We start from the raw sequence: 57671 nt of genomic DNA on the forward strand, positions 1-57671 counted from the left end.
CACCGCTTCGCTGATGTCGAGCGCCCGCGACGCAACCCCCACCAGCAGGTCGTACCGGGTCGGGAACTGCTTGTGCAACGTCGTCCGCCCGATCCCCGCGGCAACAGCGATCTGGCCCAACGAGGCCGCCGGATCCTTGGCGAGCACAGCCGCCGCGATATCGAGAACAGGCATCGACGTCGCTGTACCGGTGACAGGAGCGAGGCGAACACTCATGTTCACAACAGTACGGCGATGTTCACCGCGTCGGAAGGTTTGGAGGGGCACTCGAACATATGCTCTAATTTAGGCGGACGGGAGGTGCGCGATGGGCTACAACAATCCGCCGATCAAGTGGTCGGAGCTGGAGCGGAAGCTGTCGGATCGGTCTCGGCCGGGGAGCCACGGCGACCGGCCGGTGACGGCCGACGGTGGGGACAGCCCGGCCTGGTCGCAGCACCGCGGGCCGTACGTGCCAGACGTCGTACGGCGTCCTGAGCGTGCAGTGCCGTATGCGGAGCTGCACGCGCATTCGAACTTCTCCTTCCTGGACGGCGCCTCGCAACCGGAGGATCTCGTCGAGGCCGCGGTTCGGCAGGGGCTGCACGCGTTGGCGTTGACCGATCATGACGGTTTCTACGGCGCGGCCCGGTTCGCTGAGGCAGCCGGGGCGTACTCATTGCCCACGGTCTTCGGAGCGGAGCTGTCGCTCGGGCTGACCGGTCCGCAGAACGGCGTGGCCGATCCCGAGGGCAGCCACCTGCTGGTGCTGGCGGAGGGCCAAGAGGGATATCACAAGCTGGCCGGCGAGATCACCGAGGCGCAGTTGGACGGCGGTGAGAAGGGCAAACCGGTCTACGACCTGGAGCGACTGGCCGCCGAGGGACGTGACTACTGGATGATCCTGACCGGTTGCCGGAAGGGTCTGGTCCGGCAGGCGCTGGAGCTGGGCGGGCAGGCCGACGGCCCGGCCGCCGCCGGGCGTGAGCTGGACCGGCTGACCGGGTTGTTCGGCAAGGACCGGGTGGTGGTCGAGCTGACCGACCATCACCTGCCCGCCGACACCACCCGGAACCGGATCCTGGCCGGCCTGGCCGCCGACCGCGGTCTGCCGATAGTTGCCACCAACAACGTTCACTACGCCACCCCGGCCCAGCACAAGCTGGCCGGTGCGCTGGCCGCGGTCCGGGCGCGGCGCGACCTGGACGCGATGGACGGCTGGCTGCCGCCGAGCGGGATGGCGTTCCTGCGATCGGGGGAGGAGATGGCCGCCCGTTTCCACCGGTACGACGGAGCAGTGGCGCGCTCGGTGACACTGGCCGACCAACTGTCCTTCGACCTGGCGCGGGCGAAGCCCAAGCTGCCCCTGCGTGACGTGCCGGCCGGGCACACCCCGATGTCGTGGTTGCGGCACCTCACCTTCGAGGGCGCCGCCAAGCGGTACGGGACGCGTAAGCAGCGGCCGGATGCCTACGAGCGGCTGACGCGGGAGCTGGCCGTCATCGAGGAGAAGGAGTTCCCGGGGTACTTCCTGATCGTGGAGGACATCGTCCGGTTCGCGCACGAGCAGGGGATCCTCTGCCAGGGTCGGGGATCCGCGGCGAACTCGGCGGTCTGTTACGCGCTCGGGATCACCGCGGTGGACAGCATCCTCTACAACCTGCCGTTCGAGCGGTTCCTCGCCACCACCCGGGCCGAGGAGCCGGACATCGACGTCGACTTCGACTCGGATCGCCGTGAGGAGGTGATCCAGCACGTCTACGAGAAGTACGGCCGCCGCAACGCCGCCCAGGTGGCGAATGTGATCTCCTACCGGCCGAAGTCCGCCGTTCGGGACATGGCGAAGGCTTTGGGGTATTCGGTCGGGCAGCAGGACGCGTGGTCGAAGCAGGTGGACGGATGGAGTCCGGAGGTCACCTCGACCGAGCACGACATCCCGCCGCGGGTGGTGGAGATGGCGAGCGAGTTGCTGAAGTTTCCTCGGCACCTGGGGATCCACTCCGGTGGGATGGTGCTGACGGAGCGTCCGGTGGGGGAGGTCGTGCCGATCGAGCACGCCCGGATGGAGGACCGCACGGTGCTCCAATGGGACAAGGACGACTGTGCCTGGATGGGGTTGGTGAAGTTCGACCTGCTCGGGCTCGGGATGCTGGCCGCGTTGCAGTACTGCATGGAGATGGTGCGCGAGCGGCTGGGGGAGTCGTGGTTGCTGCACACGATCCCGAAGGAGGAGGCCGGGGTCTACGACCAGCTCTGCCGGGCCGACTCGGTGGGTGTGTTCCAGGTCGAGTCGCGGGCTCAGATGGCGACGCTGCCACGGTTGAAGCCGCGGAAGTTCTACGACCTGGTCACCGAGATCGCGCTGATCCGGCCGGGCCCGATCCAGGGCGGCGCCGTCCATCCGTACATTCGCCGCCGGACCGGGGAGGAGCCGGTCACCTACCTGCACCCGAAGCTCGAGCCGGTGCTGCAACGGACCATGGGCGTGCCGCTGTTCCAGGAGCAGTTGATGCAGATGGCGATGGCGGTCGGCGAGATCGACGGCGACGAGGCCGACCTGCTACGCCGGGCGATGGGGTCCAAGCGCGGGATCGAGAGGATCTCGTCGCTGAAGGAGAAGCTGTACGCCGGGATGGCGCGCAACGGGATCACCGGCGACCTGGCCGACGAGATCTACGCCAAGATCGAAGCCTTCGCGAACTTCGGGTTCGCCGAGTCGCACTCGATCAGCTTCGCCCTGCTGGTCTACTCCAGCACGTGGCTGCGGCTGCACTATCCGGCCGCGTTCCTGGCCGCGCTGCTGCGGGCTCAGCCGATGGGGTTCTACTCACCCCAGTCGCTGGTCGCCGACGCCCGCCGCCACGGTGTGGAGGTACGACGGCCGCACCTGCATCTCTCGGGTGTCGACGCCGGGCTCGAGCAGGTGATCGACGGGCAGGAGCTGACCGGGCCGACCGGATCGGACGAGTGTCTGAGGGATCCGCAGCCGCTGGTCGGTCCGTTCGATCCGAAGGCGTCGGCCGATACCACCCCGCACCGTCGCGACGGCGCGTTCGCGGTTCGGCTCGGGTTGTCCGAGGTGCGCACGATCGGGGAGAAGGGCGCGAAGCTGATCATCGAGGAGCGGGAGCGCGGTGGACCGTTCACCGAGATGGCCGACCTGGTTCGTCGTACCGGGATCACCGCCGCGCAAGTCGAGGCGCTGGCCACCGCTGACGCGTTCGAGTGCTTCGGGTTGGATCGTCGCCAGGCCATCTGGGAAGCCGGCCGGGCCGCCGAGGAACGGCCCGGTCAACTGGCCGGCATCACCGCCGCCGGTCCACCACCCACCCTGCCCGGGATGAGCGACATCGAGACCGACATGGCCGACCTGTGGTCCACGTCGATCACCACCACCAGCCACCCGATCCAGCGCGTCCGTGAGCAACTCCGCGCCGAAGGCATCCTCTCCGCCGCTCAGCTCCGCGAGGTCCCCGACGGCTCCCGGGTCCGGGTCGCCGGCGTGGTCACCCATCGCCAACGCCCCGCCACCGCCTCCGGGGTCACCTTCATGAACCTCGAAGACGAAACCGGCATGGCCAACATCGTCATCACCAAAGGTTGCTGGCACCGCCACGCCGCCGTAGCCCGCAACGCCACCGCCCTCATCATCCGCGGCCGGGTAGAGCGGGCCGGCCAAGTCACCAACCTCTCCGCCGACCACCTCCAACGCCTCCCCCTAGCCACCAAGTCCCCTTCCCGAGACTTCCGCTGACCTCACCGCAGCAGGGATGTCTGAGCTGTGGTTGTTGGCGTTTGTTAGTGGGGTGGGTGTTTGTGGGCTATCAGTGCGGCTATGCCGTCGAGGATTCGGTTGAGGCCGAAGGTGATGTCGTCGTCGTGGACCTCGTCGGTGTAGTCGTTGCCGGACATCAGGGTGGCCAGGACCGAATAGCCCAGGTCATGCAGGCGAGGTTCGAGGAATCGTGCCACCGCGGCCGGGTCGACGGAGGTCGTGGCGCTCTCGCGGACGTCGCGGCGCGCGGCGGCGATTCGTCGCGCGTAGCCGTCCAGCAGTAACGCGCACGACAAGCTTTCGCTCGGACTCAGTCCGGCGCCGGTGAGCACCTTCAGGATCGCCTCTGCCCAGCCGAGCAGATTCGGCGTCACCGGCGCGCCGCGGATCGGTAGATCGCAAAGCCAGGGGTGCACGTCACACCGATCGACCATCGCCTGTGTCCAGCTGGTCGCCGCGGCCCGCCAGTCCTGTGCCGTCTGGTGGACAGCACGGTCAGCTCGATCGCCGGTCGGATCGTGTCCCGCAACCCCGTCAACGCCGGGAACTGGATGGGCTTGCGTCCGTCTGTGGGCGGCGGCCTCGGGTTCGTGGCCGACCAGGTCCGGTGGTAGACCCCAGGCCGCGTCACCGAGGAGTACCAGCAGCTCATCTCGCGACCGGACGTACCGGTAGATCGCGTTGGCGGTCAGCCCGAGCTTCTGGGCGAGCTTGGGCATCGACAACGCGGCGAATCCGTCGGCATCAGCCAGCTCGAGAGCGGCGTCGACGATCTGCTCGACACTCTGCGTCGGCTTCCGGCCGAGCTTGTTCGACTTGGCGGGCTCGCCCCAGGCCAGCACGAGCCCCGGAGGCAGGTGCGCATCGTCGGTCGGCGACATCAGATCGGCTCCTTCGGCCCGGGCTGGGTTGACTTCGTGTGTACCTTACACTTTATATTAGTGTGACCAACACACGAATATGACCAAGGATGCGAGCACCGATATGGAACAGCAGGACCACCACGACCGACCGGGTCGCCGACGGCCGCGGATCGACCTTCCTCGCCGGCTCGGAGCACTTCTGACCGCGGTCTTGCTCTCGGGCTCGGCAGCGGCCTGCGGAGGAGCAACAGAAGCCGCGACCAACCACCCCGGTACGTCGGAAACTCCCGCGGCCGTCGTGGTCTCGACAGACGCCGGCGCGGTACGAGGCAAGCTCACCGCGGAGGCCAGGCTCTTCCAAGGAATTCCGTATGCCGCACCGCCGGTCGGCGCGCTCCGCTGGGCGTCGCCGCACCGGGCCGCGTCCTGGATCGGCATCCGTGACGCCACCAAGCCCGGGAACCGCTGCGCCCAGGCCGAAGGGCTGATCGACCCGGCCAGCACAACCGAAGACTGTCTCTACCTCAACGTGACGACGCCGCTCCACAGCAACGGACGCAAACTGCCGGTGATGGTGTGGATCCATGGCAACGGATTCATCAGCGGTGCCGGCAGCCTGTACGACGCGCAGCAGTTGGCGAACAGCGGTCAGGTCGTCGTGGTCAGCCCCAACTACCGGCTCGGAATCTTCGGCTTCCTTGCGCATCCGGCGCTCGACCACGGCCAAGCCCGGCAGCTCTCGGGCAACTTCGGTCTCGAGGACCAGCAGGCTGCGTTGCAATGGGTCAAGCGCAATGCCGCGGCGTTCGGCGGCGATGCCGGCAATGTCACGATCTTCGGTGAATCCGCTGGCGGTACGAGCGTCTGCTCTCATCTGGCCTCGCCGGGATCTGCCGGACTGTTCCAGAAGGCGATCGTGCAGAGCGCTGAATGCACCGGGCGGAAATGGTCGCCCGGACCGCCGACCTGGTTTCCGCTGCCACGCTCCGAGCGCGAGCAGCACGGCCTCGATGTCGCGGCAAAGGTCGGCTGCTCCGCCCCGGCGACCGCTGCGGCCTGTCTGCGGGCCAAGCCGACGGCCGAACTTGCCAAGTGGTCGGACGACGGTGTCGGCTCAGGACCCACCGTTGGCGGTGGTGTCCTTCCGCTCAGCCCGGAGCGCGCCTTCGCAACTGGCCGCTATAACCACGTCCCGATCATCCAGGGGACCACGCGCGACGAGCACCGCCTGTTCACCGCAGCAATTGAGACCGCGACCGGTCAGGTGACGACCCCGGCCAGCTACAGCGAAGAAGTCCACACGCTGTTCAACCAGTCGGATGCCAAACGGATCCTGGCCCGCTATCCCGTCGACCAGTTCCATTCGGCCGGCGAGGCGTTGTCGGCCGTCGTCACCGATTGGGCGTGGGGGTGTCCGGTCCTCGATCGCGACCGGGCGCTCGCGGTACATACACCGCTGTATGCGTACGAGTTCGCCGACGAGAGCGCGCCGTGGTTCAGCACGCTGCCGAAACCCAACTTCCCGACCGGCGCGTTCCATGGCGCCGAACTCCAGTACCTCTTCGCCGACGAGCAACTCCCCGGCCCCACGACACCTGCGCAGAAAGAGCTCGCCGCGACGATGATCAGCTACTGGACCCAGTTCGCCCGCACCGGAAACCCGAACCGTCCCGGCCTGCCGCAGTGGCAGCCCTTCCAGCACAAGGCAAACGTCCAGTCGCTAGCCCCCACAAAGATCACCACGGCCGACCTGGCCAAGGAACACCAGTGCACGTTCTGGAACTCAATAGCCAGCTGACGGTGGGCCGGCGGCGATCCGGGTGCGGACCTGGTGGAGACGTTCGGGACTGTGATGGGGCATCTCCCAGCGCGTTTCCAGCCACCAGGTAGCTCCGGCGTCGGCCCACGGGACAACCATGGCCGCGGCGGCAGTCGGGTCGTCTGCTGGTGTTTCTCCCTCGGCGGTCACGTCCAGAGTGGCGGCGCCGTGATCCGCGAGCCAGGCGCGGAGGTTACGGAGTTCTTCGGGGGACTCCTGGCCTTCTGGAAACTGAGGGAGTACGCCGTCGCAGCGGAGGGCGCGTCGCATCGACTTGGGTCTTGGCCAGGCGCCGACGACCCAGATCGGAATCCGCTCCTGGACAGGTCGTCCCACCTCGGCGAGATCGTCGCGGGAACACTCGTAGTCGTAGTGCCGGCCGTGATAGCTCGAGCGGCCGGCCCACAGTTCGCGGATCAGGTCGATGCCCTCGTCCATCATCGCCGCGCGGGTCCGCAGCTCCAGCTCCTCGCCGGTGTCCGGCAGATCGGTCTCGACCGCACCGAGCCCGACCGCCAAGATCGCTCGCCCAGCCGACAGCTGATCCAACGTCGCGACCTGGCTCGCCACCTTCCACGGCCGTCGCCAAGGCAACGGTGTGAGCATCGTGCCGAGCCGGATCCGCTGCGTGCGGGTCGCGATCGCCGTCAACAATCCCCAGGGCTCGACGCCGTACGCCGCCTCCCAGACGAAGACCCCGTCCCACCCCGCCTCCTCGGCCAGCACCGCCAGCTCGAGCTGCTCGACTGCTGTCCCGCCTGGAAGAATTACGCCGTATCTCACGGCACCTTCCTATCCGCGCCCACCGACAATCTGCAGCCTCAGCGGATGTCGGCCGGCGAGAAGATCACCTGGACCGGCGGCTCCGGCCTGGTCTGACAGCTAAAAGCAAAACAGAGGCGGTCTGGAGGCCATCACAATCCGCGGTTCCGGTGGAGGTCAGGCGACTTCGGCGCGATCGTCGGGTCAGCCACCACTGGCTGCCACCATGACGCCGACCACAGCCAGGCACCCAGTCACGCAAAGAAAGCTAGCGCAGGAGGGCCAGTCGTACGCCGAGGCCGATGAAGATCCCGCCCGTGGCGGTGTCGATGCGACGGCGGGCGGTACGACGGGTCCGCAGCCAGCGACCGATCCGGCCGGCGAGTAGACCGACCGTTCCGTCGACAAGGAACTCGAGCACGATCAGGATCGCGCCGAGAACGGCGAACTGGAGCCAGACCTGCCCGCGCTGCGGATCCACGAACTGCGGAAGGAACGCGATGGTGAACGTCACCATCTTCGGGTTCAGCAGGTTCGTGGTCAGGCCGGTGAGATAGGCCTTCCGCCCGGACATCGGGGCACCGGTGGAGTCCGCCGCGCCGGGGTCGTCCTTGCGGTGCCGGATCATCTGCACGCCCAGGTACACCAGGTAGGCCGCGCCGATGATCCGGATGGTGGTGAAGGCGACCGGTACCGCCGCGAACAGCGCGGCGAGCCCGGCCGCCGCCACCGTGACATGCACCGCCTCGCTGGTCGCCACGCCCGCCGTTGCCAGCAGCCCGGCCCGCGGGCCGCTGCGCATTCCGCAGCCGAGGATGAACAGCATGTCGGGGCCGGGGGTGATCATCGCGATCGTGGACGTCAGCAGAAAAGCCAGTAGTAGGTGCTGTCCGATCGGCATCCCCTGAGTCTCGCACACGGGGTGGTGCACCTGACAAACATAAGAACAATCATTACTATCTAGCCATGAACGGCGTTCCGGTACGACGGTTGTGGGTCGCGGTGCTGTGTGGGTACCTCGCGTTCGGTGCCGCGCTGCAGGCGTTGCCGACGTACGTGCCGGCGAAGTTCGGCGGCGGCGCGCTGGCGAGCGGAACCGCGGTCGGGATCGCGTTCGCGGCGACGGCGTGCGGGCGGCCGTTCGCTGGCTGGCTGGCTGATGCCGGCTGGTCCCGGCCGGTCGTGGTGACGGGCGGCGTGCTGGCGGCTGTTGGTGGCCTTGGGCAACTGCTTGCGCCCGACCTGGCCTTACTGCTGGTCGCACGGCTGGTGATGGGTGCCGGTGAGGCCGCATTGTTCTCGGGGGCGCTGCCGTGGGTGCTCTCGGGTACGCGGTCGGCGCAGCGCGGGCGATTGGCCGGCTGGTTCGGGTTGTCGATGTGGGGTGGGCTGGCCGGCGGACCGGTGATCGCGACGGTCGTCGGTGACCGGGTCTGGTGGGTGGTCGTCGGGCTGGCGCTCGCGGCGGCGGCGGTGGTGCTGACGACCCGTTCCGATCGAGAGCGGCGTCAGCCGCTGGTGCGGATCCGCCGGCCTCGCGACTTGGTGCCGGTCGGCGTTCCATTGCCCGGAGCAACCATCGGCCTGGCTGCCTACTGCTACGGGACGGTGGCCGCCTTGCTCGTACTGCGATTGCGCGCCGACGACCTCGGTGTGGACAACATCGCGCTGGCCGTGTTCGCGGCGGCGTTCCTGGTCACGCGGTTCGCCGGCAGCCCGCTCGTCGACCGGTACGGCGGTCGGGTGGTGGCAGCGTCGACCGTACCGCTCGCGATCGTTGCGCTGGTGGGTCTCGCGCTGGCCGATGGGCCGGTCATCGCGGTGCTGTCGACCGCGTTGGCCGGAGTCGGACTGGCGCTGGTCTATCCCGCCTGCATCTCGATGACGCTGGATCGCGTGCGTGGGCTGCGACCTGGCGTCTCCATGGGCGTGATGACGTCGTTCTGGGATCTCGGGGTGATGGCGGCAGGTCCACTCGGAGGGCTTATCGCCGAGCAGGCCAGCTACCCGGCCGCGTTCCTCGTCGCGGCCGGAGTTGGCGGAGCAAGTGTCCTGGTCGTCCTCAGAGCGCCGAGTCGAGCAGCGTCTCCACGATCTCCCGCGCCTCGGCGCCGAGCCCCGGATCCTGGTCGACCGCGCTGATGAGGGTCGCGCCTTCCAGTACGACGACCAGCTGCCGCGCCGCCCGCCCGGGATCATGAGCTCCGGCGCCCAGCAGCAAACGCTCGAAGAGCTCGCGGTAGAAGGCCAGATGTTCGCGCGCGAGGCGACGCGGCGCGCCGTCCTGACCGCGGTCCTCGGTCGCCGCGTTCATCATCGCGCAACCGCGGAACCCGGCTTCGGCGTACCAGCTGGCGACCAGGTCGAAGACCGCCAGGATCTGCTCGCGGCCCGGCGGCGCTTCGGCGACCGCTGCGTTGTGCCAGGCGCGGACCCGGTGGGTGCGGTCGGCAAGCACCGCTTCGACCAGACCGTCCTTGGATCCGAAGTTCTTGTAGATGGTCAGTTTGGACGCACCGGCGGCTTCGACGATCTCGTTGATCCCGGTCGCGTGGATCCCGCGCCGGCCGAACACCTCCGCCGCCGCCTTCAGGATCCGGGCCTTCGTCGCCTCCGGATCCAACCGTTCCCCAGCCTTGACCGGCATGGTCCAACCACCTCCACGTCCCAGCGTACCGAGCTGGACCTAGATAAGAATGATCGGTACTATCATCCGCATGTGGACAGCGCCGGGATTCGAGCCCGTGGCCGAGGCCTTCGAGCGGAACTTCACCGAGCGGGGTGAGCTGGGTGCGGCGTTCGCGGCGTACCACCGGGGTGAGTTGGTTGTCGACCTGTGGGGCGGGACCGCTGACGCGGAGACGGGCCGAGCGTGGGACCGGGACACCATCCACCTGATGTTCTCCGGAACCAAAGGCCTCGCCAGCGCGTGCATCCTCCTACTGGTGCAACGCGGTCAGCTCGGGCTGGACGATCCCTTGGCCCGCTACTGGCCCGAGTTCGGTGCTGAGGGCAAGGATCGGATCACGATCGCCGAGGTGTTGTCCCACCAGGCCCGCCTGCCGTGGGTCGAGGCCGGGTACGCCGACCTGCTCGATCACGACCTGATGGCAGCACACCTGGCCGCGCAGGCGCCGGCGGCCGATCCGCGCGCCGGGTTCATGTACCACGCGGTGACCTGGGGCTGGCTACTCGACGAGCTGGTACGGCGGGTCGACGGTCGTACCGTCGGGCAGTTCTTCGCGGACGAGTTCGCCGTACCGCTGGAGCTCGAGGTGTGGATCGGTCTCCCCGCGGAACTGCAGTGGCGGGCGGCGACGATGGTGGCGCCGGAGGGCGTGCTCGTCGACGGGCCTTGGTCGGAGTTGAACCGGCCCAATCCGCTGTGGGTGCCCGGCGCGGAGAAGATCTGGAACAGCGAGGAATACCGCAGCGCCGGGCTGGCCGCGGTCGGTGGCTACGCGACGGCGCGCGGGATGGCGGGCTTCTACGCCTCACTGCTGGGCGAAGGTGACGGTATCCTCAAGCCGGAGACAGTCGCGCTCGGTCGCCGGGAGATCCGGCGTGGCATCGAGCCGACGTGGGGGAGTCCGATGGTTTACGGCGCCGGATTCGAGTTGCAGGCCGGTGACGGCCCGGCCGACGCCTTCGGTCACGCCGGAGCCGGCGGCTCGCGGCACGGCGCTTGGCCGAGCCACGAGACCGCCTTCTCCTACCTGATGAACGAGGTGCGGGTAGGACCGGACGAACGCTCGCTCACCCTGTTGGCAGCGCTCAGCCGAGGTAGTCGCGCCACGGGCCGGTGATGGCCAGCGTGATGCCCGGCGTCTGGATGTTGACGAAGAGCACCTTGCCGTCGTCCGAGAACGTCGGCCCGGTGAACTCCGAGTCGTTCAGCATGTTGCGGGCGATCGCGTACGTCGGACCACCCGGCGTCGCGCTGAGCACGTGGCTCGCGCCGATGCCGTCCTCGGCGAGGATCAGCGAGCCCCACGGGGTGACGGTCACGTTGTCCGGGCCGTCGAAGTTGAGGTCCTGGTACTTCGACGTCAGCGAGTTCGCGGCGGCGTTCTCCGGGAAGTACGTGACCAGCTGGATGGTCTTGGCGTCGTAGTTGTAGAACCAGACCATGCCGTCGTGCGGTACGCCGTCGGCCGGGACATCGGCGGTGCCGGACTCGGCGAACGAGTTCACGACGTACACGCCCTCGCTCGTGCCGTAGACACCCTCGAACTTCTTGCCGCGGGTGATCTGGCCGTCGGTGAACTGCTTGCGGACCGACACCGAGGCGCCGTCGCGGTCGGGCACTGCCACCCAGGTGGTGCGGAATGGCCGGAGCAGCTGGGCCGAGGTCAGGTACGCGACATCCGGGATCGGCTTGCCGTCGTCACCCAGGATGGCGAGCGCCTCGAGCGTACCGAAGTCCTTGTCCTGCAGGTCTTTCCAGCTGTCCGAGCGGAGCTTGTAGCCACGCGGCGCGGACCAGCGGTAGAAGGTCCCGTTCGGGCCGGAAGCGTCCTCGGACAGGTAGATGTGAGTGCGGTCCTGGTCGATCGCGAGGGCCTCGTGGGCGTATCGGCCGAGCGCCTTGAGCGGCACCGGGTGCGCGGTCTTACCGTCTGCCCAGACCTCGAAGACGTAGCCGTGGTCCTTCAGCCGGGTGGTCCCGTTGGCCTTGTTCTCGGTCTCTTCACACGTCATCCAGGTGCCCCACGGCGTCGGGCCGCCGGCGCAGTTGGTGATCGTGCCGGAGATACCGACCCACTCACCGAGGTTCTTGCCGTCGCGGTCGACCGAGATGACCGTGCAGCCGCCGGCCGCACCGACGCCCGTGTCGTAGACCGTGCCCTCGATCTGCGGTACGCCGAGCGGGTTGTCGGCGCCGATCTCGTGGTTCTGGATCAGGGTGTACGTGTTGTGCCGCGCGCCGTCGAAGACCGCGGTGCCGTCGTGCAGCGTCGGCGTCGGGTGACCGCTCTTCAGCGTGGTCTGGCCGGCCTGCGTCACGATCCGGTACTTGAAACCGGCCGGGAGGGCGAGAATGCCCTTCGGGTCGTCCAGCAGTGGCGGGAACGGCCGGTGCTGCGGGAACGGGCTGTGGTGCGACGAGGGCGTCGCGTCGGCGAGAGTCGGAACGGTGCCGACGATCCCGACGCCCGCCGCACCGGCGGCGGCCCCTCGAAGAACGGAACGACGTGCAACTGGCATGGCAGGGCTCCCTTGTGCGGATGGTCCTCTGGATCCTTCACCGGGAGCACTGACACCTGGCAAACACCACCTGAACAACTTCCCGGCAAGAACATCTGCAACGAATGGAACTTGCCCGGCGTCTACTCTGGGAGGTGATGGTGATGCGCAGAGTAAGAATACTCGTCACTACCGCAGTGACAACCGCCGTCCTGGCCGGCCTGATGGTTGCGTGCGGCAATGAATCTGGAGCCGGAGGGGACCCGTCGATGACACCCACGAGCAGCGATCCACAGTCGCCCGAGCCGCCTGTCCCACCCAGTACGACCCCACCCGGCACGACCTCGCCCGTGACCCCGCCCACAACTCCGCCGACGCTGCCGGCCGATCCGGTCGAGCAGGCGAAGGCCGACCTGGCCAAGCGCTTGAGTGTGGGCGCGGGCGAGGTGACCGTGGTCAGCGCGGCTGAGGTCACCTGGCGCGACGGCAGCCTCGGCTGCCCGCAGAAGGGCATGTACTACACGCAGGCCCTGATCCCCGGGTTCCGCACGATCCTGAAGGTCGCCGGCACCGAGTACCACTACCACTCCGGCAGCGGTCGAGCGCCGTTCCTCTGCGAGAATCCGCAGCCGCCACTCAACTGAGAATTTTCGGCTCTTGTGTCGGATGTGTGGGTTGATGCGGACACCGCTTCGCGGCGACTGGCCCGTTTGCCGCCTTCGGCGGGGGCCGCAGATGGCTGTTGTGCGCTCAGGTCGTGCGCGCGAGCCGGGTTCAGGTGATCGAGTCGTGGATCCGGGTCAGGAATCGGCGGCGAATTTCGCCGATATCCACGACTCGAAAACCCGGCCCGAACCACTCGCCACGACTCGATGCGCCCGACCACGGCCGCCGCCGTCTTTCCGGAACTTCCTGGTCGCTATCCGCAGATTTACTTCCGGAAAGACCCAGCCCACCCCCACCACAGTCCACCCCCGTAATCACACCCCGCACGGACCCCGAGCGTCAGCCTCACCACAGTCCACTCCCGTGACCACACCCCGCCCGTGCGACCACTCCGGTGAGCGGCTCCGGAATAGCTGCCGATTTCCCTGGTCGCGGTGGTGTGGGTCAAGGGTCGAAGATCGCGCAGCGACGCCGAAGGCGCCCTTGAGGCACGCCGCCGCGACTGGCACGATCACGCAGCCCGGAGACCGCGCCACCACATCCCCGTCGCGCACACCAGATGAGCGACCGGACACCGGTTCGCGCCCCGCCGCAGGCGGCAACAGACCAGCCGCCGCGCAGCGGCGACCAATCAACCCACACATCCGACACAACAGCCGAATTTTCTCTGCCGTCGGGTGTATCACCGTGCGTGGCCGCCGACTCCGCACAAATGGGGGATGTCTCCGAGTTGCGTCTGGGGGGATGCGGCACGGAGGCGCGTGAGGGGGGAGGGCTGACGCGGTGCGGACAATCCGGTGGTCAGGCCGGCGGTCCACACCGCGTCAGCGCACGTCCGAGCTCAGATTGATCCGAGTGCGTCGCCCGCTCGCAACACTGGGCCGACACCCGGCTCCGGCTGGGTCAGTGCGAATGCGAGCAGCGCGTCCGAGGCCTGCTTGGCGCTCTCACCGGTGACCGACATCCGGCCGGCGATCAATGCGGCGACGAGCGGTGTCGAGAACGACGTACCGCTCCATTGCGCCATGCCGGCGAACTCGCGCACGTCCCCGGCGTTCGGCGGTTCCGTGCATTCGTAGGTGCCGGTCAGGAACGCGTTGATCAGGTCCTCGCCCGGTGCGTACACGTCGACCCACCCACCGAAGTTGCTGAACGAGGCGCGATCCCGCCCGTTCGCTGCCAACGCACCGACCCCCACGGTCTCGGGGAACGCGGCCGGCCAGAAATAGTCCCGGGTGGCTTCGTTTCCGGCGGCCGCGACCAGGGTCAAACCATTGACGCGATTCAGCCGCGTCTGGATGAACACATCGAGCCCGAGCGACGGCAGATCGAAACGAGTCCGGGTCCCGGCCGACAAGCTGATGATGTCCGGCGCCAGGTCGAGGACTTCATCGAGCGCTTGGGCCAGGTCGAACTCCCAGATCGCACCGGCGCCGGTGAAGTAGCTCTTCACCACGACCTCGACATTGCGCGCGATCGCCCGCATCACTCCGGCGATGAACGTCCCGTGACCGGCGTACGGACGGATCCGCCCGAACCCGTCGAACGCATCCTCCGGGTCACCGGTCACCCCGGCCAGCCAGTACGCCGCCGGCGCCTCGGACCAACCGACGTCCAGTACGACGACCTTCACGCCACGCCCGTCCGCGGCGCCGGCCGACAGGAACGGAGTCGGCAATACGGGATCCGGCGGAGTACCGGGCGCGACCTCCTCCGGCTCGGTCGCGGGACACGGACTCACGCTGGGACACACGTAGAACAAGTGCTCCGGCGTGACCACACCTCGCCCGAGCCGCGAATCGGCGTACGCGAGGAAGGCCTGAGTGACGGTTGCCCTTTCGGGTACGTCCGGTGGCGTCTTCTCCGGCAGGAACAGCCGCGTGACTCCGCCGATCCCGCCCTCGCCCGGCGTGCCGCCGCCGAAGAGCTCGGTCACCCGGGTCAGGTCCTCGTCGCGGACCAGCACGACGCCGGTGCGGTAGATGTACTCGGCGCCGCCGGGTTGCTTCTCCCAGTCCCGCGGATAGACCTCGACCTCCCGGCCGAACTCCCGCAGAATCAGGTCGATCTGGGAAACGTATTTTCTCTCATACGTTTGATTGCCCCCATCGCCTTTGCTTTGTCCCTTGTCCCCTTGATCCGTGCCTTCAGCCATTTGCGGCTCATCCCCCTGGAATCGAATGAATTGACGCAATCGGCCGTTATCCTTTCAGAGTGCCGACCGCCGGGGGGAGTGTCGAGGCGGAATCTTTGCTGCCTCTTGCGTTGTCGCGCCCGCATGACGCGATCGCGGCGGCGCGCTCGCTGCTGGCCGCTGATCCGTCGGCTGTCGCGGCATCGCTGGCCCATCAGGCGGCCGGTATCGGGCTGCGTCAGCTCGGTGATGCGACGGCCGCCGTTCGCGAGTTGCGGATCGCGCTGCGGCTTGCCGAGCAATCCGGTCGATCGGAGCGCGCGGCCGACGTACTCGCGACCCTGGGCGCGACGCTCGGCCGGGCCGGCCGCAGCAAGGAGGGCTTGGCCAACCTCGACCGTGCCGTCGAGCTCAGCCGTGGCGCGTTGACCGGACGGGTGTTGTTGCGGCGCGCCGACGTCCTACTGGTGCTGGGCAGACATCGCGAGGCACTGGACGATCTGCGCGCTGCAATCACGCGTTTGCGGCGTTCCGGCGATCAGGTCTGGGAGGCGCGCTCGCGGAATTACCGCGGCTTCATCCAGCTCGCACTCGGCGGGACCAAACGTGCGGACGCCGACTTCTCCGTCGCCGAACGCCTGTACGCCGCCACTGGCCAGGAGTTCGAGTACGCCGAAGCCCGCCAGAACCGTGGTCTGGTCGCGTTCTCGCGTGGCGATCTGCCGACGGCACTGGGATATCTGGACGACGCCGGCAAGCGGTTCGCGGCAGTCGGGGTGGTGTGGCCGGACCTGGCGATCGACCGGTGCGGCGTGCTGCTCGCGGCCGGGCTCAGCACCGAAGCGCTGGCCGAGATGGATCAGGCCGTCATGCGGATGGAGGCCGAGGGGGCACAGGCCACCAAGCGCGGCGAAGTCTGGTTCGCGGCGGCGAATGCGGCGCTCGCGACCGGCGATCTCCCTGCTGCGCAAGAGCGTGCCGGAAAGGCGAGGCGGCTGTTCTCCGCGCAGCGTCGCGAGTGGTGGTCGGTGCGTTCGGCAATGGTTCAGTTGGAGGCTCGCTACCAGTCCGGTGAGACAAGCCCGGGGTTGCTGCGTCGAGTGAGCGAGGTGGCCCGTCGACTCGATGCCCTCGGCGCTTCGGAAGCATCAGCCGCGCATCTATTGGCCGGCCGGCTCGCATTGGCCGCCGGACGGACGCGCACGGCGAGCCGCGAGCTCGAATTGGCCGGGCGACGCAGCAAGGACGCGCCGCCGCTCGCACGCAGCGCGGCCTGGCTCGGCAAGGCGTTGCGATCGGAGGCCGGCGCCGATGTTCGCGGCATGTTGATGGCGTGCGGGCGCGGCCTGGATGCGTTGGACGAGCACCGGCTGACGATGGGCGCGACCGAGCTTCGAGCCTTGGCGACGGGGCACGGCGCGGAGCTTGCCGAGTTGGCCTTGCGAGACGCGCTGCGCAGAGACGACGCACAAAGCCTGCTGGTCTGGAGCGAGCGGTGGCGGGCCACCGCACTCAGCGTTCCGCCGGTGCGACCGCCGGACGACGAGCAGCTGGTCGGTGATCTCGCCGCGCTGCGAGACGTCGTACGGCGACTTGACGCGCAGCCCGACCCGGCGTTGGAACGGGAACGACGGCGGCTGGAGAAGGCAGTCCGCGAGCGGACCCTGCGGGCGCAGGGCGAGTCGTTGCGCGCGGCAACGACTCGCTTCGACCCCGGCGAGCTGGCTGATGCGTTGGGCGAGACGGTGCTGATCGAGTTGGTCGAGGTCGACGACGTACTGCAGGCCGTTGTGGTTCGCGACGGGACGATCAGCCGGCATGTCGTTGGGCCGGTCGCAACGGCTGCGGTGGAGGTCGAGCGATCCCGGTTCCGGTTGCGGTGGTTGGCGCATGGACGGTCCCAAGGCAGGTCACAGCGCGGTCCTTCGCTCGATGTGCTCGGCGCCAGGCTTGGCGATGCGATCCTCGGGTCCACGCAGGACCTGCTGGGTGATCGGCCGGTCGTGATGGTTCCGCCTGGGCGGCTGCAGGCACTGCCGTGGGGACTGCTGCCGTCGTTGGCCGATCGCCCGGTGAACGTCGTACCGTCGGCGGCGACCTGGTTTCGGGCGCGCCGGCTGCGACCGCCGGCCGATCGGCGTGTGGTGCTGGTGCTCGGACCGGGCTTGTCAGCGGGTCGCGCCGAGGTGATGCAGTTGGCGAAGAACTATCCCGATGCGACGGTCCTGGCCGACGGCGATGCGACCGCAGACAAGGTGTTGCATGCGCTTGATGGTGCGTGGATCGCGCACATCGCCGCGCACGGCACGTTCCGGGCGGACAGTCCGCTGTTCTCGTCGTTGCGGCTCGACGACGGGCCGTTGACCGTGTACGACTTCGAGCGGCTGCGGCGGGCGCCGTACCAGTTGGTGTTGTCCAGTTGCGATTCCGGGCTCGCGAAGCCTGTCGGCGCCGATGAGCTGCTGGGGTTGAGCAGCAGCCTGATTCCGCTCGGTGCGGCGGGGATCCTGGCCAGCGTCGTACCCGTAAACGATCCGGCGACCGTGCCGTTGATGACCGCGCTGCATGACAACCTGCAGGCCGGTCAGTCGCTGGCCGCCGCCTTCGCCGATGCCCGAACGGCGGCCGCCGACGATCCGGTCGCAGTGGCCGCGGGGAGGTCGTTCGTCGCTCTGGGGGCTTGAACCGATGTATCACAACGGTCTGTACCGGCTCCGTAAAGATAAGCGGTCCGGTGGAAGAGGGGGATGACATGCGGGACGACCCGACTGTCGTCGATCTGGTCACCCGGGCCAGGGACGGCGACAAGGATGCCTGGGACGAGTTGGTGGAGCGCTACGCACCACTCGTCTGGTCCGTCTGCCGACGGTACCGATTGGCACCCACCGACACCGACGACGTCGGGCAGAGCGTTTGGCTGCGGCTGATCGAACACCTGCCGGGTCTGCGTGAGGCGGCGGCCTTGCCAGGCTGGATCGCGACCACGACTCAGCGGGAGTGCTACCGGCTGATCCGTGCCGCGAGTCGGATCGAGCCGGTCGATCCGTCCGAATCGACTGATGTAGTCGTGCAGGCGATCGCGGAGGAGGAGGTTCTGCGGCACGAACGGCGGGCCGTGCTTCGGTCCGCCTTCAAGGAGTTGTCGCAGCGGTGCCAGGCGTTGCTGGCGTTGCTGGCGTTGGATCCACCGACGGCGTACGACGAGATCAGCCGGCGACTGCAGTTGCCGATCGGCAGCATCGGACCCAACCGGGCGCGGTGTCTGGACCGACTCCGCCGTACGCCCTCGCTGGCCTTGCTGGTCGCCGGGGGACCTGAAGACGAGACAAGGAGGTGAGCGGAGTGATGGATCTCGATTGGGACGACGACGAGCTGTTCGAGGCTTTGCGGGACGCGCTGGCCAGTAGCGACGAGGTGCCGAGAGCGTTCGTCGAAGCCGGTAAGGCGGCCTTCGGCTGGCAGACCATCGACGCCGAGCTGGCCGCGCTCACCTACGATTCGGCCTGGGACGCCCTGGCGCCGGTGCTGGTCCGGTCCGAGAGCGCCACGCTCCGGTCGCTGACGTTCGCGTCGGACGACTGGACGATCGAGATCGAGCTCACCCCGGACGGTGTCCTCGGTCAGCTCGATCCACCCGAGGCCGGGATCGTCTCGGCCCGCGACGACGGGGGCGAGGTCGCGTCCGCCGAGATCGACGACCTCGGGTTCTTCGCGCTCCGCCCGGTCCCGACGTTTCCTTACCGGCTCGTCTGCAGCCTGCAGTCCGGCATCACGATCCTGACCGGGTGGATCACTCCTTGACGCTCTCCCCGGCGGCGGCCTTGCGGTCCCAGCCGTGGAAGCGGGAGAAGTCGCCGGCCTCCCACGCCTCGCGCATGCCGGGCTTGCTGAGGTCCCAGTCGGGCCGCGTTTCTTCGCCGACCGCGCGGAGGTCCTGCCAGAGCTCGGCGAACGAGGGCCGGCCCCAGAACCAGTAGCCGTTGTAGATCTTGTGGACGATCAGCCCGGGCTTGAGCACGAGGGTGTGCGGGACCATCGGGTTGTTGTCCGGATCGGTGTACTCCTGGATCTGCAGGTCCTGCTGCACGATCCGGCCCGGGTCGGACAGGAACGGCCACGGCGCGCCGACCGCCGCGCGGAACTCCTGCAGCGTGTGGTGCTCGTCGGTCGCGATGGTGACGATCTGCGTGTAGGCGACCGCGATCTTGGGGTAGTTCTCCGCGAGCTCGCGGTGCTGCTGGTGTTCCTTCGGGCAGTAGTGCCCGCGGGCGAGCGTCAGGATCAGCGGATCGTCACCCTGTAGGTCACTGAGCTTGCGCCGTACGTCGGTGTGGTCGGGCAGCTCGTAGTCCGGAAAGGTTGCGCCAGGCACGATGTCAGATCGCATACTCGCAGCGTAACCTGATCGAATGAGCGAGCAGGACCACCCGCCGCAGGAGCAGAAAGCGCAGGACGAGCCGTCCCAGGACCAGCCAAGGTCCGGCGGCGACGATTCGCGCCGGCCCGCGCACAAGCCCTGGCGCACCGAGGGCCTCCCGGCCGGGCACGGGGACAGCAACAAACCGAAGCGGCCGCGCTGGTGGAAGTGGGTGGCCTGGATCGTCGGTGGATATCTGGTGCTGTTCCTGCTCACCACGATGCAGGACCAGATGGCCGGCGGCGAGCAGACCATCGCCTACACCGACTTCACCACGCAGGTGACGAAGGGGAACGTCGCCGAGGTGTTCTCCCGCGGTGACACCATCGAGGGCCGGCTGAAGGCCGCCGCCCCGATCCCGGGCAACACCGCCAAGTCGTACACCAAGTTCACCACCGAGCGGCCGACGTTTGCCAATGACAACTTGTTCGGCGAGCTGCAGAAGAGTGGCGCGACGGTCCGGGCGACGCCCGTGGTCCAGCAGCGTGGCGTGATCTGGAACCTGGTGCTGTCACTCCTGCCGTTCCTGCTGATCGCTGCCTTCTACTTCTGGCTGTTCCGGCGCCAGCGGTCCGCCGGTGGTGGGCTGGGCGGCCTGCTCGGTGGCGGGCAGAAGAAAGCGCCGGTCGATCCGACCACGGTCCGGGTCACGTTCGCGGACGTCGCCGGGATCGACGAGGTCGAGGCCGAGATCGAAGAGGTCGTCGACTACCTGAAAGAGCCGGACAAGTACCGGCGGCTCGGGGCTCGCGCGCCGAAGGGCGTGCTGCTGGAGGGCGCACCGGGAACCGGCAAGACGCTGCTCGCCAGGGCCACCGCCGGGGAGGCCGGCGTGCCGTTCTTCTCGGCGAGCGCGTCGGAGTTCATCGAGATGATCGTCGGGGTCGGCGCGAGCCGGGTCCGGGAGCTGTTCGGCGAGGCGCGCAAGGTCGCGCCGGCGATCATCTTCATCGACGAGATCGACACGATCGGACGCGCCCGTGGTGGCGCCCGGTCGATCGGCGGTCACGACGAGGGCGAGCAGACCCTCAACCAGATCCTGACCGAGATGGACGGATTCTCCGGTGACGAGGGCGTCGTCGTACTGGCGGCGACCAACCGGGCGGACGTGCTCGATCCCGCGTTGCTGCGGCCCGGCCGGTTCGACCGCACGATCACCGTGGTCGCGCCGGACCAGAAGGGCCGGGAGGCGATCCTGCGGGTGCACGCGCGCGGGAAGCCGCTCGCGCCGGACGCCGACCTGAACTCCCTGGCCAAGTCCACGCCCGGCATGACCGGCGCCGACCTCGCGAACCTGCTCAACGAGGCCGCCCTGGCCGCGGCCCGCCAAGGCGAGTCGCAGATCACCCAGCGCGATCTGACCGACTCGCTCGAGAAGGTCCAGCTCGGTACGGCGCGCAACGTCGTGATGCCGGCCGAGGAGCGACGTCGTACGGCGTATCACGAAGGCGGTCACGCGCTCCTCGGCATGGTCCAGGTCGGCGCCGATCCGGTCCGAAAGGTGTCGATCATCCCGCGCGGCCGCGCGCTCGGCGTCACGCTCTCCACCCCGGACGCCGATCGGTACGGGTACGACACGGAGTATCTGCGCGGTCGCATCATCGGAGCCCTGGGCGGGATGGCCGCCGAGCAGGAGGTCCTCGGCGTCGTCACCACCGGTGCCGAGAGCGACCTGCAGACGGCGACCCAGATCGCGCGCTCGATGGTCGGTCGCTGGGGCATGTCGGAGGCGGTCGGACCCGTCTCGGTCCTGCCCGCAGAGGGTGACGCACGGTCGGCCGGTGTCTCCGACGAGCTCCTCAACACTGTCGACCTCGAGATCCGCCGCCTGATCGAGGAGTGCTATGCCGAAGCCCGCCGCCTCCTCCGCGAGAACCGCTCCCGCCTCGACTCGATCGCCGAACAACTCCTGGAACACGAAACCCTCGACGAAGCCGACGCCTACGCCGCCGCCGGCATCCCCCACGACGCCCGAGCCTGACGTCAGTCCATCAGGTCCGCGGGGTTCGACGACCATTGGAGGAGGAATCTGAGGCCGGCGAAGGACTCGGAGTCCGGCTCGGCGGTGTACGCGACCAGGAGCTGCTCGGGGTGGGTGTCGACCGTGAACTGCTGGACGTCGAGCGTGAGTCGACCGACCGTCGGATGGTTGTAGGTCTTGGTCAGCTGCCGCGGACCGCGGACCTGATGACTCGCCCACCACGTGCGGAAGTCGGCATCCGTGCTGAGCTCCTCGATCAGAGCCTCCAAGGCCGGATCGTGCGGAGTGCGGCCTGCCTGCATCCGGAGGGCGGCGACGCACTCACGAGCCGCGCGGGGCCAATCGGCGTACAGGGCGCGGAAGTCGGGATCGAGGAAGGTCAGGCGGATCAGGTTCCGGTGTGCGGGCGGGATCGTGCCGAAGTCGGTGAGCAGCGCGGTCGCGCCGCGGTTCCACGCCAGGACGTCCATGCCACGATGCAGCACCATCGCGGGTACGTCGTACATCGTGTCGAGCAGCTGCCGTAGCCGCGGGGCCACCTCGGGCTGGCTCGTACGCCGGGAGCCGGCAGGCGCGACGTCCGCGACGGTGAACAGGTAGTCCCGTTCGTCGGTGGCGAGCTGCAATGCGTCGGCGAGGGCGTTCAGTACGGGTCGCGAAACCCGCCGGGTCCGGCCCTGCTCGAGCCGGACGATGTAGTCGACGCTGACGTGTGCGAGCAGCGCGAGTTCCTCCCGCCGCAGCCCGGGCACCCGCCGCAGCCGACCGTCGTCCGGTACGCCGACCTGCGCCGGATCCAGCGCGGCCCGCCGCGTCCGCAGGAACTCACCGAGCTCGTTGTCCACGTCTCCAGTGTGCTCGCACCGCGTCCTGGGTGCCTGGTACTGGCGTGCATAGGCAGCATCCTCCCTGGAACCACCCGCAGCCGAGCGCGACGTTGGAGGCATGAAACTGAATGTCACCTTTCCCAGCGCCGGCCTGGAGCTCGCCGGTCACCTCTACACACCCGAGGGCGCCGGTCCGTGGCCTGGCATCGTCGTCGGGCATCCCGGCAGCGGTGTGAAGGAGCAGGCTGCCGGTCTGTACGCGCGCCGCCTGTCCGAGCAGGGTTTCGTTGCGCTCGCGTTCGACGCCGCGTACCAGGGCGAGAGCTCCGGCGAACCGCGTGGGCTCGAGGATCCAGCTCACCGGGTCGAGGATCTGAAGGCCGCGGTGTCCTTCCTGACCACGCGCGATGAGGTCGATCCGGAGCGGATAGGTGCCCTCGGCATCTGTGCGTCCGGTGGATACAGCCTCGTTGCCACCGCAACCGATCATCGGGTCAAGGCTGTTGGCACGGTCAGCGCCGTGGACATCGCTCGCCAGTTCCGGTTAGGTGCCGACGGCACCCAAGACCCGGCCGTGTTCCAGGCGATGCTCGATGCGGCCGCGGCGGCGCGTACGGCCGAGGCTCGGGGCGGCGACGTACAGACGTTCAAGCTGTTTCCGGACACCGAGGAGGAAGCCCGCGCCGCGGGACCGCATGTGTTCGAGGGGTGGCAGTACTACTGCACGCCGCGGGCGATGCATCCGCGCTCGGCGAAGGCGTTCACGTGGACGAGTGTCGACCGTCTCGGTACGTTCGATGCCTTCCAGGCGTTGCCCACGTGTCCGCTGCTGATGATCGCCGGTCGCGAGGCTGTGACCGCGTGGATGAGCGTCGAGGCGTTCCAACGGGCGCAGGGTCCGAAGGAGTTCGTCTGGATCGAGGGCGCCACGCACGTCGACCTGTATGACAAGGACGAGTACGTCACCCCGGCCGTCGCCAAGCTGACAGCGTTCTACAAGGAGCAGCTGGGTTAGACGAACGCCGAGTGGCCGGTGATGGAGCGGCCGACGATCAGGGTGTTCATCTCGCGGGTGCCTTCGTAGGAGTAGATCGCCTCGGCGTCGGCGACGTACCGGGCGACGTTGTGGTCGAGCAGGATGCCGTTGCCGCCGAGGAGTTCGCGCGCGTACCCGACGGTCTCGCGCATCCGCATCGTGCAGAACATCTTCGCGAGCGACGCGTGTTCGTCGTACGCGAGACCGTCGTCCTGCAGCTGGGACAGACGGGTGCACAGCGTCGCCGACGAGGTGGTGTTGGCGAGCATGCGGACCAGCAGATCCTGCACGAGCTGGAACGACGCGATCGGCCGGCCGAACTGCTCCCGCTCCTTCGCGTAGGCGAGCGCGTGGCGATACGCGCCACGAGCACACCCGACGGCCATCCAGGCGACGCCGGCGCGCGTCATCAGCAGCACCTTCGCGGTGTCGCGGAACGACTGCCCGCCCGCCAGCCGATTCTCGTCGGGGACGCGCGCGTCGGTGAGGGTGATGAGCGCGTTCTGCACGACCCGCAGGGCCATCTTGTTCTCGATCTTGGTGGTGACGAAGCCCGGCGTGTCCTTCTCGACCACGAATCCCTTGACCTGGCCGTCGTCCTCGTCGCGAGCCCAGATGACGGTCAGGTCGGCGAACGTCGCGTTGCCGATCCACTTCTTCTGACCGTTCAGGATCCAGCTGTCACCATCGCGTCGCGCGGTCGTCGTCAGGCCGCCGGAGGCCCCGGATCCCACGCCGGGCTCGGTCAGACCGAAGGCGCCGATCAGCTCGAGGTTGGCCATCCGCGGGAGCCATCGTTGTTTCTGCTCCTCCGAGCCGCAGAGGTAGATCGAGCCCATCGACAGCCCGCTGTGCACACCGTGGAAGGTCGCGATCGAGGGGTCGGCGGTGGCGAGCTCCATCGCGATCAGACCGTCCATCAGGTAGCTGCGGCCCGGACAGCCGTACCCCTGGTACGGCGTACCCACGGTTCCGAGCTCGCGCAGCGCCGGGATCAGCTCGAACGGGAACGTCGCCCGATTCCAATGCTCGTTGATGATCGGCGCGACCTGCTTGTCGCCGAAATCGCGGACGGCGTGCAGCAAGGAGCGATCCTCGTCGCCGACGAGGCCTTCCAGGGCGTAGAAGTCGATCGGATCGGTGGTGGTGGGCATGTCGACCCCCTCAGCGGGATAGGAACTCCGTGACTACTGGCGCGAGTGTCTGTGCTTCGATGATGAGGTCGACGTGCCCGCCTGGGTAGACGTGCAGCTCGGACCGCGGGATCAGGCGCGCCATCAGGTGGGCGTTCACAACCGGGATGATCGGGTCGTCGTCACCGCTCAAGATCAGCGTCGGCTGCCTGATCAGTCCGAGGAACGGCAGACTCGTCCAACCCGCGCCGGCCATCAGTTGGTACACGTACCCACGCCGTGAGCCCGCATGCGGCTGCGTCTGGAACAACGCCCGGATCTCACCCGACCGCTTCCGGGCACTACCGCCGTACAGGTACGCCGCAACGCCGCCGGCGTACTCGGGGTCACGGAAGCGCCTGGGCCCGATCATCTTCAGCAACGTCGCTGGGTTCGCGGGCACCATCAGGCTGCCGGTCGCGGTGCTGACCAGCACCAGCCGACGGACGGTCTGGCGATGCTGCGCCGCCAGTTGCTGCGCGAGTCCGCCACCCCACGACAATCCGAGTACGTCGACCTGCTGGTAGCCGAGGTGGTTGACCAGCCGGCGCGTCATCCAGGCCAGGGCTGCGAACGAGTACGGCCACGGAGCGACCGGCGAACCACCAACGCCGGGTACGTCGAAGCGGATCACGTCCCGACCCGGGTCGAGCTGGTCGACGAACGGCTGGAAGACCTCCAGCCCGGCGCCGATCCCGCAGCACAGCAACAGGGGAGGAGCTGTCCGCCCGTCACCCCGGCGGACGTCGTACCGGATCTGTTGACCGGCCACTCTCATCATCTGCGGCTGCACTTCGAGACCGGCGCTCATGTGGTGAAGACGTAGCTGCCGGGAGCGGGGTCGAGTGGTGGGAGACCGGCGCCACCGAGGTCGCTGGGTGCGTTCCGGAGGCGGCCGCCGCGTTCGGTCAGCCAGCCCACGAGGTCAGGCCACCACGACCCTGCGCTTGTCGTTGCTGAACGCAACCATTGGTCCGGGTCGGGTGGATTGGTCTCGTTCACCTGGAAGGTCGCCCTCGGGTTGCCGGGTGGGTTGACGATCGACGCGATGTGACCGCTGGTCGAGAGCACGAACCGGGTCTCGCCACCGAGGAGCTGCGTGCTCCGGTAGCACGATTGCCACGGACAGATGTGGTCCGCGATGCCTGCGACGACGTACGCCGGTACGCCGATCTTGCCGAGGTCGACCGCCGTACCCAGCATGCTCGTTGCGCCTGGATGCGTGAGCGAGTTACTCATGCCCATCTCGACGAAGTCGCGATGCAACGCGGCCGGCATTCGGGTGGTGTCGGCGTTCCAGAACAGGACATCGAACGCGGCCGGGTCCCGTCCCTGCAGGTAGTTGTTCACCCAGTAGTTCCAGATCAGGTCGTTCGGCCGGAGCCAGGCGAAGACCTCCGCCAGCGCCCGGCCGTCCAGATACCCGCGCGACGCCGAGGCAGCGACTGCCGCCGCGGCGATCCGTTCGTCCACGACCGCGGAGGCGAGACCCGCGCGGGCCTGGTCGAGCACGGTGACGGCGAGGGTCAGGCCGGCCACGCGGTCGGCCTCGCCGCGGTCGGTCAGCACGGACATCAGCATGGACGCGAGGATGCCGCCGGAGCAGGTCGCGAACAGGTGCACGAGGTCGGACCGGCAGATCCGCTGTACGGCGTCCATCGCCTCACTGATCGCTTGCCCGTACGTGTCGATTCCCCAGTCCCGGTGGCGGGCATCGGGATTGCGCCACGAGATCGTGAAGACCTGCAGGTTCTGGTTGACGAGATACTCGACCAGGCTGCGGCCGGGGGACAGGTCGACGACGTAGTACTTGTTGATCACCGGCGGCACGATCAGCACCGGTACCGCTCGGACCTTGTCGGTCTGCGGCGTGTACTGGATGACCTCGAGGACTTCGTTGCGGAAGACAACGGCTCCGGGCGTCACCGCGAGCGATTTGCCCACACTGAAGGCGGACGACTCCACCATGCTTGGTACGCGTGGGGGCGTGCCGAGGTCACGGACCAGGTTGCGGAACCCGCGCATGCCACTCAGGCCGGCCGTGTCGATGAGGGCCTTCCAGGCCATCGGGCTGATCAGCGGATTGTTGCTGGGGGCAAGCGCATCGACGACGTTGTCGACCACGAAGGACATCCGCTCGTGGTCGCGCCATTCGAGCTCGGCGTCCTTGGTCAGCGCGCCCGCGGTCTCGCCGGCGGCCAGGTAGGCCTGGACGAGTCTGCGCAGGAAGGGGTTCTGGCTCCAGGCGGGGTCGGAGAACCGTCGGTCCCGAGGGGATGGCGCGCGTTCCGACGTACCGGCCGCGACGCGTCCCAGGTCCACCGACAGGTTTGCGAGGCGGCGGCCGACTACGCCGGGCCGAACCGCGAGACTGCTCGCCATCCGGATCCAGGAGGAGTTCGGGAGAAACCTCCGCAGCGGGCCGGTCGCTGCGGCGGTCAGCAGGAAGTCCAGCGGTTCGGCGAGATCCTCGGCCCGGTCGGCGGCCGTGGTCATGACCCGAGTCCTTCCGGGATCTTGATCTCGCGCCGCAGGATCTTCCCGGTCGGCCCCTTCGGCAACTCGTCCACGAACCAGACCGCCCGCGGATACTTGTACGCCGCGATCCGCGCCTTGACGTGATCACGCAGCTCCTCCGGGGTCGCGGTCGCACCGGCCTTGAGCTGGATCGCGGCCCCGATCTCCTCGCCCAGGCTGGGATGCGGGATGCCGACCACGGCGGCCTCGGCGACGGCCGGATGCTCGTACAGGACCTCTTCGACCTCGCGGGGATAGACGTTGTAACCGCCGCGGATGAGCAAGTCCTTCTTCCGGTCGACGATGAAGTAGTAGCCCTCGCCATCCTGCCGGGCCATGTCGCCGGTGCTGAGCCAGCCGTCGGCGTCGACCGTGGCCGCCGTCTCGTCGGGCTTGTTCCAGTAGCCCTTCATGACGTTGTGACCGGCGATCTGGATCTCGCCGATCTCACCCGCGGCGACCGGCATCCGCCGTTCGTCGACGAGCCGGAGCTGGACACCTTCGATCGGCGTACCGATCGAACCGGGCTTGCGTTCGGCGTGCGGATGGTTGAACGAGGCAACGGGTGAACTCTCCGACAGGCCGTACCCCTCCAGGATGATGCAGCCGAAGGCAGCCTCGAAGGACTTCAGCACCTCGACCGGGAGAGCGGCACCGCCGGAGACACAGCATCGCAAGGTCGAGACGTCGTACTGGTCGGAGTCGGGGACGCCGAGCATCGCGGCGTACATGGTCGGGACGCCTTCGAAGATCGTGACGCGGTCGCGCTGGATGACTTCGAGCGCTTTGGCGGGGGAGAAGCGCGGAATCAGGGTCAGGGTCGAGCCGTTCGCGATGGACGCGTTCATGCCGCAGCCCATCCCGAAGACGTGGAACAGTGGGAGACAGCCCATCACCACGTCGTCCGGGCCGATCTCGATCAGGGTCCGGGCGGTGACCGCCTGGTTGCGGTTGAGGCCGGCGTGGGTGAGCTCGGCGCCCTTCGGCTTTCCCGTCGTACCGGATGTGTAGAGCACCACGGCGGTGTCGTCATCGGCCCGGCTGACGGGATCGGTCGCTGGTTCGAGGGCTGCGAGCATGTCCTCGAACTCACCAGGCACGACCGAGAGGAAATCCGCGCCGGCAGCCTTCGCGCCGGCCTCCGCCTCGGCGGTGACGTCCCGCCACGCGAGGAGGAGCCGCGCACCGGAGTCGCGGAGGTAATACTCGACCTCGCGCTCCTTGAGCAACGGATTCATCGGTACGACGATCGCCCCGGCGCGCAGGATTCCGTAGTACGCGATCGGGAACTGAGCCACGTTCGGCAGCATCAGCCCGACCCGATCACCCGGCCCCACGCCGTACCCGCGCACCAACGCGACCGCCTGCGACGCCAGCCGATCGAGCCCCGCATACGTAAGTATCTCGTCGTCCATCCGAACCGCGGGATGGTCCGGATAGATCGCGGCGGACTCGGCAAGATTATGACTGAGATTGGTCATCGAACCCTCCCGTAACTCGGCTCCACCCCCCACCATCCACCCCCCACCCCCACCTGTCATTGGCAAACCAAACAACATTCCACCGAGCCACGACCCCACCCGACACCGCTCCACGGCGACACCCTTGTCGCCGCCTCCGGCGGGCGATGCGGTCACCGCTTCGCGGTGGCTGTCTCTTGCCGCCTTCGGCGAGGGCGCGGATCCCGGATCGCCGCTCCTGTGGTGTGCGCCGAGCGGACTGTGGTGTCGGGGTCTGCGGAGGGACTGTGGTTCGCGGGCTCCGCTGCGTGATCGTGCTAGTCACGGCGGCGTGCCTCAAGGGCGCCTTCGGCGTCGCTGCGCGATCTTCGACCCTTGACCCACACCGCCGTGACCAGGAAAGGACGCAGCTACGCGGATCCCGCGGGGAGCTATGAGCCAGGTGATGTGGATCCCGGTTGGTCGGCGTGGAGCTGTGAGCCGGGGTTGAGGTGCGTCGGGTTGGTCGGTGTGGTGACGGGCTGGTCTGGTTCGGTGTGATTCGGTGCGGAATCCGGTGGACGGGTCGGTCCTGGTCTGTCGGTGTGCACGTGGCAGTCGCGCGAGGGGCTGTCTCGGGCTTGGGATCTCGCGATCCGGGCAGATTCATCCACTCGCTGGTCCGGCAGCGCGTGTCTCGCGGGCTGGGGTGGATCTCTTCCCGTTGCGGGTAGGAGATCCTCCCGGCCCTCTTCCCTGCCAGGCCAATCCCGCCACCCGGACAAACCCGACCACATCCCGAGACCCACCCGGATCCATCCCGCTCTTGGGCTGTGATCTCCGGGGTTGTCCCATGAGTTTGTCGGTTCTGGCGTGAAATTCCGGTGGGGGAAGGGACAAGCTCATGGGATAACCCGTGAGCTGGAGACCACCCCGGCCGGGCAACTCCACGACTTCATCGGCCAACCGGTTCCAGGTGTGCCCAGCGGCACCCCGGGCCGTCAACTGATCGCGATCCACCCCCGTGAGCACACCGGTGTCCCACCCAGACAGGCCCGGCAGCCTCACCACAGCCATCATCGTGAACACGCCGGGGTCCCGCCCGGACCCGGCTCGTCAGCCTGACCACGGTCGGCCGCCGTGATCACACCCAGAACGCGACCACTCGGGTGAGCGGCTCCGGGATAGCTGCGTCCTTCCCTGGTCGGGGTGGTGTGGGTCAAGGGTCGAAGATCGCGCAGCGACGCCGAAGGCGCCCTTGAGGCACGCCGCCGCGACTGGCACGATCACGCAGCCCGGAGACCGCGCCACCACAGTCCCCTCCGCGCACACCAGACGAGCGGCGGGACGGCAGTTCGCGCCCCGCCGGAGGCGGCGACAAGGGAGTCGCCGCGTAGCGGTGTCCGATGCACCCTGCACCACATCCCTGTCCCGCGGGCGCGCACGCAGGCCGGAGGCCGCGCCACCACAGTCGTCGGCGCGAACCGGGTGGGCGCGGACGGGCAGTTTGCGCACCACGCACGTCCTTCGCGCGAACCGCAGGAGGCTGGAACGACAGTTCGCGCACCCGCTGGAGGCAGAAACAAGCGAGCCGCCGTGGAGCGGTGTCTGTTGTGCGTGGGAGACCGCACGCTGCGGAGCGGGTCTGATTTGTGCGGGGGGCACAGGAGGTGGGGGGAAGTTCGGGTTGGTGGGACAGGAATGGGTGGGGGTTGGGGTGCGAATCTCTTGGTATCGCCAGTCCCGGCCTTACCTGGAAGGAAATTCCGATGATTGCTTTTCTGATTCCCACCCTGTGCATTGCCCTTAGTGTCCCGATGGTCGGCCTGCGGATTCTCGTCCGCAAGCACGGCTGAATCAGGGTGCGTCGGGCATCAGGACCGAACCGGCCAGCCATCTGCAGGCGACGAGCGCCAGCTCCAGTTCCAGGCGCTCGTCGTCCAGCGGCCGGCCTCGTTCCTCCAATGCCTTGTCGACGCGGTACTTCACAGTGTTCTTGTGCAAATGGATCCGCTCAGCAGTGGCCAGATAGCTGCCCTTCTCGGCCAGGAACACCTGCAGCGTCTCCCGCAGTCGCGCGGCCGCCTCGGTGTCGGCCGCGAGCGGTCCGAGTGCCTTCCGGACCAGCCGCCGGGTCCCTTCGAGATCGGCGGCCATCATCGCCGCTGTCCGCACCTGGGGATCGGTGAACGCCGTCACCCGCTGCCCCTGATCTTTCCCGGCCAGTGCCACCTGTTGAGCCCGCACCGCCTCCAGGTGGGTGACCCGGAACCCGTCCGCTCCCGCCGCCGGTGATCCGATCGCGACCCAGTGGCTCCCGTCTGCATCACCCTGTACGGCGACCTCGGCCCGGCCGCGCCCGAGGGGGATCCAGCCCCACCCCGACGACCGGTCCCGCGGCACGAAGAGTGGTTGCCCTGAGCAACCGGCGTCTGTGGCGGCCTGCTGCAGCAAGCGTTCGAGCTGACGGAGGTCCTCGTCGCCGGGCGACTTCGCCGTACTCCAGAGCACGACGCCGACGTGGTTCTGGCGGAGGCGGTAGCTGAGCGCACCCTCGGCCGTGGCCAGGTCGACCGGGTCCCCGCGCAGCAGCTCCTCGATCATCGCCTGCCGCACCGTGTTCCGGTTCGCCAGCCAGCGCACCCGCTCGGTCTCGTAGGCGTCGACCACCTGCTCGGAGATCATGTCGATGTAGCGGAAGGTGGTGTCGACGAGGATCCGGCCGGCCGCGAGGGCAACCGCCTGATCGGGGTCGTGTGCCAGTTCGGTGAAGGCCCAGTCGAGCACCTCCTGCTGACCGAGCCGGTACGCACGGACCAGCGCGATCGGCGCGACCCCGCGCTGGGCCAGCCTGCGCGCGTACTCCTCCGCCGCGGGCGGTGTCGCGACCTCGTTGAGCTGGATGCCGTACCGCATGATGTGCGCGATCGTCTCGAGGTTGCTCTCGATGCTCACGCCGAGCATGTCGACGATGAACTGGTCGCCCTGGAGCTCCTGGATCGTCTCGGCCAGCACCTTGTGCAGCGTCCCGGTCAGGTTGGGCAGCTCCGCGCCCATCTGGGTCGCGAGCGCGGTCACCCGCGCGGTCGCGGCCTCCTGCAGCGTGTCAGCACCCATCGGCGTGCCTCCTCTGGACCGATTGTGCGCCCGAGCGACCCGGCTGTCAGCTCGCCGAGCGCGCCCGTCAGCTCGCCGTGCGCGACCGTCAGCTCGCCCGAGCGCGACCGTCAGCTCGCCGAGGGCGCCAGTCGGCTCGCGAGTACGAACGTCGCCGACAGCTTCGTGCCCGCAGCACAGTGCCCGGCACGCCGCGAATTCCTACCGTCGAGGCAACCCCGATCGGAGGACATTGTGAGCAACCTCGACTATCTCCCGTGGCAGCGTCCGGCGGAGTGGGATGACCTTCCCGCCATCCGCGACGCCCGCCAGGACCTGACCTACGCCGACTTCGGTACCTGGGCCGACGCCGTCGCCGAGCAACTCGCCGGGTACGGCGTACGCACGGGCTCGGTGGTCGCGGTGATGCTGCCGAACCGGGTCGAACTCCTGGTCGTACTGGTCGCCGCGTGGCGCCTGGGTGCGGCGGCGACGCCGATCAACCCGATGTTCACCGCGCACGAGGCCGACTACCAGATCAACGACGCGGACGCCGTGGTCGTGGTGAACGCCGGACCGGATGCCCCGAACGGCGGCCGTCCGAGCATCTCCGTCGACGATCTCCGCCGTACCCGCCGCCACGATCAAGAACTCCCGGAGCCGGCTACTGAACCCGGTCACCTCGCGCTGCTGATCTACACCAGTGGCTCGACCGGCCGCCCCAAGGGCGTGATGCTCAGCCACGGGAACATCGGCGCGATGGCCGCGATGATGGCCGAGCACCTGAAGATCACCGGCGCGGACCACTGCCTGCTGATCCTGCCGCTGTTCCACGTGAACGCGATCTGCATCAGCTTCCTCACCCCGATCGCGGTCGGCGGGCAGCTGACGGTACTGCAACGATTCCAGCCGATCGAGTTCCTCGCCGCGATCGAGCAGTACCGGCCGACGTACTTCTCCGCAGTCCCGACGATCTACTCCCACCTCGTGTCGCAACCCGAGGACGTCGTGGCCGACACCTCCTCGATCCGGTTCGCGATCTGCGGCGCGGCGCCGGCCTCGACCGAGCTGCTCGCCGCGACCGAGAAGCGGTTCGGCATCGGACTGATCGAGGGCTACGGCCTCACCGAAGGCACCTGCGCCTCGACGGCCAACCCGTTCGACGGCGAGCGCAAGCCCGGCACGGTCGGCGTCGCGCTACCCGGCCAGCAGGTCGCGATCATGGCGCCGAACGGCGACCTGGTCCCCACCGGCGAACGCGGCGAGATCGTGATCCAGGGCGCCAACGTCATGCAGGGCTACCTGAACCGGCCCGAGGCGACCGCGGACGCGCTGGGCGACGGCTGGCTGCACACCGGCGACGTCGGCATCCTCGACGCCGACGGCTATCTGCGCATCGTCGACCGGATCAAGGACATGATCATCCGCGGCGGCGAGAACATCTACCCCAAGGAGATCGAGACCGTCCTGCACGGTCATCCGGCCGTCCTCGAGGTGGCCGTCGTCGGTGCCCCGCATCCCGTGTACGGCGAAGTCCCGGTCGCCGTGGTCGCGACGTACCCGGATCAGTCCGTCACCGTCGACGAGCTGCTCGAGCTGTGCCGGACCAGGCTCACCAAGATCAAGGTCCCGGTCGCGATCCACCTGGTCACGTCGATCCCGAAGAACCCGGTCGGCAAACACGACAAGCCCGCCATCCGCAAGTCGCTCTCGTAAAGGAGCCTCGTCATGCCTTTCACCACACCGTCCGTCCCCCCGCTGGCTCCCGAGCAGGTCTACGACGTGCCGTACCTGGAGCGGATCAAGATCCTGTCGCGCTACTGGGCCGAAAACGGCTTCGGGTCGCCGAAGATCTTCTACGTCATCTACGCGCTCAAGCTGGTCTTCTTCTACGCCCTCGGCGGCTACCTCGTCGGCACGCTGACCTCAGGGTTCAACCCGTTCCATCCGGGCGGGTTCTGGACCGAGCCGCTGCTCTACCAGAAGTTCATCCTGTGGACCGTCCTGCTCGAGGCACTCGGTGTCGCGGGCTCGTGGGGTCCACTGGCCGGCCACTTCAAACCCTTCACGGGCGGGTGGCGCACGTACGCGCGCGTCGACACGATCCGCCAGCCACCGTGGGCAGTTCCGTTGACCGAGGGCGATCGCCGTACGCCCGTCGATGTCGTCCTGTACGTCGCGGTCCTCGTCACCCTGGTGTTGTCGCTGGCCCTGCCGTCCGTGGATGACGCCGCCCTGACCGCACACGGCTTCGAAGGCGGGCGCGTGTCCCCGGCCTTGATGGGAGCACTTGGTGTGCTCCTGATCGTGCTCGGCCTCCGGGACAAGGTGTTCTTCCTGCAGGCTCGCGGTGAGCAGTATCTGCCCGCGATCGCATTCTTCGCCCTGTACGGCGGTGTCGACATGATCGTCGCGTTGAAGCTGCTGATCGTGGCGGTCTGGGTGGGTGCGGGATTCTCCAAGTTCGGCAAGCATTTCGGCATGGTCGTGCCGCCGATGGTCAGTAACACGCCCTGGGTCCCGTTGAAGGCGATGAAGCGTGCGAACTATGCGAACTTCCCGAACGATCTGCGGCCGTCGCACAGCGGCAATCTGCTCGCCCACGTGGGCGGTACGTTCGTCGAGATCGTCGTACCGCTGACGTTGCTGTTCTCGACCAACAAGACCGTGACCATCATCGCGGCCGTGGTGATGATCTGCTTCCATCTCTTCATCACCTCGACGTTCCCGCTGGCCGTACCGCTGGAGTGGAACATCCTGTTCGCGTTCGCCGCGGCGTTCCTCTTCCTCGGCAACCCGAACTGGGACGGGTTCGGTCTGGCAGACATGACCCCCTGGCTGCTGGCCGTCACGGTCATCGGACTACTGCTCTTCCCGGTGCTGGGCAACCTGCGGCCGGACCTGGTCTCCTTCCTGCCGTCGATGCGTCAGTACGCCGGCAACTGGGCCTCCGCGACGTGGGCACTCGCCCCGGGTGCGGAGCAGAAGCTGAACGACAAGCTGGTCAAGCCGGCGCCGATGGTCGTGGACCAGGTCGCCGAACTGCTCGGCAGCCGGGACGCCGCCGAGCTCGCGCTGTACCAGGTGCAGGGCTGGCGGTCGCTGCACAGTCAGGGACGTGCGCTGAACTCGATCCTGATCGATCAGCTCGGCGACGACCTCAATCACTACGCGATCCGCGAAGGTGAGTTCATGACGAACTGCATCGTGGGCTTCAACTTCGGTGACGGGCACCTGCACGACCACAAGTTCATCGCCTCGATCCAGAAGCGCTGCGACTTCGCGCCGGGTGAGTTCATCGTCGCCTGGATCGAATCCCAGCCGGTGCACAAGAACTTCCAGCGGTACGTCGTGATCGATGCGGCCCTCGGGATCGTCGAGCGCGGGACCTACCTGGTCTCCGACGCCGTCGCCGAGCAGCCCTGGCTGCCGAACGGCCCGATCGGGCTGAATGTCGAATGGCGGCTGGACGGCTACGAGCGGATCCGCTACCCGCGCTCGAGTACGGCGGGTGCGTCATGACGAAAGCGATCATCGTCGGCAGCGGACCGAACGGCCTGGCCGCCGCGCTCACGCTGGCCAAGGCCGGGGTGGAGGTTCAAGTGCTGGAGGCCGCCGACCGTCCTGGTGGCGGGACCCGCAGCAGCGAGCTCACAGTGCCCGGATTGATCCACGACGAGTGCTCGGGGTTTCACCCGCTGGCGGTCGATACTCCCTTCTCCCGACAGTTCAACCTGAGCCGCTTCGGCCTGACCTGGCGGTGGCCCGAGGTGCAGTACTCGCATCCACTCGATGGTGGCCGGGGCGCCGCCGTACTGCGGTCGGTCGCGGAGACGGCCGAGTTGTTGGGGCGTGACGGGAAGCGGTGGGAGCAGGTGTTCGGTCCGCTGACCAAGCAGTTCGGCCGGATCACGTCGGACTTCCTGCGTCCCGTCGTACGGATGCCTTCGCATCCGTTCGCGATGGCTCGGTTCGGTGCGCTGTCCGCCATGCCGGCGGCGACGCTGGCGAAGGGGTGGTCGACGGCCGAGGCGCAGGCGCTCTTCGGAGGTGTGGCGGCGCATGCGTTGCGGCCGCTGTCGGCGCCGTTCTCGTCGGCGATCGGCGTGGCCCTCGGTACGGCGGCGCACGCGTACGGCTGGCCCGTGGCCGAGGGTGGGTCGGGGGCGATCAGTCGGGCGATGGTCGCCGCGCTCGAGGAGTACGGCGGGAAGGTCGAGACCAACGTTCGGGTCGAATCGCTGGACGAGCTGGGCGATGCGGATGTCGTCCTGCTCGATGTCGCACCGGGTGCCGCCGTACGGATCGTGGGATCGAGGATGCCGGCGCGGATCCGGCGGGCGCTGTTCCAGTACCGGCACGGGCCTGGGTCGTTCAAGGTCGACTTCGCGCTGTCCGGTGAGGTGCCGTGGACGCACGAACCGTCGCGGCGGGCCGGCACGGTCCACGTCGTCGGGGACTTCGCGGAGTTGGCCCGGGCCGAGCGGGACGTGGTGTCGGGCGGAATGCCTGACCGGCCGTATGTGCTGGTCGGTCAGCAGTACCTGGCCGATCCGTCCCGTGCCTCGGGCAACCTTCGTCCGCTGTATGCCTACGCCCATGTGCCCAGTGGGTTCAAGGGCGATGCGACCCTGCTGATCGAGTCGCAGATCGAACGGTTCGCTCCCGGCTTCCGCGACCTGATCGTGGACCGGCACATCGAGTCGACCGAGCAACTGGAGAAGCGCAACGCCAACTATGTCGGCGGGGATGTGGTCACCGGTGCGAACACCGCGCGTCAGCTGATCTTCCGACCGCGGGTGACGCTGAATCCTTACAGCCTCGGCGTACCTGGGGTTTACCTCTGCTCGGCCGCGACACCACCCGGCGCGGGCGCGCACGGGATGTGCGGCTACAACGCAGCCCGCGCGGCTTTGGCGAGGTTGCCATGACTCTGGACACGATGATTCTGAACGGTAGCCTCCGGCAACTAGCTGCCGTGCTGCCCGAAGCCGGCGCCTTCCTCGCTGTCACCGCTGCACCGGAATCCGCGTTGCCGAACGTCCAGGACCGCTTACAGGCATTGCGAGTGAGCTCTGCCTGGCAGGAGCTGCCCGGACTGCTCATCGGGGTGATCTCCTTGAGTACGGCGCATGGCGACCGCGTGATCGAGCTCCTGCGCCGGATCGCGAATGGTGGTGTCGGTGTGAGTCCGCAGTGCTCGTCGGCCGATGAGATCGAGCACGCGCTCCGGCTGGCCCGCATCGCATTGCGCGCGACGACCGACGCGGAACGGGTCACCGTCTTCGACCGCGCGCCGTTGACCATGATCGCGGTCGCGGATCCGGACGCCCGCCGTGGCGTCGTACAGGCTGTCTTAGGCGGTCTCGACGGCCTGCCCGAGGACGATCGCTGCGTACTCCTCGACACGCTAGAGGCCTGGGCCGCCCACAACCGCTCGGCCGCCGAGGCCGCCGCTCTCTTGTACTGCCACCCCAACACCGTCCGCTACCGCCTCCGCCGCCTCGAAGAACGCACCGGCCGCTCCCTGAGCGACCCCCGCGCCGTCGCCGAACTCCTGGTCGCCCTAGCAGCCCACAAACACGCCGCCTGACAGTTGGGCCCGGAACCAGGTCCGGGCCCAACCGCCTACCGGACAGTGACTGTCTGGCTGAGGTCGTTGTAGCCCGTAGTGGGTTGCCAGGTGTTGTTGTTGGCCAGGCGGATGGCGTAGACGGCGTTGTAGGTCTCGGTGGAGCCGGGTAGGTGGGCCTGGGACTGCAGTTTTGGGTCGGCGATGTTGAGGAGGAGCTTGTAGGTGCCGGGCGCGGGTGGCGCGGGGACGGTGAGGTTGAGGGTGGTCGTCGTACCGGCTCCCCAGCGGCGTGGGTCGGCGGGGACGTTTACCTTGTAGGTGTGCTTGGCGCTCTGGAAGATCAGCTGCACCTGGCGTGGGTTGTAGGGCGCTGCCCATCCGTCGTTGCGGAGCTGCAGTTTGACCTGGACTGTGCCGTGCTGCTGGCTGACCGTGCTCTGGGTCAGGGCAAAGCGGTAGCCGAGCTTCTGCTTGGCGATGGTGAGGTTGTCGCCCCAGCTCGCCAGCACATCCGGGTGGTACTCGATGTTCAGGAACGAGAAGTGCAGCCGGGCCATCTCGGCCGAGGCCGACGGCCACTCCGAGCGGGGCGCGTCGACACCGCAGGTCTCGCCGCCTTCCGGCACGTAATTGGTGTCCTGGGCAACGAAATCCTTGTCGAGCTCGATCGGATCGCTGAGATACGTGCCGAAGTCGTCCGTACTGGCCAGGAAGCAGTCGTTGTGCTGCCCGATTCGCGCCACCGCGGACCCGTTGTAGGCCTGCTGGGCGGTGAGCCCGCCCGCAGTCCCGGTCGGTACGTCGTACATCCGCTGCTTCATGTACGGCGTCCGCACCTGGACCATCTTGTCCTTCGGCAGGGCCTTCAGCAGCGCGTCAATCACGGCCTTGCGGTCGGCCCAGTTCTGGTCCGACACCTGGCTCGGGTCGGTGGGATTCGAGAAGTAGTCGGTGTAGTAGCCCTCACCCCACAGGCCGATGAAGCCGGACTGGACGACCGCGATCATGTCGGCGTTCTCGCGCAGGATCGGAGTCAGCTGCTTGATCTGCTTGACCACGCGGGACACCGGGGCGTCGCCGTACGGCGTTGGTGGTGGCCAGCCCTCGCCTGGTAATGCATAGGCGAACCGGACGATCAGCTTCACCCCGGCCGCGCGGGCGGTGCGGAAGTCGGCCTCCATCAGGTCGAGGTAGTGCTTGTCGATCACGTCCTGCTTCGAGAACTTCTCCAGGTAGAAGAGCCGGAGGATCTGGGTGATGTGCTCCTGCGTCCGGAAGGTGCGCAGCTTGGTCACGTCGAGCGGGACGTAGCCGGAGTTGTCGGCGTAGTAGTGCGTCTCGGCGTGGTGGTAGAAGCCACGCTCCTGGTTGGCGATCACCTCGTCGGAGGTGGTGTAGGTGCGGGTGGTCGGCGGGGGAGTGGTGTGGGCCAGAGCCGCCTGCGCCGGCAAGAACAGCGCGAGCGACGCGAGGGCAGTGCCGAGCCGTCTCATCAGGGTCTCCTAGCTGACGGTGATCTGGGCAGGTGATCACAATAATCATGGAGTCCAGGAAAACTATGTCAAGGCCTCAGGCGCCACGGAAGAGCGTGGAGCTGGAGAGGTCGGCGCCGTTGTACAGGCTCGAGTCGACCTGCTCGAGCGCGAGCCGGACGGCGCCGAACGCGACCCCCAGGTCCCCGAAGGCCGAGACCCTGATCTCCGGAGTGCGCAGACACCACCGATCCAGCTCACGGCGGAGCGGCTCGACCAGTACGTCGGCCGACCGCGAGAAACCGCCGCCGATCACCACGACCTCGGGATCGAGTGTGAGTACCAGCGCGGACGCGCCGATCGCGATGTCCCGGGCGTAGCCACGAACGGCGCGGACGGCCTCCCGTTCCCCGTCCCGAGCGGCCAGGAACACCCGCTCCACGCCGTCATCAGAGCCGAGCGACCCGGCGCTGGAGGTGAGCCAGTTGCGCAGGTGGTCCGGAGCTCGGAGCCAACCGGCCGCCGGAAGGGCGCCGATCTCGCCGGACCAGTTGGCGAAGCCGCGGTGCAGTTTCCCGTCGATGATCAGCCCTGCGCCGGTCCGCAGCCCGGCCAGCAGGAAGACCACATCCTTGGCGTAGCGCGCGACTCCCCGCCAGCTCTCGGCGAGGGCAGCAAGTTTGCAGTCGTTCTCGACCCGGACCGGCCCGGCGACGAGCCGCCGCAAGTGAGCAGCCAGGTCGACTCCGGTCCACTCGGGCAATGAGTCCGACAGCATGACCTTGCCGGTGCCGTCGACGAGCCCGGTCGTCGCGACTCCCGTGGACCAGATCCGGCCGGCCTCGACGCCGGCCCCCGCCAAGGCGGTAGCAACACAGTCGTCGAGTACGGCGAGGCGCTCGCGACGGCCGAGTTCGGGCGAGACCGCGATCCGGGACTGGTGCAGCACTTCACCTTCGAGATCGGTGACGAGGGCAAGCACCTTGTGACCACCGATGTCTACCCCGAGCAGCCGTCCCGCCTCCGCGTGGAACCGGTATCGCCGCGCCGGACGCCCGACAGTCCCCGCCGCCGGTGCCACCTCGGTCACCCACCCTCGCCCGAGCAGATCCCGCGCCACGTCCTCGGTCGATGCCCGCGACAGTCCTGTCCGCTTCGACAGCTCGGTCAAAGTCAACGGCTGGTCCGCCCGCAGTGCGCGCAACACGCTGACCGCGTTCAGTTGCCGCAGCCGCGACAGATCACCACCAGCCGTCTCGTCGCTCACGTCGTACCTCCATTAACGCTGGACTCCCGAATAACTATAGGGCCGGCGTCTCACTCGACGCGCGAAGGGCTGCACACGAGGATGACAACGTTGTACCGTGGTCCGGCGGTCGACCCGAAACGTTTCCGAATGAGGAGGACCATGGTGTCCAACCCGCTCAAGATCGCGACCCTCAGCTTCTGGCACGTGCATGCCGGTGACTACTCGCGGGACGCCCAGCAACACCCCGGCACCGAGCTCGTCGCGGTCTGGGACGACGACGCCGATCGCGGCCAGGGTGGAGCGGATCAGTTCGGCGTGGAATTCGCCGGCGATCTCGACGCTCTGCTGGCCCGTGACGACCTCGACGGGGTCGTGATCACCACGCCCACGAACGCTCACCGCGACATCATGCTCAAGGCGGCCCGGGCCGGTAAGCACATCTTCACCGAGAAGGTGCTCGCGCCGACGGTCGCCGAGGCCGAGGAGATCGTCGCCGCGACGGACGAGGCAGGCGTCAAGCTGACGGTGTCGCTGCCGCGGCTCTACCACGGCTACACCCAGGCGATCAGCGAGGTGATCGAGGACGGGACGCTGGGCACGATCACGTACGGCCGCGTCCGGCTCTCGCACGACGGCGCGATCCCGCGCGACGGCGTCGCGGGCTGGCTGCCGCAGCGGTTCTTCGAGCCAACGACCGCGATCGGTGGCGCGCTGACCGATCTCGGCTGCCACCCCGTCTACCTGACCCAGCTCTTCCTCGGCGCACAGCCGGACACGGTCGGTGCGACGTACCGCTCGATCGCCGAGCGCGGTCTGGAGGACAACGCCGTCGTGGTCGTCGGCTACCCGGACCAGAAGGTCGGCGTGATCGAGGCCGGGTTCGCGAGCAACAACCCGTTCACGATCGAGCTGTTCGGCACCGACGGGACGCTCACCTACACCGACGCGGGCAACGTCTTGTTGGTGAACGGCGAGCAGGTGGACGTCCCGGAGCACGGCCCGGACGCGTTCGCGCAGTGGGTCGATCACATCACCAACGGGACGCGGGCGGACGACAACATCTCGCGCGCGGTCGAGTTGACCCGGCTGGTCGTGGCGGCGAACGAGGCCGCTAAGACCGGCAGCACCGTCGCCTACAGCTGAGGAGACAGTCATGCTCAAGGTTGGACTGATCGGAGCCGGCGGAATTGCGTCGGCGCACATCAACGGGTACCAGGTCCATGCCGACAAGATCGGCGTGACGGCGGTCGCGGACGCTGTCGAGGAGACGGCGAAGAAGCGCGGCGAGGAGCTGGGCGCCACGCCGTACACGGATTATCGCGAGATGCTCGCGTCCGAGGAACTGGACGCGGTCGACATCTGCCTGCCGCATCACCTGCACCGGGATGCGATCGTCGCGGCTGCCGAGGCCGGCAAGCACGTCCTGTGCGAGAAGCCGCTCTGCCTGTCGGCGGAGGAAGCGGCGGATGTTCGTAAGGCGGTCGCCACGAGCGGCGTCACGCTGATGTGCGCGCACAATCAGCTGTTCATGCCGGCCGTGGCGAAGGCCAAGGAGCTGCTCGTCGCCGGGACCATCGGCACGGTCTACGAGGTCCGTACGACGGACAGCTTCTTCAACGACTTCGATCCGAGCTCGATGGGCTGGCGCGCGAGCAGCAAGACCAGTGGTGGTGGCGAGCTCATCGACACCGGGTACCACCCCACCTATCTGCTGCTGCACCTCGCCGGCGGGCTGCCGGTCGAGGCCACCTCGATGCTCTCCACGCACCGGTTGAAGTTCATGGAGGGCGAGGATTCCGCGCAGGTCCTGATCCGCTTCGACAATGGCGTTGTCGGGCAGATGGTGACCAGTTGGGCCTATCAGCCGGCCGACGGGACCGAGCGGTTCTCCGTGGTCGGCGAGCTCGGCTCACTCACCAGTGACGGTACGTCGTTGTCGTACCGGCTGCGATCGGGCCAGACCGAGACCTTCGAGCTCGAACCGGTCGACACCTTCGTCGCCGAGATCGGCCACTTCGCCGACTCGCTCATCGGTACGACGCGCCCGATCCACACCGAGGAAGAGGGCATCGCCGTACTGGGCATCCTCCTGGCTGCCTACGAGGGAGCTCGCTCGAAGACGATCGCTCCCGTCCTCACAGTGTGAAGTAGAAATCCTCTGCGAGCTCGTCGAGCAGCCCCGGGTGCGTCGGGTGCCAATCGAGCAACTGGGTGGTCCGGGCTGCGGAGACCGGGTTGTCCATCACGGCGAACCGGGCGAGGAAGCCGATGTACTCGGCGGCCTCGTCCGGCTCGACCGAACGCGCCGGCAGGTCGAGCTTGCGACCGATCGCCTCGGCGATCCGGCGGAACTCGATGCCCTCCTCGGCGACCGCGTGCAGCCGGGTGCCGGCCGGCGCGGACTCGAGCGCGAGCCGGTACAGCCGGGCCGCGTCGACGGTGTGGACCGACGGCCAGTGGTTCGTGCCGTCGCCGATGTACGCCGAGAACCCGTTCGTCCTCGCGAACCCGATCAGGCTCGGCGCGAAACCATGATGGTCGAGCGTGCTGTGGGTGATCGGTGGCAGCCGGACGACCGAGGAGCGGACGCCCTTGGCCGCCAGTTCGATGACGAAATTCTCCGCGTCGATCCGGTAACCACTCGGCAGGACGTCGGCTTCGGTGCCGGTCCGGCCGAGGTTCGCCAGGGCGATCGTGCCGGTCCCCGACGTACTGACGAGCGGCTTGTCGCTGCCCGCGAGAGCGTCGCCGATCGCCCGCAGCGCGGTCAGGTCGGTTTCCGCGGCACCGGCCAGATCTCCGGCCGACATCGCGTCGTGCCGGAACGCCAGGTGGACGACGCCATCGGCTGCCGCGGCCGCGTCCTGCAGGGTGTCGAGGTCGTCCAGCTCGCCCCGGACCACGTCGGCGCCCCACTCGGTCAGCCGTGCGGCTGACGCGTCGGACCGAGCCAGGCCGGTGACGGAGTGCCCGTTGGCGAGCAGTTCGGGGACGATCCCCGAGCCCATATGTCCGGAGGCTCCGGTGATGAATACGCGCATGATGCAAGTTCCTCTCGGTGATGTCATTGAGTGACATCACTAGAGTGCCTCGCACACCGATGTCAGTCAATGACATCAGTTAGGATCATCGTATGGCACGGTGGGAACCAGGCGCGACGGACCGGTTGCGCACCGCGGCGATGGAGCTGTACGTCGAGCGCGGGTACGACAACACCACCGTCGCCGAGATCGCCGACCGCGCCGGTGTGACCGCGCGGACCTTCTTCCGGCACTTCGCGGACAAGAAGGAAGTGTTGTTCCAGGGCGCCGGAGAGCTCGAGAAGTACATGGTCGCCGGCCTGACCGCGGCGCCGGCGTCGGCGACACCGATGGAGGCCGTCACCGCAGGCTTGCTCGCGTCCGGCGATCTGTTCGGTCTTGTTCGCCGGGAGTTCTCGCGCCAGCGTCAGGTCGTGATCGACGCAACGCCCGAGCTCCAGGAGCGCGAGCTGATCAAGATGGCCTCGCTGACCGCCGCCTTCGCCGATGCGTTGCGCGCCCGCGGCGTTGACCCGGAGGTCGCGGCGCTGGCGGCGGAAACCGGAATCGCTGTCTTCAGGGTGGCCTTCGCGCGCTGGCTGAGCGCTCCGGAAGGCGCCACCATGGCAGACGCCGTTCGCTCCACGCTGACCACGTTCTCGGGCCTTACTGCCTGACGCTCCCGTGCCACGAGCCCACGCCGACTCAGGCGGGCGGGCTGTCACAAGGCCGAGGGGTGTCCGGTCATACCTGGTAACGGGCGGCAAGAGCTGCCGTCGGCAACGAAAGGGTTCTGCGATGAAGATCGTCGTGATCGGCGGCACCGGCTTGATCGGATCGAAGCTGGTGTCCAAGCTCGGGGCGCACGGGCACGAAGCGGTGCCGGCCGCGCCGAGTACCGGCGTGAACACCTTGACCGGCGAGGGCCTGGACGACGTCCTGCAGGGTGCGGATGTGGTCATCGACGTGTCGAACTCGCCGTCGTTCGAGACGCACGCCGTGATGGAGTTCTTCAAGACCTCGACCGGCAACGTGCTCGCTGCCGAGGCGAAGGCCGGCGTCCGGCACCACGTCGGGATCTCGATCGTGGGGACCGAGCGGATGCCCGAGAACGGGTACTTCGCCGCCAAGATCGCCCAGGAAGAGCTGATCAAGGGATCCGGCATCCCGTACTCGCTGGTCCACGCGACCCAGTTCTTCGAGTTCGTCACGCCGACCGCGGACTCGTCCACCCAGGGCACGCAGGTGCACATCGCGCCGGTCGCCTGGCAGCCGATCGCCGGCGACGACGTCGCGACGTTCCTCGGCCGGACCGCGGTCGGCGAGCCGCTGAACGCGCGGGTCGACATCGCCGGGCCGGACGAGTTCCGGATGGACGAGTTCTTCCGCAAGGCCCTTGCCGAGCGCAACGATCCCCGCGAGGTCGTGACCGACGAGCACGCCAAGTACTTCGGGTCCGAACTGTCCGAGCGCAGCCTGGTCCCGGTCGGCCCGGCCACGCTGGGCGAGCAGCACTACGACGAGTGGTACGCGCAGCAGAAATGAACGAGGCGCTGGACAATGATCGCGGTCCGGAGGGCGAGACGCCCGTATTCTCGGGCTGACAGACGGGTGGTGCAGATGGTGGAGACCGGGCCGGCCGGCGACCTCGACGAGGCGCTGGCGATCTTCACGCAGGTGCGTCCGCGCCTGATGGGGATCGCGTACCGGATGCTGGGCAGTCACAGCGAGGCCGAGGACCTGGTCCAGGAGGTCTGGTTGCGGTGGCAGGCCAGCGATCGCAGTACGGTCGTCAGCCCGGTCGCCTACCTGTCGACCGCGGTCACCCGGCTCGCGATCAACGTGAGCCAGTCCGCGCGGGCCCGTCGCGAGACCTACATCGGCCCGTGGCTGCCCGAGCCGGTCGACACCAGCGCCGATCCGTTGCTCGGCGCGGAGCGCGGCGAGGCCTTGAGCTTCGCCGTACTCCTCGTGCTGGAACGGCTCACCCCGACCGAGCGCGCCGCGTACATCCTGCGGGAGGCGTTCGACTACCCGTACGACGAGCTGGCGGCGATCCTGCAGTCGACCGAGCCGGCGGTGCGGCAGCTCGTCAGCCGCGCGCGGAAGCGGATCCGGGCCGAACGCCGCAACGAGATCAGTGGGACGCAGCAGAGCAAACTGCTCCAAGCATTCCTGGTGGCGGCCCGGTCCGGTAATCTCGCCCAACTCGAGTCCCTGCTGGCCAAGGACGCGATCCACTACACCGACGGCGGTGGGATGGCGCACACGTCGCGGTTCCCAGTGGTCGGTCAGAGTCGAGTCGCGAAGTACTACCGGGCGTTCCACGATCGCTTCTGGGTCGATGTCGACATCGAGTTCGCCATGGCAAACGGCCAGACGGTCGCGCTGCTGCGGCGCGACGGCGAGCTGTTCGCCGTCTGTACGGTCACCGCCTCGGACGAGGGCATCGACGAGGTGCTGATGATCATGAACCCCGCGAAACTCACCGCAGTGCCCGCTTGACCCAGCTGGAGGTTCGTATGAGGCGGGGTCACGAGGCGGTTGTCCGTCAGTTCGCGACGGTGTGTGGCGCCGGCAGCATCGGCGCAGTGCGAAGGATGCTCGTTCCCGAAGCGGTCGTGGTCAGTGACGGCGGCGGCAAGGTGAGGGCCTCCCTGCGGCCGGTCCGAGGTGCCGATGCCGTCGCTCGCTGTCTGGCCGACCTGCTGATTCAGCAACCCGGTACGACGTGGGCCGTCGAAGCGGTGAACGGGCAGGCCGGCGTCGTACTGCGCCGGGCCGATGAGGTCGTGGCCGTGGTCAGCCTGACCGTCACCGGGGCGAAGGTGGCCGCGGTCTGGATCGTGCTGAACCCGGACAAGCTCCGGCACTGGAGTGTGCGGCCCGCCGCCCGGGAATGAACCCCCCTGCCGTTCGCGTTGACATGTCAACCTAGAATTGACCTGGAAGCACGAACAAGGAGCGGACATGGCAGTGGGTGAGGTCGAGTTCGGGCTCGACACCTTCGGGGACATCCCGGTCGGCGACGACGGCGCGCCGGTCTCGGACGCGGCGGCGATCCGCCAGGTGGTCGAGGAGGCCGTGCTGGCCGACGACCTGGGCGTCGACGCGATCGCGCTCGGCGAGCATCACCGGCCGGAGTTCTCGATCTCCTCGCCGGAGACCGTGCTGGCCGCGATCGCCGCGCGGACGTCGCGGATCAAGCTCGGCTCCGGGGTGACGGTGCTCAGCTCGGACGATCCGGTCCGGGTGTTCCAGCGGTTCTCGACGGTCGACGCGTTGTCGAACGGGCGGGCCGAGGTCATCCTCGGGCGGGGCTCGTTCACCGAGTCGTTCCCGCTGTTCGGCTACGACCTGGCCGACTACGACGTGCTCTTCGAGGAGAAGTTGCAGCTGTTCACGCAACTGCTCGAAGAGAAGCCGGTGACCTGGAGCGGCACCAAGCGGGCCGCCCTGGAGAACGCCGATGTGTACCCGAAGACCGAGTCCGGTCACCTGAAGACGTGGGTCGGGGTCGGCGGCTCACCGCAGTCCGTCGTGCGGACGGCGTACTACGGGCTGCCGTTGATGCTGGCGATCATCGGTGGGGCGCCGGACCGGTTCGCGTCGTACCTGGATCTCTACCGGCGGGCGGCCGAGCAGTTCGGCACCGTCGCGCATCCGGTCGGGATGCACTCGCCGGGGTTCGTCGCGGACACCGACGAAGAGGCGAAGGAGATCTTCTACCCGCCGTACAAGGTGATGCGGGACCGGATCGGGGCGCTGCGTGGGTGGCCGCCGCTTCGCCGGGAGGAGTTCGAGTCCGAGGTACTGCACGGTTCGATGTACGTCGGTTCGCCGGAGACGGTGGCGCGGCGGATCGCCGGTGCGGTGAAGACGCTCGGGGTCGGGCGGTTCGACCTGATCTACTCCGGTGGGCCGTTGCCGGTCAGTGCCCGGATGAAGGCGGTCGAGCTGTACGGCACGAAGGTGATCCCGATGGTGCGTGACATCCTCGCCACGGAGGAGAAGTGACCACGGTAGGGATTCTCGGCGCCGGCAAGGTCGGCACGGTGCTCGCGCGGCTCGCTGTGGCCGCCGGGTATCGGGTGCTGATCGCGGGATCCGGTGACGTCTCGAAGATCGCGCTGATCGTCGAGGTCGTGACACCTGGCGCGATCGCGACGACCGCGGCCGAGGCGGTCGCGGAGGCCGATGTCGTGATCCTGGCGCTGCCGTTGGGCAAGTACCGGACGATCCCGGCCGACGCCCTGCGCGGCAAGCTCGTCATCGACGCGATGAACTACTGGTGGGAGATCGACGGTCCTCGCGAGGACCTGACGGATTCCCGGACGTCGTCCAGCGAGATCGTTCAGGACTTTCTGCCGGCGTCCCGCGTCGTGAAAGCCTTCAACCACATGGGCTACCACGACCTGGACGAGGGCGCGCGGCCCGCGGGAGCCCCCGATCGTAAAGCGATAGCAGTCGCCGGCGATCCCGCGGATGCTGCACAGGTTGCCGAGTTCGTGGACGCCTTGGGCTTCGATGCCGTCGTGATCGGTTCGTTGGCCCAAGGCAAGCATCTCCAGCCGGGAACCGAGCCCTTCGGCGCCAACGTGGCCGCCGAAGAGCTCCAAGCCATGGTCGCCCCGGCCCAGATCGCGTCCTGACCCACTAGTCCTGAGTCAGCGCACCGGCGGCTGGCTTCTGCGGGGGGTTTTCGCGAAGCTGGGCTGCAGCGCGTGCGGGCAGTTGGGGCCGTAGACGTCACATTCGGGCGGGCTGGGTGGTCTTAGCTGATGGGTTGACCGAGAAGGGGCGAATTGTGCGCAGGATTCTGGTGATCGGTGGTGGGTACGCCGGGTTCTACACCGCGTGGAGGCTGGAGAAGAAGCTCCGGCGGGGTGAGGCCGAGGTGGTCGTGGTCGACCCACGGCCGTACATGACGTACCAGCCGTTCCTGCCCGAGGTCGTCTCCGGATCAGTCGAGGCGCGGCACGCGGGAGTGTCGCTGCGGCGGAACCTGCACCGGACCAAGATCGTGCCCGGCGCGGTCACCGCGATCAAGCACGCCGAGCGGACCGTCACCGTCCATCCGTCCGACGGAGCCGACTTCACCCTCGAGTACGACGTACTCGTGGTGACCGCGGGTGCGGTGACGCGGACGTTCGACGTACCGGGTGTGGCTCAGCAGGCGATCGGGATGAAGCACGTCGAAGAGGCGGTCGCGATTCGGGATCGGTTGCTGACCGCGTTCGACGAGGCCGCCGGGCTCGAGCCGGGTCCGCGGCGGCGTCGCTTGTTGACCGTCACCTTCGTCGGCGGTGGATTCTCCGGCGTGGAAGGGTTCGCCGAGCTGTTGTCGCTCGCGACCGCGCTGCTGAAGGTCTATCCGGAGTTGTCGTCGAGCGACCTCGCGTTCCACCTGGTCGAGGCGACCGGCCGGATTCTGCCCGAGGTCAGCGACGGTCCGGGCCAATGGGTGGTGTCGATGCTCGAGAAGCGCGGGGCCGAGGTCCACCTCAACTGCACGATGAAGTCCGCCAAGGATGGTCACATCGAGCTGTCGGACGGTTCGACGTTCGAGTCCGAGTTGATCGTCTGGACGGCCGGGAACGCCGCGACCCAGCTTGCGCGCAACCTCACCGACCTGCCTCGCACCGACCGCGGGCTGATCCAGGTCCGGGCCGATCTGCGCGTGGGGACGGATACTGATCCGCTGCCTGATGTGTGGGCGGCGGGCGACGATGCGGCCGTGCCCGACCTGGCCTCGCCGACGCCTGGCGCTTACACGGTGCCGAACGCGCAGAACGCCGTACGGCAAGGGAAGCTGTTGGCGAAGAACCTGGTCCGGTCGTTGCGCGGTCATGAGCCCAAGGACTACGTGCATCACAGCCTTGGTGCGGTGGCGACGCTCGGGCTGGGCAAGGGGATCTTCCAGTACCGGCGGATCGTCATCAAGGGATTGCCGGCCTGGCTCATGCATCGTGGGTATCACGTCCTTGCGGTCCCGACCTGGGACCGCAAGGTGCGCGTCTTCGCGATCTGGCTGGCCGCGTTCTTCTACGGCCGCGACATCGTCTCGCTCGCGTCGGTCCAGCGTCCCCGGGAGGCCTTCACGACCGCCGCCGAGTTGGCGACACTCAGCGCGACCCGGTCGGTGTCAAGCCCGGAATGAGCAGATCGATCAGGTCGAAGGTCGGACCAGATGCAGGGAGCGTCGGCTCCCAGTCGGGCTCGAGGCTGAGGTAGCTGTGCGGGTCGGCGCGGAGCAGACCGATCAGGACCTCCGCGACGATCCGCCCGCCGACCGGACCGAGCCGGTCGCCGTCGCCGAGGTGCTCGGATTCCTTCAGGATGTAGAACCACAACGGTGTACCGTCCGGCCAGCCGTCCACGGCGAGCGGCGGTACGCCGAGGACCCGCGCGACCGCCTCGCCGCTCGGCAGACCCGTACTGTCGCCGCGCAACAGGTCCCGCACCGCCAAGGATCGGTAGGCGGCGGTGTCGACCGCGCCCGTGACCTTCTCGGGGAGGCCGATCAGGCTCGCGGCGAGTCTGCCGTCGAGGCGTTTCGCGCGCTGCGCCGGCGGCCGGCCGGGTACGTCGAAGATCTGTGCGAGGTCGAGCCGGCGGCCGGCCGGTTGCGGTCCGAAGCCGACCAGATCGGGGAAGAGCGGCAACTCGGGACCGCCCTCGACGAGCCGGTATCCGGCCCGGATCTGGCCGTGACCGTAGCGGTACGCCGCGTCCGCGAACTCCAACGGGATGTAGGCCTGCAGCGGCTCCGGCGCGTACCACTGACCGCCCTTGGCCAGGATCTCCTCGACCAACTCCGGTCCAACCAGCCGCGGCAGGAAGTCGTGCACGACGATCCACTGGTAGTGCCAGGTGAGCGTGCTGCGGGCGCGGTCGAAGATCTCACTCTCGGGTACGCCGTTCGCCCGCAGGTGATCGACAATCCGATTGTGCGCCCGCAGCAGCGCGACATGCAGGGTCAGCGTGAACAGATGCACGTCGTTACGCGGGTCGCCGATCAACGCGACACCTTGCTGGTTCCGGGGTACGTCGTACCCGTCCGGGCCGAGCAGGAACTTGGCCGGGTCGTCGACGTCGAACAGGTACGGCGAGCCGACCGGGCCGTCGGAGTACACGATCTCGAGGTTGAGCTTCGGCGTTCGCGCGTTCCGCAACGCCTCCGGATCGACGCCGCCCGTGATGGGAGAGCGGTCCGCGGTGATGTCGTGCGCGATCAGTTGCCCGAAGAACGGCCAGCCGGCCGCCTCGGTCGCGTCGTCGCCGACGCCCTGCCGGCCGAGCTCTGCGGCCGAGTCGCAGATCCCGCCGTCGCCGCCCGCGCGCATCAGCACCTCGGGCCCGGTGCCCAGCGGTTCGAGGCCGGCGAACATCCGACCGTACCGCGCGCCACCCGTCGGCCGATCCACTGTCCGCGCCGGACCGAGACAGTGGTCCCGCGCCGCCGGATGCTCACTCATTCCAACCTCCAGAAGTCAGATCCCTAGACAAGACAGCGCGGCACCCCTCGCTGTGACTGGTCAGGAATCGAGAAGCGTCGCGGGGTGGTCCGTCACTAGCGTGATGGACATGAAGACACAAGAGAAGCAAATTCGGAAGCCCGGCACCCCGGGACAGCTCTCGCGATGGTTGCAGCGGACCATGAACGCTCGTACCAGCGCAAAGATCAGGCGTGGTCGTGGCCAGCTGATGGGCATGAACGTCTTGATCCTCAGCACGGTCGGCCGCCGCACCGGCGAGCCGCGGGACACTCCGCTCGCGTGGTTCGCCGACGGCGAGAGCTGGCTGGTCGTAGCCTCCGGCGGCGGCAGCCACCACCCCGACTGGCACGCCAACCTGATGTCCCGCCCCGACCAGGCCACTGTCGAACTCGGCGGCGGCAAGCCCACGCCGGTCACCCCGCACACCCTGGCCGGCGCCGACCGCGCCGAGGCGTGGCAGCGGATCGTCGCAGCCCAGCCTCGCTACGCCAAGTACCAAACCAAGTCCGACCGCGAGTACCCCGTCATCCGCCTGAGCCCGCGCTGATGTGCGGATACGCGTACAACAGGGCCCGTGAGCTGCAGAGTTTGGCTGAGGGTCAGTCGGAGCAGCGATCAGCCGAGGCGGGTCAACCGGCCGTCGGGCTGGACCCGGATGGTCACCTTGCGCTTGCCGATGGTCAGATCGACGAAGAACAGTGATCCGATCATGTGGGTGCTGAAGGCAACTGTTTCATCTTTGCCGGCCGGGACGATGGCGGACAGGATCGTTGCGCTCGTCCCGTTCCGGCCGAACGTGACCACTGGGGCCGGCTCCTTGTGGAAGATGTCCGGGAAGTACCAGCCCTGGACCGGATCCTGCCGGCCGGTCACGACGCTGACGCTGTCGGCCGGCAGCTCCTGCCGATAGGGGATCTGCAGCAGGTAGGTCTTGTTCGGGTCACCAGGTTTGGCGGCGATCGCGGTCGACGGGGACTGCACGCTGACCTTGGCGCTCGGGTTCAGGTGCCACAAGGTCTCCCACCGCTGTGAGCTGGTGGACTGACCACGGTCCAAGGTGACGATCAGGTCCGGGTCCTTCAGCACCAGCACGTCTCGGGTCCGCTGTACGTCCGGCGCCGGGTTGTCCATGAGCGTGTAGTACTCCGACGTCGGTGCCATGGCGGCCCGCATCAACCGGGTTTCGACCGGGGCGGTCTTCGCGGACGGGATCGTCATCACGTTGTGAGCGGCTTGGCTCGTTGCCCAGTCCCGCCACTTGCCGGCGTCGTAGCCCGGGTTCCCGGCGTCGATCAGCACGTCACTGCCGTGCGACGTGTAGGTGATCGACATGTGGTCGTCGTGACCGTGGAACTGTTTGGGCTTCCCGAATCGGATGCTGTACGTCGATTCCTGCGTGAACGGCCTGGTCTCACCCCAGCCGGTCCGGCCGAAGACGTACCCCGCGTCGAAGACCGCGGTCCGCCGCGGCGGTATCGGTCCACGTTTTCCGAGCGTTCCGACGTACTCGAGTGGTGTTCCCGTCACGATCAGCGGTGTCTGCCTGATCGTGTCGCCGAGCTGCTGGAGTTCGCCGGTGGACTTGGTTGCCAGTGCCAACCATTCGGCCAACGCCGTACGTCGTTGCTCGATCACCGGACCGGGATCGGTCCCGCAGCGCTGCAACGCAGTGGATGCGCGACCCCAGAGGCTGTAGTTGAAGAGTCCGTAGCCGACCGACTGCTCGTTGATCGCGCCCTGCGGATCGATGGAGGTGGTGATCGCGGAGTTCAGCCGTTCGAGCGCGCGGTCCTTGATGTCCTGGCGCCCGAGGGTGCAACCGACGCCGAACAACGCGATGCTCTGATCCGTGCCGTGGTTCCACGGTCCGTCCCAGTGATCGGTCATGAATTGGGCGTGATCGAGCAGTGACTGATCCAGCCAGGAGTACTCCGCGGGCAGCGTGCGGACATGGAGGACGGTCAGCACCGCCTGTCGGGCGCACAGCATCACGTTGGCCCGGTGCATGGTGGCCTCCGAGGCGCCGACATCGGACCACGGGTACGGATTGTCGCGCACCCAGTCGTGGATGATCGCCAGCGAGTGCGTCAGGGCCGCGCGGTCGCCGTTCTGGCCCGCGATGATGCCCTGTCCCAGCCAGCGCAGCGAATGGAACCACATGTACCAGCTCGAATTGTGGTAGGGGTTCGAGCGCCAGTCGATGTCGCCGGACCCGTCGCCGACCTTGGCCGGCGGATCCTCGCCCCAGGCGAATGTGTCTGCCATCAGCAGCGGTACCGGGATCTTCGCCTGGATCCCGCTGTAGCCGGGGCACTCATAGGTGCCGGTGGCAACGACCTTGGGCGGCGGCGGGGGAGCGGTGGGTCGGCCCGCGGTCGCGCGCGGTGAGGTGGTCACCGTCGGGGCGGCGTCCGGCACCACGGGGCGGGGGTGTCCCTTCTTGGGCATCAGCACGGCGACCGCTCCGGCGAACGCGACCGCACACACCAGCATGCAGGCAACAGCCAAAGCGACGGTGGTGCCCCAGCGCGTGCGGCGATGAGACGTCACGAAGTACCCCCAGGCTCGATGAGTTTTCGCGCCGTCCCCCGACCGGCCCTTGCGTATATGACGTGTCACCGGCCCCGGATCGGTTGCATCTCCGGCCGGAGCGGAGCGGCGACTCTCATCCCGGCGACCGGGCCGTGCCTGAACAGTTGACCTGCGGGGTGGTCGTGGCTACGGTATGGGAAATCGATTTCTCATGAACTGATTCCGCGCTCCTTCGCTGCCTCGAGGGGAACGAATGGACACCATCGAACTGCCCGCCGGATGTGCGAACCGATCATGTGCCGGCGACTGTCCACGCGCCGAGCTGAGTCGCCGTACGTTCATCGCGCTGGGGGCGGGAGCGGTCGGCGCGCTGGCCGTTGTCCCGGATCCGGCGGTGGCGTCGGCGAGCTCACCCACGCACGATGCCGCGACGCTGTTCGGGCGTGGGCGGCCGACGTCGTACACGGGAGCCGCGTTGCCGCGGATCGGGATGCCGGTGAGCGGCGGGACGACCGGGCAGGTGTATCTCGCGGGTGACGGGCGGTTGTGGGCGTGGGACATCTTCAATCCGTCGTCGTACCCACTCGGTGGTGCGGACTTCACCGGTCACAACTACGCCGACCCGCGCTCAGCGGACCAGCAGGGTGCATCGCAGTTCCGGCAGGGGTTCGCGGTGCGGACCACGACTCGCGGCCGAACCACGACCCGGACTGTGGACGCGGCCGGCTTCGACGACGTGCGCTTCACCGGTCAGTATCCGATCGGGCGCGTGTCGTACGACGCCTCCGACAGCCCGGTCGAGGTGACGCTCGAGGCCTTCTCGCCGTTCATCCCGTTGGCCACGCTCGACTCCACGCTGCCCGCGACGATCATGGCGTTCACACTGCGGAACACGTCGTCGACCCGAGTCCGCGCGACCCTCCTCGGGTACGCCGAGAACCCGGTCTGCCTGGACAGTCGCGACCGGCAGCCGACCCGGCTCCAGGCGCGGAGCTTCCGCAGTGGGATCGAGTTCGGCGCGGTCGACGATCTGGACGCCGAGCAGGGCGACATCCTGTTCGAGGACTGGGAGAAGGACACGTACGACGGCTGGACGGTGACCGGGGACGCGTTCGGATCCGGGCCGGTCCGGCCTCTCGACGTACCGAATCTGATGAAGCGGTTCGGCGATCTCAACGTGTCCGGGACGCGACTCGTCACGTCGTACGACGCGCACGCGGGCGACACGGCGACGGGGAAGCTGACCAGCCGCGAGTTCACCATCGAACGGCGCTACGTCTCGGTCGGCGTCGGCGGTGGCCAGGGTGCGGTCAACGTTGTGGTCGACGGCCAGGTGGTCGCGTCCGCGACGGGCGAGGAGAGCGAACCACTGGTCGGCCGGATGTTCGACGTCGGGGCGTACAAGGGGCGGACCGCGCGGATCGAGATCGTCGATGTGTCCACAGGTCCGTGGGGGCACATCAGCTGCGACGCGATCGTGTTCACCGACCGTCCGGACATCCTCTTCGAGAACTGGGACAAGCCGACGTACGACGGTTGGACCGTCACCGGCGACGCCTTCGGCCCCGGGCCGGTCACGGCGGCCGAGACGCCGGACGGCTTCCGCCGCCCGTTCGGTTTGCGGACCGAGCTCAACGTCACCGGCCGGTTCGTGACGTCGTACAACTTCCGGCTGCCGGGCGATCCCGATGCGCACACAGGCACGTTGACGAGTCGCGAGTTCACCATCGAACGCCGGTTCGTGACGGCGTGGGTCGGCGGCGGTCATCACCAGGGCGAGACCTGTCTCAATGTCGTGGTCGACGGCCACGTGATCGCGAGCACCGCCGGCACCGACATCGAACCCCTGACGGCCGTGTCGATGGACGTCGGCCGGTATGCGGGCCGGACCGCCCACATCCAGATCGTCGACAACAACACCGGCGGCTGGGGCCACGTGAACGTCGACCGGATCATCTTCAGCGATCGTCCGGTCCGCCGCCAACCGGTCGCGGACCGTCCGGACGGCGGTACCTTCGCGCTCGCCGCGCTGGGATCGGCGTCCACGACACGCCCGTCGATCGCCGATTGGTCCACGACGGACGCGCTCTTCGACGCACCGGCGGGACCGCTGCAAGCCGACGGTTCCCAGGCCGGCACAGTCTCGGTCGACCTGACCCTGGCGCCGGGGGAATCCCGGACGGTCCGGTTCGTCTACGGCTGGTTCTTCCCCAACCCCGAACGCGAACTCTTCTCCGAGCTCGTCGGCGCATCGACGCTGCGACGGCACTACGCGACCCGGTTCGACTCCGCACACGAAGTCGTCGAGTACGTCGGCAAGCACGCCGACCGGCTCGAGCGAGCCACGAAGTCCTGGGTCGAGACCTGGTACGACGACTCCTCGCTGCCGCACTGGTTCCTGGAACGAACCCTGGCCACGGCGTCCACCCTCGCGACCGGGACCTGTTACCGCTGGGACGACGGCCGGTTCTATGCCTGGGAAGGCACCTACTGCTGCGCCGGCACCTGTGAGCACGTCTGGAACTACGCGCAGGCGATCGGCCGGCTCTTCCCCGACCTCGAGCGCGACACCCGCGAGCGCGTCGACCTCGGTATCGCGTTCAAGCCGACCGGCGAGATCGGCAACCGCGGTGAGGCAGGGGACGCGTCGAGTTCGTTCGCCGACGGTCAGAGCGGGACGATCCTGCGGATCTATCGCGAACACCAGATGGCGAAGGACTCCGCGTTCCTGCGGCGGGTCTGGCCGCGGGTGCGCACCGCGGTCGAGTTCCTGATCACGCATCGCGACGGACCGGACGAGGACGGCATCATCCGCGGCAGCCAGTGGAACACGCTCGACACCGAGTGGTTCGGTGAGGTCCCGTGGCTGAGTGGGCTCTACATCGCCGCGCTCCGGGCCGCGGCCGCGATGGCGTCGGACCTGGGTGACTCCGCGAGCGCGACTCGCTACACCACGATCGCCGGCCGGGGAGCGGCGTACCTGAAGGATCGGCTCTGGAACGACGAGTTCGGGTACTACGTGCAGACGGTGGATCCGGCGCATCCGGCCGAGAACAGCAACCGCGGGCTGTTCATCGACCAGATGTACGGACAGACCTACGCGGCTCAGCTCGGGCTGCCGCGCGTCTTCCCCGCGGACCAGGCCCGAACGGCGCTGGCGAAGCTCTACGAGTCGAACTTCCGGACCGATCCGGACACGTACCGTCCGCCCGGAGTGAACCCAGGACGCGTGTACACGACCGATGGTGAGACTGGCACGATCATGGCGACCTGGCCGCATGGCGGATCCACCGAGACGCATGGCCTGATGTATTTCAACGAGGTCTGGACCGGGCAGGAGTACCAGTTCGCGGCGCACCTGTTCGCCGAGGGGATGACCACCGAGGCGCTGGCGGTGACGCGCGCGATCTACGAGCGGTACTCGGGCGAGAAACGCAATCCCTACAACGAGATCGAGGCCAGCGACCACTACGCCCGGGCGATGATGGGGTACGGCGTCTACCTCGCGGCCTGCGGCTACGAGTACCACGGCCCCAAAGGTCACCTGGGCTTCGCGCCACGCATCCGCCCCGAGGACTTCCGCTGCGCGTTCACGGCCGCGGAGGGCTGGGGCCTCTACCGCCAACGGCGAAGCCGCCAGTCGCTGTCCGCGAGCATCGACGTTCGCTACGGCCGCGTCCGCCTCACCACCCTCTCCGTCGAGACCGAGAGACCGGCCCGGCACGTCGAGATCCGCCACGGACACACCCGGCTACCGTCGCATTTCGTTGCTACCGGCAACCGGGTGCTGGTAACCCTCGCCCACGGCGTCACAGTCGGCCCGGACCGGCCGCTGGAGCTCGAGGTCAGGACCTGAAGAACTCGAGCAGGTCCTTGTTGACCACGTCGGGGTGAGTGGTCGGCAGGCCGTGGGGGAGACCCTGGTAGGTCTTGAGGATGCCGTTCTTCAGCAGGGCGGCCGACTTCGGGCCGGAGGCAACGTACGGAACGATCTGGTCGTCCTCGCTGTGCACCACCAGCACCGGGATGCCGATCTGCTGGAGGTCCTCGGTGAAGTCGGTCTGGGAGAACGCGACGATGCCGTCGTAGTGGGCCTTGGCGCCGCCGGTCATGCCCTGGCGGACCCAGTTGTCGACGACCGCGTCGGACGGGTCGGAGTCCGGCCGGTTGTAGCCGTAGAAGGGGCCGGCCGCGAGGTCGTGGTAGAACCTCGACCGGCTCGCGGCCAGTTGGGCCTGGAAGCCGTCGAAGACCTCCTTGGGCAGACCTTCGGGATTGGCGTCGGTCTTGACCATCAGTGGCGGCACCGCGCAGAGCAGTGCGGCCTTCGCGGCGCGGCTCTCGCCGTGCTTGGCCAGGTAGTGCACGACCTCGCCGCCGCCGGTCGAGTGACCGACGTGAATGGCGTCGTGCAGGTCGAGCTGCTCGACCACCGCGGCCAGGTCGTCCGCGTAGTGGTCCATGTCGTGACCGTCACCGGTCTGGGTGGATCGGCCGTGACCGCGGCGGTCGTGCGCGACCACCCGGTACCCCTGCTGCAGGAAGAACAGCATCTGGTTGTCCCAGTCGTCGGCCGACAACGGCCATCCATGACTGAAGACGATCGGCTGCCCCTGGCCCCAATCCTTGTAGTAGATCTCAGTGCCGTCGCTAG

Annotated in this window: 45 protein-coding genes (2 of these 45 running past the window's edge); 25 read left to right on the top strand and 20 right to left on the bottom strand. The window is 68.1% G+C overall.

Annotation, left to right across the window (positions count from 1 at the left end; genetic code table 11):
* Window positions 1-216: the 5' portion of a TetR/AcrR family transcriptional regulator gene (locus ACWF4Z_RS22170; protein WP_452245009.1), read on the bottom strand. Its footprint begins 327 nt before the window's first position; 216 of the gene's 543 nt are visible here — the first part of the coding sequence; it begins with the start codon at window positions 214-216; its stop codon lies off the left edge, out of view.
* A 91-nt stretch (window positions 217-307) separates the two neighbouring features.
* Between ACWF4Z_RS22170 and ACWF4Z_RS22175 the strand changes: the two genes are divergently transcribed.
* Complete coding sequence (locus ACWF4Z_RS22175) at window positions 308-3733, top strand: error-prone DNA polymerase (protein WP_452245010.1); 3426 nt, start codon at window positions 308-310, stop codon at window positions 3731-3733.
* Window positions 3734-3777: 44 nt separating this feature from the next.
* Here the strand turns inward: ACWF4Z_RS22175 and ACWF4Z_RS22180 are convergent, their stop codons facing one another.
* A complete protein-coding gene (locus tag ACWF4Z_RS22180) occupies window positions 3778-4635 on the bottom strand; it encodes a TetR/AcrR family transcriptional regulator (protein WP_452245011.1) in 858 nt (285 codons plus the stop codon).
* Between the two features lie 79 nt (window positions 4636-4714).
* Here ACWF4Z_RS22180 and ACWF4Z_RS22185 point away from each other — a divergent pair, with 79 nt between their 5' ends.
* Window positions 4715-6415 carry a carboxylesterase/lipase family protein gene (locus ACWF4Z_RS22185; protein WP_452245012.1) on the top strand — a complete coding sequence of 567 codons (1701 nt, stop codon included), beginning with the start codon at window positions 4715-4717 and terminating at the stop codon, window positions 6413-6415.
* Here ACWF4Z_RS22185 and ACWF4Z_RS22190 read toward each other — a convergent pair.
* Together ACWF4Z_RS22190 and ACWF4Z_RS22195 are read right to left on the bottom strand one after the other, a co-directional pair.
* Window positions 6401-7219, bottom strand: coding sequence for an LLM class flavin-dependent oxidoreductase (locus ACWF4Z_RS22190; RefSeq protein WP_452245013.1), 819 nt, complete (start codon window positions 7217-7219; stop codon window positions 6401-6403). The genes ACWF4Z_RS22185 and ACWF4Z_RS22190 overlap by 15 nt on opposite strands.
* A 247-nt stretch (window positions 7220-7466) precedes the next feature.
* Complete coding sequence (locus ACWF4Z_RS22195) at window positions 7467-8099, bottom strand: LysE family translocator (RefSeq protein WP_452245014.1); 633 nt, start codon at window positions 8097-8099, stop codon at window positions 7467-7469.
* Window positions 8100-8164: 65 nt separating this feature from the next.
* Here ACWF4Z_RS22195 and ACWF4Z_RS22200 point away from each other — a divergent pair, with 65 nt between their 5' ends.
* On the top strand, window positions 8165-9340 hold the full coding sequence (locus ACWF4Z_RS22200) for an MFS transporter (RefSeq protein ID WP_452245015.1): 1176 nt from the start codon (window positions 8165-8167) through the stop codon (window positions 9338-9340).
* Here the strand turns inward: ACWF4Z_RS22200 and ACWF4Z_RS22205 are convergent.
* Complete coding sequence (locus ACWF4Z_RS22205; protein ID WP_452245016.1) at window positions 9261-9845, bottom strand: TetR/AcrR family transcriptional regulator; 585 nt, start codon at window positions 9843-9845, stop codon at window positions 9261-9263. The genes ACWF4Z_RS22200 and ACWF4Z_RS22205 overlap by 80 nt on opposite strands.
* Before the next feature lie 70 nt (window positions 9846-9915).
* Between ACWF4Z_RS22205 and ACWF4Z_RS22210 the strand changes: the two genes are divergently transcribed.
* Window positions 9916-11004 carry a serine hydrolase domain-containing protein gene (locus ACWF4Z_RS22210; RefSeq protein ID WP_452245017.1) on the top strand — a complete coding sequence of 363 codons (1089 nt, stop codon included), beginning with the start codon at window positions 9916-9918 and terminating at the stop codon, window positions 11002-11004.
* Here the strand turns inward: ACWF4Z_RS22210 and ACWF4Z_RS22215 are convergent.
* Window positions 10973-12406, bottom strand: coding sequence for an alkaline phosphatase PhoX (locus ACWF4Z_RS22215; RefSeq protein WP_452245018.1), 1434 nt, complete (start codon window positions 12404-12406; stop codon window positions 10973-10975). The two genes, ACWF4Z_RS22210 and ACWF4Z_RS22215, sit on opposite strands and share 32 nt — an antisense overlap.
* Before the next feature lie 248 nt (window positions 12407-12654).
* Here ACWF4Z_RS22215 and ACWF4Z_RS22220 point away from each other — a divergent pair, with 248 nt between their 5' ends.
* Entirely contained in the window at window positions 12655-13029 is a 375-nt protein-coding gene (locus tag ACWF4Z_RS22220) for a hypothetical protein (RefSeq protein WP_452245019.1), read from the top strand.
* Between the two features lie 863 nt (window positions 13030-13892).
* On the opposite strand, the gene ACWF4Z_RS22225 is transcribed toward ACWF4Z_RS22220, so the two are convergent.
* A complete protein-coding gene (locus tag ACWF4Z_RS22225; protein ID WP_452245020.1) occupies window positions 13893-15206 on the bottom strand; it encodes a S8 family peptidase in 1314 nt (437 codons plus the stop codon).
* A gap of 59 nt (window positions 15207-15265) precedes the next feature.
* On the opposite strand from ACWF4Z_RS22225, the gene ACWF4Z_RS22230 reads away from it, so the two are divergent.
* The 3 genes from ACWF4Z_RS22230 to ACWF4Z_RS22240 all read left to right on the top strand — a co-directional run bounded on the left by ACWF4Z_RS22230 (window position 15266) and on the right by ACWF4Z_RS22240 (window position 18986).
* Window positions 15266-17869: a CHAT domain-containing protein gene (locus ACWF4Z_RS22230; protein ID WP_452245021.1), complete on the top strand. Its 2604-nt coding sequence runs from the start codon at window positions 15266-15268 to the stop codon at window positions 17867-17869.
* A 68-nt stretch (window positions 17870-17937) separates the two neighbouring features.
* Window positions 17938-18522, top strand: coding sequence for an RNA polymerase sigma factor (locus ACWF4Z_RS22235; protein ID WP_452245022.1), 585 nt, complete (start codon window positions 17938-17940; stop codon window positions 18520-18522).
* An 8-nt stretch (window positions 18523-18530) separates the two neighbouring features.
* Window positions 18531-18986 (top strand): hypothetical protein, encoded by a 456-nt coding sequence (locus tag ACWF4Z_RS22240; RefSeq protein ID WP_452245023.1) that lies wholly within the window; start codon window positions 18531-18533, stop codon window positions 18984-18986.
* Here ACWF4Z_RS22240 and ACWF4Z_RS22245 read toward each other — a convergent pair.
* The gene (locus ACWF4Z_RS22245) at window positions 18976-19572 is read right to left on the bottom strand and encodes a redoxin domain-containing protein (RefSeq protein WP_452245024.1); all 597 of its coding nucleotides are present in this window, start codon (window positions 19570-19572) and stop codon (window positions 18976-18978) included. The two genes, ACWF4Z_RS22240 and ACWF4Z_RS22245, sit on opposite strands and share 11 nt — an antisense overlap.
* A gap of 22 nt (window positions 19573-19594) precedes the next feature.
* Between ACWF4Z_RS22245 and ftsH the strand changes: the two genes are divergently transcribed.
* Window positions 19595-21583 (top strand): ATP-dependent zinc metalloprotease FtsH, encoded by a 1989-nt coding sequence (ftsH, locus tag ACWF4Z_RS22250; RefSeq protein WP_452245025.1) that lies wholly within the window; start codon window positions 19595-19597, stop codon window positions 21581-21583.
* 2 nt (window positions 21584-21585) lie between these two features.
* Here the strand turns inward: ftsH and ACWF4Z_RS22255 are convergent, their stop codons facing one another.
* Window positions 21586-22428 carry a helix-turn-helix transcriptional regulator gene (locus ACWF4Z_RS22255; RefSeq protein WP_452245026.1) on the bottom strand — a complete coding sequence of 281 codons (843 nt, stop codon included), beginning with the start codon at window positions 22426-22428 and terminating at the stop codon, window positions 21586-21588.
* A gap of 100 nt (window positions 22429-22528) precedes the next feature.
* Here ACWF4Z_RS22255 and ACWF4Z_RS22260 point away from each other — a divergent pair, with 100 nt between their 5' ends.
* Window positions 22529-23425 (top strand): alpha/beta hydrolase, encoded by an 897-nt coding sequence (locus tag ACWF4Z_RS22260; RefSeq protein WP_452245027.1) that lies wholly within the window; start codon window positions 22529-22531, stop codon window positions 23423-23425.
* Here ACWF4Z_RS22260 and ACWF4Z_RS22265 read toward each other — a convergent pair.
* From ACWF4Z_RS22265 to ACWF4Z_RS22285, 5 genes are all read right to left on the bottom strand, one after another.
* The gene (locus ACWF4Z_RS22265) at window positions 23422-24600 is read right to left on the bottom strand and encodes an acyl-CoA dehydrogenase family protein (protein WP_452245028.1); all 1179 of its coding nucleotides are present in this window, start codon (window positions 24598-24600) and stop codon (window positions 23422-23424) included. The genes ACWF4Z_RS22260 and ACWF4Z_RS22265 overlap by 4 nt on opposite strands.
* Before the next feature lie 10 nt (window positions 24601-24610).
* Complete coding sequence (locus tag ACWF4Z_RS22270; RefSeq protein ID WP_452245029.1) at window positions 24611-25399, bottom strand: alpha/beta fold hydrolase; 789 nt, start codon at window positions 25397-25399, stop codon at window positions 24611-24613.
* 26 nt (window positions 25400-25425) lie between these two features.
* The gene (locus ACWF4Z_RS22275; protein WP_452245030.1) at window positions 25426-27114 is read right to left on the bottom strand and encodes a PHA/PHB synthase family protein; all 1689 of its coding nucleotides are present in this window, start codon (window positions 27112-27114) and stop codon (window positions 25426-25428) included.
* On the bottom strand, window positions 27111-28616 hold the full coding sequence (locus ACWF4Z_RS22280; RefSeq protein WP_452245031.1) for a long-chain-fatty-acid--CoA ligase: 1506 nt from the start codon (window positions 28614-28616) through the stop codon (window positions 27111-27113). Before ACWF4Z_RS22280 ends, ACWF4Z_RS22275 begins: the two co-directional genes overlap by 4 nt.
* Before the next feature lie 1815 nt (window positions 28617-30431).
* Window positions 30432-31691 (bottom strand): PucR family transcriptional regulator, encoded by a 1260-nt coding sequence (locus ACWF4Z_RS22285; RefSeq protein WP_452245032.1) that lies wholly within the window; start codon window positions 31689-31691, stop codon window positions 30432-30434.
* Window positions 31692-31925: 234 nt separating this feature from the next.
* Here ACWF4Z_RS22285 and ACWF4Z_RS22290 point away from each other — a divergent pair, with 234 nt between their 5' ends.
* The 4 genes from ACWF4Z_RS22290 to ACWF4Z_RS22305 are packed head-to-tail and all read left to right on the top strand — an operon-like array spanning window position 31926 to window position 37263.
* Complete coding sequence (locus ACWF4Z_RS22290; RefSeq protein ID WP_452245033.1) at window positions 31926-33386, top strand: class I adenylate-forming enzyme family protein; 1461 nt, start codon at window positions 31926-31928, stop codon at window positions 33384-33386.
* A gap of 12 nt (window positions 33387-33398) precedes the next feature.
* Complete coding sequence (locus tag ACWF4Z_RS22295; RefSeq protein ID WP_452245034.1) at window positions 33399-35192, top strand: DUF3556 domain-containing protein; 1794 nt, start codon at window positions 33399-33401, stop codon at window positions 35190-35192.
* Complete coding sequence (locus ACWF4Z_RS22300; RefSeq protein ID WP_452245035.1) at window positions 35189-36601, top strand: phytoene desaturase family protein; 1413 nt, start codon at window positions 35189-35191, stop codon at window positions 36599-36601. Before ACWF4Z_RS22295 ends, ACWF4Z_RS22300 begins: the two co-directional genes overlap by 4 nt.
* An 11-nt stretch (window positions 36602-36612) precedes the next feature.
* The gene (locus ACWF4Z_RS22305; RefSeq protein ID WP_452245036.1) at window positions 36613-37263 is read left to right on the top strand and encodes a helix-turn-helix domain-containing protein; all 651 of its coding nucleotides are present in this window, start codon (window positions 36613-36615) and stop codon (window positions 37261-37263) included.
* Window positions 37264-37298: 35 nt separating this feature from the next.
* Here the strand turns inward: ACWF4Z_RS22305 and ACWF4Z_RS22310 are convergent, their stop codons facing one another.
* On the bottom strand, window positions 37299-38738 hold the full coding sequence (locus ACWF4Z_RS22310) for a DUF4832 domain-containing protein (RefSeq protein ID WP_452245037.1): 1440 nt from the start codon (window positions 38736-38738) through the stop codon (window positions 37299-37301).
* A gap of 76 nt (window positions 38739-38814) precedes the next feature.
* Entirely contained in the window at window positions 38815-39984 is a 1170-nt protein-coding gene (locus ACWF4Z_RS22315; RefSeq protein ID WP_452245038.1) for an ROK family protein, read from the bottom strand.
* Between the two features lie 129 nt (window positions 39985-40113).
* On the opposite strand from ACWF4Z_RS22315, the gene ACWF4Z_RS22320 reads away from it, so the two are divergent.
* Window positions 40114-41109 carry a Gfo/Idh/MocA family protein gene (locus ACWF4Z_RS22320; protein ID WP_452245039.1) on the top strand — a complete coding sequence of 332 codons (996 nt, stop codon included), beginning with the start codon at window positions 40114-40116 and terminating at the stop codon, window positions 41107-41109.
* 10 nt (window positions 41110-41119) lie between these two features.
* Window positions 41120-42112 carry a Gfo/Idh/MocA family protein gene (locus tag ACWF4Z_RS22325; RefSeq protein ID WP_452245040.1) on the top strand — a complete coding sequence of 331 codons (993 nt, stop codon included), beginning with the start codon at window positions 41120-41122 and terminating at the stop codon, window positions 42110-42112.
* On the opposite strand, the gene ACWF4Z_RS22330 is transcribed toward ACWF4Z_RS22325, so the two are convergent.
* Entirely contained in the window at window positions 42102-43007 is a 906-nt protein-coding gene (locus tag ACWF4Z_RS22330) for an SDR family oxidoreductase (protein ID WP_452245041.1), read from the bottom strand. The two genes, ACWF4Z_RS22325 and ACWF4Z_RS22330, sit on opposite strands and share 11 nt — an antisense overlap.
* A 92-nt stretch (window positions 43008-43099) precedes the next feature.
* Between ACWF4Z_RS22330 and ACWF4Z_RS22335 the strand changes: the two genes are divergently transcribed.
* The 7 genes from ACWF4Z_RS22335 (at window position 43100) to ACWF4Z_RS22365 (ending at window position 49146) form a co-directional block, all read left to right on the top strand.
* Window positions 43100-43663, top strand: a complete 564-nt coding sequence (locus ACWF4Z_RS22335; RefSeq protein ID WP_452245042.1) for a TetR/AcrR family transcriptional regulator — start codon at window positions 43100-43102, stop codon at window positions 43661-43663.
* A gap of 121 nt (window positions 43664-43784) precedes the next feature.
* Window positions 43785-44531 carry an SDR family oxidoreductase gene (locus ACWF4Z_RS22340; protein ID WP_452245043.1) on the top strand — a complete coding sequence of 249 codons (747 nt, stop codon included), beginning with the start codon at window positions 43785-43787 and terminating at the stop codon, window positions 44529-44531.
* 75 nt (window positions 44532-44606) lie between these two features.
* Window positions 44607-45491 carry an RNA polymerase sigma-70 factor gene (locus tag ACWF4Z_RS22345; protein ID WP_452245044.1) on the top strand — a complete coding sequence of 295 codons (885 nt, stop codon included), beginning with the start codon at window positions 44607-44609 and terminating at the stop codon, window positions 45489-45491.
* Between the two features lie 17 nt (window positions 45492-45508).
* Window positions 45509-45889: a hypothetical protein gene (locus tag ACWF4Z_RS22350; RefSeq protein WP_452245045.1), complete on the top strand. Its 381-nt coding sequence runs from the start codon at window positions 45509-45511 to the stop codon at window positions 45887-45889.
* A gap of 67 nt (window positions 45890-45956) precedes the next feature.
* Window positions 45957-47003, top strand: a complete 1047-nt coding sequence (locus ACWF4Z_RS22355) for an LLM class flavin-dependent oxidoreductase (protein WP_452245046.1) — start codon at window positions 45957-45959, stop codon at window positions 47001-47003.
* On the top strand, window positions 47000-47638 hold the full coding sequence (locus ACWF4Z_RS22360; protein ID WP_452245047.1) for an NADPH-dependent F420 reductase: 639 nt from the start codon (window positions 47000-47002) through the stop codon (window positions 47636-47638). Before ACWF4Z_RS22355 ends, ACWF4Z_RS22360 begins: the two co-directional genes overlap by 4 nt.
* Window positions 47639-47793: 155 nt before the next feature.
* Window positions 47794-49146, top strand: a complete 1353-nt coding sequence (locus ACWF4Z_RS22365; protein ID WP_452245048.1) for an NAD(P)/FAD-dependent oxidoreductase — start codon at window positions 47794-47796, stop codon at window positions 49144-49146.
* Here ACWF4Z_RS22365 and ACWF4Z_RS22370 read toward each other — a convergent pair.
* Entirely contained in the window at window positions 49112-50464 is a 1353-nt protein-coding gene (locus tag ACWF4Z_RS22370) for a peroxidase family protein (protein WP_452245049.1), read from the bottom strand. The genes ACWF4Z_RS22365 and ACWF4Z_RS22370 overlap by 35 nt on opposite strands.
* Window positions 50465-50573: 109 nt before the next feature.
* On the opposite strand from ACWF4Z_RS22370, the gene ACWF4Z_RS22375 reads away from it, so the two are divergent.
* On the top strand, window positions 50574-51032 hold the full coding sequence (locus tag ACWF4Z_RS22375; protein WP_452245050.1) for a nitroreductase family deazaflavin-dependent oxidoreductase: 459 nt from the start codon (window positions 50574-50576) through the stop codon (window positions 51030-51032).
* Between the two features lie 68 nt (window positions 51033-51100).
* On the opposite strand, the gene ACWF4Z_RS22380 is transcribed toward ACWF4Z_RS22375, so the two are convergent.
* A complete protein-coding gene (locus ACWF4Z_RS22380) occupies window positions 51101-53035 on the bottom strand; it encodes a heparinase II/III domain-containing protein (protein ID WP_452245051.1) in 1935 nt (644 codons plus the stop codon).
* A gap of 235 nt (window positions 53036-53270) precedes the next feature.
* Here ACWF4Z_RS22380 and ACWF4Z_RS22385 point away from each other — a divergent pair, with 235 nt between their 5' ends.
* Complete coding sequence (locus ACWF4Z_RS22385; protein ID WP_452245052.1) at window positions 53271-56873, top strand: GH116 family glycosyl hydrolase; 3603 nt, start codon at window positions 53271-53273, stop codon at window positions 56871-56873.
* Here ACWF4Z_RS22385 and ACWF4Z_RS22390 read toward each other — a convergent pair.
* Window positions 56863-57671 carry the 3' portion of an alpha/beta fold hydrolase gene (locus tag ACWF4Z_RS22390; RefSeq protein ID WP_452245053.1) on the bottom strand. It continues 16 nt past the right edge of the window, so only the last 809 of its 825 coding nucleotides appear in the window; its start codon lies beyond the right edge, outside the window; the stop codon is at window positions 56863-56865. The two genes, ACWF4Z_RS22385 and ACWF4Z_RS22390, sit on opposite strands and share 11 nt — an antisense overlap.

The organism is Kribbella sp. NPDC055071 (genome assembly GCF_053608045.1).

Excerpts from the sequence above, each read along its gene's own strand:
- ACWF4Z_RS22285 (WP_452245032.1), bottom strand. The coding sequence starts at position 31,691 with ATGGGTGCTGACACGCTGCAGGAGGCCGCGACCGCGCGGGTGACCGCG.
- ACWF4Z_RS22320 (WP_452245039.1), top strand. The coding sequence starts at position 40,114 with ATGAGGAGGACCATGGTGTCCAACCCGCTCAAGATCGCGACCCTCAGC.
- ACWF4Z_RS22180 (WP_452245011.1), bottom strand. The coding sequence starts at position 4,635 with ATGTCGCCGACCGACGATGCGCACCTGCCTCCGGGGCTCGTGCTGGCC.
- ACWF4Z_RS22275 (WP_452245030.1), bottom strand. The coding sequence starts at position 27,114 with ATGACCACGGCCGCCGACCGGGCCGAGGATCTCGCCGAACCGCTGGAC.
- ACWF4Z_RS22175 (WP_452245010.1), top strand. The coding sequence starts at position 308 with ATGGGCTACAACAATCCGCCGATCAAGTGGTCGGAGCTGGAGCGGAAG.
- ACWF4Z_RS22340 (WP_452245043.1), top strand. The coding sequence starts at position 43,785 with ATGAAGATCGTCGTGATCGGCGGCACCGGCTTGATCGGATCGAAGCTG.
- ACWF4Z_RS22215 (WP_452245018.1), bottom strand. The coding sequence starts at position 12,406 with ATGCCAGTTGCACGTCGTTCCGTTCTTCGAGGGGCCGCCGCCGGTGCG.
- ACWF4Z_RS22195 (WP_452245014.1), bottom strand. The coding sequence starts at position 8,099 with ATGCCGATCGGACAGCACCTACTACTGGCTTTTCTGCTGACGTCCACG.
- ACWF4Z_RS22310 (WP_452245037.1), bottom strand. The coding sequence starts at position 38,738 with ATGAGACGGCTCGGCACTGCCCTCGCGTCGCTCGCGCTGTTCTTGCCG.
- ACWF4Z_RS22270 (WP_452245029.1), bottom strand. The coding sequence starts at position 25,399 with ATGATGAGAGTGGCCGGTCAACAGATCCGGTACGACGTCCGCCGGGGT.
- ACWF4Z_RS22305 (WP_452245036.1), top strand. The coding sequence starts at position 36,613 with ATGATTCTGAACGGTAGCCTCCGGCAACTAGCTGCCGTGCTGCCCGAA.
- ACWF4Z_RS22350 (WP_452245045.1), top strand. The coding sequence starts at position 45,509 with ATGAGGCGGGGTCACGAGGCGGTTGTCCGTCAGTTCGCGACGGTGTGT.
- ACWF4Z_RS22355 (WP_452245046.1), top strand. The coding sequence starts at position 45,957 with ATGGCAGTGGGTGAGGTCGAGTTCGGGCTCGACACCTTCGGGGACATC.
- ACWF4Z_RS22370 (WP_452245049.1), bottom strand. The coding sequence starts at position 50,464 with ATGAGTGAGCATCCGGCGGCGCGGGACCACTGTCTCGGTCCGGCGCGG.
- ACWF4Z_RS22375 (WP_452245050.1), top strand. The coding sequence starts at position 50,574 with ATGAAGACACAAGAGAAGCAAATTCGGAAGCCCGGCACCCCGGGACAG.
- ACWF4Z_RS22335 (WP_452245042.1), top strand. The coding sequence starts at position 43,100 with ATGGCACGGTGGGAACCAGGCGCGACGGACCGGTTGCGCACCGCGGCG.
- ACWF4Z_RS22345 (WP_452245044.1), top strand. The coding sequence starts at position 44,607 with ATGGTGGAGACCGGGCCGGCCGGCGACCTCGACGAGGCGCTGGCGATC.
- ACWF4Z_RS22280 (WP_452245031.1), bottom strand. The coding sequence starts at position 28,616 with ATGACCAATCTCAGTCATAATCTTGCCGAGTCCGCCGCGATCTATCCG.
- ACWF4Z_RS22265 (WP_452245028.1), bottom strand. The coding sequence starts at position 24,600 with ATGCCCACCACCACCGATCCGATCGACTTCTACGCCCTGGAAGGCCTC.
- ACWF4Z_RS22200 (WP_452245015.1), top strand. The coding sequence starts at position 8,165 with ATGAACGGCGTTCCGGTACGACGGTTGTGGGTCGCGGTGCTGTGTGGG.
- ACWF4Z_RS22245 (WP_452245024.1), bottom strand. The coding sequence starts at position 19,572 with ATGCGATCTGACATCGTGCCTGGCGCAACCTTTCCGGACTACGAGCTG.
- ACWF4Z_RS22295 (WP_452245034.1), top strand. The coding sequence starts at position 33,399 with ATGCCTTTCACCACACCGTCCGTCCCCCCGCTGGCTCCCGAGCAGGTC.
- ACWF4Z_RS22385 (WP_452245052.1), top strand. The coding sequence starts at position 53,271 with ATGGACACCATCGAACTGCCCGCCGGATGTGCGAACCGATCATGTGCC.
- ACWF4Z_RS22325 (WP_452245040.1), top strand. The coding sequence starts at position 41,120 with ATGCTCAAGGTTGGACTGATCGGAGCCGGCGGAATTGCGTCGGCGCAC.
- ftsH (WP_452245025.1), top strand. The coding sequence starts at position 19,595 with ATGAGCGAGCAGGACCACCCGCCGCAGGAGCAGAAAGCGCAGGACGAG.
- ACWF4Z_RS22235 (WP_452245022.1), top strand. The coding sequence starts at position 17,938 with ATGCGGGACGACCCGACTGTCGTCGATCTGGTCACCCGGGCCAGGGAC.
- ACWF4Z_RS22205 (WP_452245016.1), bottom strand. The coding sequence starts at position 9,845 with ATGCCGGTCAAGGCTGGGGAACGGTTGGATCCGGAGGCGACGAAGGCC.
- ACWF4Z_RS22260 (WP_452245027.1), top strand. The coding sequence starts at position 22,529 with ATGAAACTGAATGTCACCTTTCCCAGCGCCGGCCTGGAGCTCGCCGGT.
- ACWF4Z_RS22220 (WP_452245019.1), top strand. The coding sequence starts at position 12,655 with ATGACACCCACGAGCAGCGATCCACAGTCGCCCGAGCCGCCTGTCCCA.
- ACWF4Z_RS22225 (WP_452245020.1), bottom strand. The coding sequence starts at position 15,206 with ATGGCTGAAGGCACGGATCAAGGGGACAAGGGACAAAGCAAAGGCGAT.
- ACWF4Z_RS22240 (WP_452245023.1), top strand. The coding sequence starts at position 18,531 with ATGGATCTCGATTGGGACGACGACGAGCTGTTCGAGGCTTTGCGGGAC.
- ACWF4Z_RS22210 (WP_452245017.1), top strand. The coding sequence starts at position 9,916 with ATGTGGACAGCGCCGGGATTCGAGCCCGTGGCCGAGGCCTTCGAGCGG.
- ACWF4Z_RS22185 (WP_452245012.1), top strand. The coding sequence starts at position 4,715 with ATGACCAAGGATGCGAGCACCGATATGGAACAGCAGGACCACCACGAC.
- ACWF4Z_RS22300 (WP_452245035.1), top strand. The coding sequence starts at position 35,189 with ATGACGAAAGCGATCATCGTCGGCAGCGGACCGAACGGCCTGGCCGCC.
- ACWF4Z_RS22330 (WP_452245041.1), bottom strand. The coding sequence starts at position 43,007 with ATGCGCGTATTCATCACCGGAGCCTCCGGACATATGGGCTCGGGGATC.